This is a genomic window from Novosphingobium sp. TK71 (genome assembly GCF_055361505.1).
Genome location: NZ_CM143962.1, coordinates 577985 through 634515 on the forward strand (window position 1 = coordinate 577985; position 56531 = coordinate 634515).

Here is a 56531-nt window from a genome sequence, read left to right on the forward strand (position 1 = left end):
TACGAGATCAGTTCCAAGGCCACGGGCTACTGCTGGTCGCTGAACGACTATACGCCGATGCCCGGCGTCGGCGCGGCGAGCCCGGCGGACAACGGCTATGCCGGGGGCTTTGCCTCCGCGCTGATGCTGAAGGACCTGCGGCTGGCGATGGCGGGCGCGGAAACCTCCGGCGCCGCGGTGCCGATGGGCGAACACGCGACGAAGATCTACGAGGCCTTCGTGGAGGCGGGGAACGGCGGCAAGGACTTCGGGGCGATCTTCACGACGCTGTGAAATCCTCCCTGCCGTCCTCGTCCTTCTTCCTCTCCAGCACGAACCGGGGCACGCGCAGGCCCTTGGTCCGCCCGGTCAGATGATACTGCCGGCAAAGCGCGCAGCGATAGGGCCGCAAGGTAACGGCCGCTTTCGCTGCCGCTTCTAGCGCTTCCGCCTCGGCGGCGTAGCGCCGCTTGCGCTGGCAGACGCCGAAGCGCGTTCGCATGGGTTCAGCCCAGCAGCCGCGCGCCCAGCAGCATGAGCAGCTTCACGTCGATGGCATAGCCCTGCGTGCGCCACGCGGCGATCGCCTGTTCGATCCCGGCAAGGGGCACGCGGTGAACGACGATATCCTCGCTGTCCACGCCGCCGCCTTCGCCCACTTTCACAAGGTCATGCGCGCGGAACAGGGTGAAGCTTTCGCTGACCATCCCCGGCGAGGAATAGAATTCTCCCAGGTTTTCCATGCGGCCTGCGTGAAAGCCGGTTTCCTCTTCGAGTTCGCGGGCGGCGGCGACGCTGGCGTCCTCGTCGGCGCTGTCGTCATGGTCGCCGACGAGGCCGGCGGGCAGTTCGATGCAGCGCTTGCCGAGCGGCACGCGGTACTGGTCGACGAGGATGACATAATCCTCGGCGTCCACCGCAAGGATCACGGCGGCGCGGATGCCGCGCGCGCGGCTGACATATTCCCAGCGGCCGCGCTTGCGGGTGGTGATGAACCGGCCCTGCCAGATCACTTCGTCCGGCGCGTCGGCATCGGGCGGCAGGGGAAGGGCGGAGATATCGGTCATATTTCGATCAGCCTGTCGGGAAGTTCGTTCACGTCGTCATCGGCGCGAGGGAAGTGCTGGGAAAGGATCGCGCCGACTTTGCCGACCGCCACGATCATGCCGTCGCAAATGCGGCCTTCGCCGACATGGGCGAGCATGGCCGACATCGCCTTGCCCCAGACTTCGGGATCGACCTTTTCGGCGATGGCGCGATCTGCGACGATCTCGGCGCGGTGCTCGCGCATGGAGAGGTAGATGAGCACGCCGGTACGGCCGGTGGTGCGCTGCTCGGCGCCGATGCGGAAGGCGCGAACGGCATGGGCATGGACGCGCATGGTCTTGATCTGCGGCGGAACCAGCCAGAACTTGAGCGGCTGCCAGAACTGGAGCAGCAGCATCGCCCCGAACTTGATCGCAGCCACGCCGGCCGCAAGGCCCAGCAGCATGCGCGGGGTCCACTCGTGGCCCCAGTCGGCCAGCAGGCGCTCGTAAAGGCCCATGTAGAAGCCCGGCGCGATCACCAGCGCGCCCAGCGCGAGGAAGGCGACGATCGCCGACCATGCGAGCGCGACGTCGGTATAGCCGTCCGAACGGTCCGCCAGAACGGTGACGATCTCGCCGGCGCTGTGCATTTCGGCCTCGCCCACGGCCGCGCTGATGCGGTCATGGTCCTCGGCGGAAAGATAGACGGGTGTCGGCATAGTCTCAGTCCCCCTTACCAGCTTCCGCTCGCGCCGCCGCCGCCGAAGCTGCCGCCGCCGCCCGAGAATCCGCCTCCGCCTCCGAAGCCGCCACCGCCGCCCCAGCCGCCACCGCCGCCCCAGCGGTCGTCGTCATCGTCGTTGCCGAAGCCGCCGGGCATCCAGATGATCGGGCCGCCGAAGCCGCCCCGCCGCCTGCCGCCGCCGCGCGCTTCATTGACCATGGGCATGACCACGAAGAAGACGATGATGAGGATGAACACGATAACGCCGAACGGGAAGCCGCCGCCGCTGTCCTTGCGCGCGGCATCGGCATCCGCCGCCACCTTGCGCGCCTGGTCGGGCGGCAGGGTGAGCTGCTTGACGAGAGCGTCGGTCCCTGCCTCGATACCGCCGGGATAGTCGTCGGCCTTGAAGCGGGGGAGAATGTCGTTGTTGACGATGAGGAACGAGAGGCCGTCGGTGATGATCGGCTCAAGGCCGTAGCCGACCTCGATCCGCACCTTGCGCTCATTGGGCGCCACGATCAGCAGGGCGCCGGTGTTCTTGTCCTTCTCGCCGATGCCCCAGGCACGGCCGAGTTGATAGCCGTAGTCGGAAATCTCGTAGCCCTGAAGGCTGGGCAGGGTGACGACCACGAGCTGGCGGCCGGAGTTCTTCTCCAGCGCGTCGAGCTTCTGCGTGAGCCGGGCTGCGACTTCGGGCTGCAGGAGATGGGCATCGTCGACGACGCGGCCGGTCAGTTTCGGAAACGTGGGCTCGGCGGCTGCATGCTGGGCAAGCAGCGCGCCGAACGCCAGGAGGATGGCCGCGAAGACGGCCCTGAAACGTGTCACGTTATCAGATCTTGCCTTCGAGGCTCGGCGCGACGTCCGCCCCCGGGGTGGCCGCCTGATAGGGAACCAGCGGGTCCGCGCCGCGCAGCTTGGCGCCGATCATGGTCGGGAACGTGCGGACTTCGGTATTATAGTCCTGAACCGAGGCGTTATAGTCGCGCACGGCGATGCGGATGCGGTTTTCCTGGCCCTCGATCTGGGTCTGGAGCATCTGGTAGTTCACGATCGACTTAAGGTCGGGATACTGTTCGACGCTGACCAGCAGGCGCGACAGGCTCTGGCCGAACTGCGATTGGGCGGCCTGGAACTGCTGCATCTTGGCAGGATCGTTCAGGTCTTCCGCATTGACCTGTACGCTGGTCGCCTTGGCGCGCGCTTCGACCACGCCGGTCAGGATTTCCTTCTCCTGCGTTGCGGCGCCCTTGGCCACGGCGGCGAGGTTGGGAACGAGGTTGGCGCGTTCCTGGAAAGCGGCCTGGACGTCGGCCCACTTGGCCTTGGCGGCTTCCTGCTTGGTCGGGACCGAGTTGAAGCCGCAAGCCGCCAGCGAAAGCGCTGCCGCAAGGGCCAGCACGGCGCGGCTCTTGCGGGCCAGGTTGGAAAGGGTCATGCGTGATCCTCCTGATCGGCGCGGCCAAGGAGCCACGCCTGTTGTCCGCATAGATAGCAGGCGGAGGTCCCGGTTCAAGGACAGTCGCATTGCGCGGCCGCGATGAACATCGCGGCGCAACCTATTGTTACAGGACCGATTGTTACAAAAGGTCCGATGTGGCAGGTTCCCGCAGCCGCCCGTGGACGGAACAGGATCGAGGGGAAAACGACCCATGCTTCAGGAATTCAAGACTTTCATCGCGCGTGGCAACGTGCTCGACCTCGCCGTCGGTGTGATCATCGGCGCGGCTTTCGGCAAGATCGTCGCCTCGCTGACCGACGACGTCATCATGCCGTTTATCGGCCTCATCACCGGAGGCATCGATTTCAGCAACAAATTCGTCGTGCTGGGCACCGTTCCGGCCGGCTATACCGGCCCCATGACTTACGCAGGGCTCAAGGCGGCAGGTGTCGCCATGTTCGGCTATGGTGCGTTCCTCACGGCGATCATCAACTTCCTGATTCTCGCTTTCGTCATCTTCCTGATCGTGCGCCAGGCCAACCGCCTGCTGCCCAAGAAGGAAGAGCCCGCGGCGCCCACCGGCCCCACCGAAGTCGAACTCCTGGCGGAAATCCGGGACGCGCTGAAGAAGGACTGAGGCTGAAAAATCCTCTGTGAATTGCAGAAGGGCGGGGTCATTCCCGCCCTTTTCTTTTCCGGCCGGCGCCCTATATGAGGTTCCGCCGGTTTCGACCGGATATGATGATAAACTGCGCCGTATAATAGGCACAGCGGACCCGGGGGCGGTACCCGGCGGCTCCACCATCACCCGTTCCTTCGGAGTTTTCCGGCGGGACAGCCCTGTTGTCGCAGGGGTGATGACGGGGCCGAACTAGGATCGACGTGTGTTGAAAAGCGGTGTTTTCATTCGGGCTGAGTAACCCGTTCAAGGCTCAAAACTCACAAGTGCCAACGACAACGAAGCACTCGCTCTCGCCGCGTAATTCTAGGGGCTAACGCCCTGACGTTACAAAGCTAAAGCGCGGTTGGACCCACCGGGCAACAGAAGGGATTCCAGGGGTTCGGGGTGTACCTTGCAACAGAAACACCCCACCTTCCCGGCCTGAAACATGCAGGCGGGCAACCTTGGAGAAGGGGAAGCGGAATGGCTTATTCCGGCAGTTGCCATTGCGGCGCCGTGTCCTTCACCGTCGATGCCGATCTTCCTTCCGAAGCGATGAGCTGCAATTGCTCGCATTGCCGCCGCAAGGGTTTTCTCCTGACATTCGTGCCCGAGGATGCGCTTGGAATTTCCAGCGGCGAGGACGCGTTGCGGGAATATCGCTTCTACAAGCACAAGATCGTGCACCGTTTTTGCACCACCTGCGGGTGCCAGCCTTTCGCCGGTGCGCAAGGGCCGGATGGCACGCCGATGGCTGCCATCAACTTGCGCTGCGTGCCCGAGGCGGACCTTGGCAAGCTGGCGATCAGGCCGGTGGACGGCGCGAGTTTCTGAGATTTCCCGTCAGGCTGCGTCCGGCCTTGCCTGTCCAGCGATCTGGCCCGGAGCCTGAGCGGTTATCAGGGCAGGGGCACCGCTGTCCTCCGGTTCGGATGTGGTTTCGAGCTTGGCCAGTTCGACCTTTGCGGCGTTTTCGGCTTTCTCGTACTTGATGCAGTCGAGAATTTTGGCGCCTGCCATGAAGACGGCGCCCGTGCACGCCAGGAACAGCAGCTTCCCGCCCCAGCCGGGAAAGCGCGTGATGTACACGCTGCCGCGTTCCACGGCGCCAAGCGCAAGGGCGTAGATGATCATGAACGCTTCCCAGCGTGTCTTGATCACGAACAGTCGGCTGAGTTTCTGAAATATTCCCGGTTTTCGAAACATTCCCATCCTCACGTCCTGCCCGGCTTGCGAAAAGGCCCGCCTGAACCAGGGGCAACCCACTGGCGCCGCCGGGCGCCATTACGTTATCCGGTTCAGCAACACCCGTGCCAACCGCGTGTTCCCGCGCGGCTTTCGAGCAGGGTGAATGTCCTATGTAAGTTATTCCGACGCAAGCTGTAAGCTGATCCGACGTGGTGCCACTTTGGACCGTAAATGGCGCATGTTGCCATTCCCGCCGGGATGCGGCATAGGATAGGCATCCTCCCCAGGACAGTCTTGAAAAGAATTGTCACGGTCGCCGCTCGCCCGATGGGCCTGCGCGCGCAAGGAATGCGAGGAATGATGACTGACAGCGTTGAACGTTCGGGCCTCCGGGTCGACGCCGCACTGGCGCGCTTCGTCGAGGATGAGGTTCTGGCCCCCATCGGGCAGGATGCAGGTTCGTTCTGGCTCGGATTTGCCGATCTGCTGGCCAATTTCGCGCCGCGTAACCGGGCCCTGCTCGAAACGCGCGATGCCTTGCAGGCCCGCATCGATGAATGGCATGGCGCGCGCGCCGGCCAGCCGATCGAACAGGAAGCCTATCAGCAGTTCCTGCGCGAGATCGGCTATCTCGTGCCCGAACCGGGCGATTTCACCATCGGTACGCGCGGCGTCGATGCGGAAATCGCGACGATGGCGGGGCCGCAACTGGTCGTTCCCGTGCTCAATGCCCGCTTCCTGCTCAATGCCGCCAATGCGCGCTGGGGCAGCCTTTACGATGCCTTCTATGGTACGGACGCGCTCGATGCCGCTCCGGCGCAGGGCAGGGGCTATGATCCGGCTCGCGGTGCCGCAGTGATCGCGGCAGGGCGTGCATTCCTCGATCAGGCTCTGCCGCTGGCATCGGGAAGCTGGGTGGATGCCACCGGTTTCGAAGCAATTCTGGCCGATCCGGCGCAGTATGTTGGCCAAACGGCGCAGGGGCGGCTCTATCGTTCGAACGGCCTTGCCATCGAGATCGTCGTCGATCCTGAAACCGAAGTCGGCCGGTCCGACAGGCTGGGCATTTCCGACATCGTTCTCGAAGCGGCGCTCACGACTATCGTCGATCTGGAGGATTCGGTCGCGGCGGTCGATGCCGAGGACAAGCTCGCGGCCTATGCCAACTGGCTGGGCGTCATTCGCGGCGATCTTGTCGAGACTTTCGAGAAAGCCGGGAAGGTCCAGACCCGCGAGCTCGCCGGCAACAGGCAAGTAACCACGCCTTCCGGCGAAGCGTTCGAGCTGTCGGGGCGGAGCCTGCTGTTCGTCCGCAACGTCGGCCACCTCATGACCAATCCGGCTATCCTCCTGCCTGACGGCTCCGAAATTCCCGAGGGGATCATGGACGCGGTGCTGACCAGCGCCATCTCCGCGCAGGACGTGAAGGGGCTGACCCGCTTCGGGAACAGCCGCGAAGGCTCGATCTATATCGTCAAGCCGAAGATGCACGGGCCGCAGGAATGCGCCTTCACCAATGACCTGTTCGACGCGGTCGAAGACCTGCTGGGCCTGCCGCGCCACACGATCAAGGTCGGCGTCATGGACGAGGAACGGCGCACTTCGGCGAACCTGGCGGCCTGCATCCATGCCGTGAAGGACCGTATCGTCTTCATCAATACCGGATTCCTCGATCGCACCGGGGACGAGATCCACACATCGATGCGGGCCGGGCCGATGATCCGCAAGAGCGCGATCAAGGGATCGGCCTGGATACAGGCCTATGAGAAGCGCAATGTCGCCATCGGGCTGCGCCACGGGCTTTCCGGCATTGCGCAGATAGGCAAGGGCATGTGGGCCGCGCCAGACATGATGCGGGACATGCTGGAGCAGAAAGTGGGCCACCCCAGGACCGGCGCCAATACGGCCTGGGTCCCGTCACCCACCGCGGCCACGCTCCACGCAATGCATTATCACGCGGTGGACGTGTTCGGCCTGCGCAAGGAAATGGAAGGCGCAGAAATTCCCTCCCTTGATCTGCTGTTGCAGGTGCCGCTGGCAGATGGCGCGAATTGGTCGGAGGAAGAAGTTCGCGAGGAACTGGACAACAATGCGCAGGGGCTGCTGGGCTATGTCGTACGCTGGATCGATCAGGGTGTCGGCTGTTCCAAGGTTCCCGACATCGATGACGTGGGGCTGATGGAAGACCGCGCCACGCTGCGGATATCCAGCCAGCACATCGCGAACTGGCTGCTGCACGGCGTCTGTTCCGAAGCGCAGGTGCTCGATTCGCTGCACCGGATGGCGGAAAAGGTCGATGCGCAGAATGCCGCCGATCCGCTGTATGAACCGATGGCGGGCAATTGGGATGCTTCGCTGGCATTCCGCGCCGCCTGCGACCTCGTGTTCAAGGGCGTGGCCCAGCCCAACGGCTATACCGAGCCACTGCTCCACGCATGGCGCCGGAAGAAGAAAGTACTGGTTTCGGATAAGTTTTTCGCTGCAGCCTGAACCGATCTTAACTTTAAATTGAGCTATTCCCTCCTAGCGTCTAACGGGAAAACCGGGTCGCTAGGGGGGCTGGCGTGAAGGAAGAAAAGATCAGGCGCGCGCGTACGCGCGCCATGGTTCAAGTGCGTGTTTGCAGTGAACGTGGGGAAGGCGAGGCATTCGTGCTTGATGCCAGTTCGCACGGTATGCGTCTGACCATGTCGAAACCGCCTGAGCGGGGGGAGCGTGTGCGGATGGTCGTCGGAGGGCAATCCATCTCCGGCGAAGTGCGCTGGCGGCTGGGCAACCGGTGCGGCGTGGCCCTGCGTGAACCGATCAGCGTGATAGCGTTGATCGAGGGCGGAGATATTCCCATCACGCTTTCCGCGGCTGCCGCCGCGCGTGACAAGCGGCAGGGCCTGGCCGGCATCCTGGCTTCAGACGGGCCGCTGCTGGGCCGGGTTCTTCAGTTCGCCCTGATCGCGGCGGTGCTGGGCTGCGGAGCCCTGATGGTTTCCCATTTCGTCACGGCGAGCATCGGCTCGCTGGAAGCGGCGCGGGAAACCGTGGCGGGCGCGGGCGATCTTTGACGCTGGGCGTCAGGCGCGGGTCAGTTCCCGCGCCACGCTCACGAATTCATCCACCGAAAGCGTTTCGGCGCGGCGCTGCGGGTCTATCCCGAGGCGGTCCAGCGCGTCGAGCGCCCCCGGCACGCCCTTGAGGCTCTGGCGCAGCATCTTGCGGCGTTGCCCGAAGGCGGCTTCCGTCACGCGCTCAAGAATCCGCATGGAAACGCCTTCCGGCGCATCGCCGGGTTCGACATGCACGATCGCGGACATGACCTTGGGCGGGGGCGTGAAGGCACTGCGATGGACCTTCATCGCCAGCTTCGCCTTGGCGCGCCACTGGGCCAGCACCGCGAGGCGTCCGTAAGCCGAGGTGTCCGGCTCGGCCACGATGCGGCGGGCGACTTCCTCCTGGAACATCAGCGTCAGCGAAGACCATTGCGGAGGCCAGCTTTCGCCGGAAAGCCAGCCGATGAACAGCGCCGTTCCGACGTTGTAAGGCAGGTTGGCGACCACGGCATAAGGCCCGTCGAAAAGGTCGGCCGGGGCGATCTTCATCGCATCGCCTTCGATCACCTTGAGTTTGCCGGGAAACGCGGTTTCCAGTTCTGCGAGCGCGGGCAGGCAGCGGCGGTCCATTTCGATGGCGGTCACGGTTGCGCCGGCACGCAGCAGCGCCCGCGTCAGCCCGCCGGGGCCGGGGCCGACTTCCAGCACCTGCTTGCCTTCCAGCCCGCCGGGGATCGCGGCAATGCGATCCAGCAACTGTTCGTCGAACAGGAAATTCTGCCCCAGCGCCTTCGACGCCGAAAGCCCGTGCTTCGCGATGACTTCGCGCAAGGGAGGTAGGGTGGTCATTTGCTTGCTCTCCGGCCGGCGCATTCGCCGGCCATGCGCAGCGCCGCGATGGTGGCGCCGGGGCTGGCCACGCCCTTGCCGGCGATGCCGAAGGCGGTTCCGTGATCGGGCGAGGTCCGCACGATCGGCAGGCCCAGGGTGACATTGACGCCCGCATCGAAATCGAGCGTCTTGATCGGGATAAGTGCCTGATCGTGATACATGCAGAGCGCCACGTCGAACTTCTCGCGCTCATGCGCGGCGAACAGGGCGTCGGCGGGGTGAGGGCCGGTTACGGCAAGCCCCGATTCGCGCAGCGCAGCGATAGCGGGGGCGATCGTCTCTATCTCCTCGCGGCCCATGCGGCCGTCTTCCCCGGCGTGGGGGTTGAGCCCGGTAATGGCGATGCGTGCGGGAGAAAGCCCGAAATCGCGGCCAAGGGCATGGGCGACGATCCGCGCCTTGCTCTCGATCAGATCGCGGGTCAGCAGGGTGGGCACCTCGCAAAGTGCGACGTGGACCGTCAGCGGGACGGTGCGCAAGTTGGGCCCTGCGAGCATCATCACCGCGCTTTCATGCGGAATTCCGCAGGCGTCGGCGAGGAATTCGGTCTGGCCCGGCTGGGTAAAGCCGATCTCGGCGAGCCGCGACTTCGCGATGGGGCCGGTGACGACGGCGCCTGCCTCGCCCGAGATGGCAAGCTGCGTGGCACGGGTGAGGGAGTGCAGCGCCAGCGCGGCGCCTTCACGATCGGGCGCGCCGAACGATGCGCCGGCATCCTCGCTTCCCAGCACCGGGAATGCTTCGCCGAAGAGGTCTGCGGCCTCGGCCGGCGCGGCGATGCGCGCTACGGGAAGGTCGATCCCCCGGCTGCGCGCGGCGGCGACAAGCACGCCCGCGCCGCCGGTCACGAAGAAGGGCGAAAGTCCGGCCTCATGCCGCCGGGACCAGGCCTCGGCGAACAGTTCCGGGCCAACGCCCGCCGGGTCTCCGAGCGAAACCGCGAGGGGCGGCGCGCCGTTGGAACTGGCCGCCATGCTTGCCGCCCCTGCTATCGTCAGTTGTATTCGATCACCGCATCGCGGCGAAGATCGCGCAGGTACATCTGCGCGCGCTTGTTGATGCGGTCGTCTTCGAGCTGCGACATGACCTGGTCGAAGTTCGGACCCGAATCGACCTGCTGCGGATCGTCGCGGCCGCAGAGCATCAGGATGCGCACACCCTCGGTCAGCGAGCCGAACGGGGGCAGGGTCTCGCCGGGCGAGAGGTTGAGGATCGAGGCCTGGATCGGGCCCGGCAGGTCGCGCGCCTTGACCTGATCGTTGGCGACGACCTGTGCGCCGATCGTGGCGGCAACCTTGTCGACGTCACCGCAGCCCTTGGCGGTCTGGATGGTCTTGGCGAAGCTTTCGGCCCTGGCATTCGCCTGTGCTTCGCTAATGCCCTTCGGGAATTCCATCGAGATCTGCTTGAGCGCGAGCAGCGCGTCGCGCGGATCGGCGGTGAGCACCTGACGCTTGTCGATCAGGTAGAGGATCGAATAGCCGCCGGGAATCTCGATCGGACCGGCGAGCTGGCCGGCCTGCATGTCCCGCGCCGCGGTGCCCAGTTCGTTGGGCAGCTGTGCAAGGCGAATCCAGCCCAGATCGCCGCCGACCGCAGCCGTCGAAGCCTGCGAGTACTGACGCGCATAGGCCACGAAGCTGCCACCCTGACGGAGCTGCTGCATGATCTGGTTGGCGTTGTCGAAGACCTGCTGCTGCGAATCCGGCGTGGCTGCGAGATAGATTTCGCCAAGCCGGTATTCCTCGGTGCCCTTGGCGGCCTTGAGGCGATCGATCACTTCGTTCACTTCGTCGTCGGAGACGTTGACGAAGGGCTGGACGTTGCGCTGGAGCAGGCGCTGCCACGACATTTCGCCGCGGATCTGGCGCTTGAGCGAGTCCGGCGAAGAACCGACACGCTTGAGATAGGCGTCCATCGCCTGTGTGTTCTGGTTGAAGTTCTGCGAGGCGACGCGGGCGTAGGACTGTTCGACTTCGGCGTCATCGACGGCGACGTCGGCGGCCTTGGCCTCCTGGATCTGGAGCGTTTCGTCGATCAGGTTGCGCAGCACCTGGAGGCGCAGGCGCTTCTGTTCTTCTTCGCTGATCTTGCCCTGGTTGGCGGCGAGGATCAGGGCGAGGCGCTGGTCGACGTCGGTGCCGGTGATGACGGCGCCGTTGACCACGGCAGTGGCGCGGCGGACGTTGGGATTGTCGTTGCCGAAGATCTTCACGTCGTCAGGGATGACGATTTCGCCCTGGGGGGCGGACTGGGCGAAAGCAGCGCTGGACGAAAGTGTCGCTACCCCGGTGCCGCAGGCGACCAGGGCGCCGCAGGCAAGAGCCGCGCGCTTGATGAACTTGTTGCCTTGGATTGCTTTCACCTTGACCTGTATCCCGTATTCGACCCGTACGGCCGACGCCGCTCGATGGAAAAATTCGCCGAGGGGCATCTCTTCGGCCCTATGTCGGCACGCGGCTTAACCGAAACTGAGCACGTCCGATAGTCGCTTTGCAGCACGGTGCCAACGCCCGCGACGTTCCGCGTCCACCATGGCCGGATTTACCACGCGCCGATGTTCTTGAGCGCGAAGCCGAGCTGGAACGAGTTGCCCTTGCGGGCGTCTCCGAAGGTCACGTAGTCGCGCCGCCAGGTGAACGAGACCTGGAGGCAATCGTCCTCGTAAGCCATGCCCACGCGGGTGCGCAGGGGCTGGAAACCGTCGGAGCCGTAAGTCGGGTCTTCGTTGCGGTCGGTCAGGTTGACCACCGCGGAGCCGAACATCGACCAGTAGTTGGCGAAGGCGACGCGGCCGGCGGCGCGCACTTCCTCGCGGTCCTTCAAGTCCTCGATGTCCATCGAGATGTCGCGGTTGAGCTTGGTATAGCCGAGTTCGAGGTAGGTCTGGTTGTTGCCCAGCGCGATGTCGAACTCGTTGCGACGGACCGCCAGCGTGTCCTTGTCGACGCGGAAGCGGTGGATGATGTTGAAGAAGTTGCGATAGCGCAGTTCGGTGCGGCCGACGATATCCGAGGTCTTGCTGGTGAGGCCGGTGCCGTCAGGCAGGATCGAGGGCTTGTTGCTCAGGCGGACCGACTGTCCGATGGTGGACTTGATCCGCCAGCGTGGACGTTCGAACATCCAGTCGAACCCGTAAGTGACGCGCGCGCCGTCCTCGAACCGGTCATAGCCGGGGAAGCGGTTGAGCGCGAAGAGGTTGGAATCCTCAAGCTCGATCGCGCGCGAATCCTCGTTCGGGATCGCCAGGTTCTTGACCGGCGGCGTGGCGACGAACTGGATGCGCGGGGTCAGCACCTGGCTGCCGCCGAACACCTGCCCGACCAGCGGCCACTTCACGTCCACCGCGGCGAGTGCGATCGCGCGGCCCTGCCACCCCGCATTGCCCCGATAGAGCGCGGTGGTGGTCAGGTCGTTTTCGTCCGAGTGATAGACATCGCCGCGCACGAGGCCGGTGAAGGTCACTTCTTGGCCCAGTCCGGTGATCTTGCGCAGCGACCACTGGGTGCTGGCGAAGGCGCGCTGGGTATCCTGACCGTCGACGCGGGTGACGGCCATGGTGTTGACCTGCGTCTCGATCTTGCCGCCGAGCAGGGGGTCGTCGAAGCGGTGGCGATAGTCCAGCACCGGTAGGGCGACCGGGATCATGCCCTGGTCGCGGCTCGATTGCAGGGTCTGCGTCGCGTAGCCGGCGAAGGAGAAGTAGCTGTCCTGGTCGATCCGCTCCAGTTCGACCGACGAACGCAGGCGATCGTCGCGCGAGATGTCGTAGCGGCGCACGAAAGTACGGTCGGTCGCGCGGCGGATCGAGGCGGTGATGCTCCAGTTCTCGTCGAGCTGGAACTTGCCGTTGGCGAAGATGTATCCGCGGAAGGCGCGTTCGCGGTTCGGGTCGGGATTGCTGCTGTTGATCGGTATGCGGTTGCTAGAGGTCGCATAGCCGGTGATCTGGTAGGCGCCGAGGTCCGTCAGGGCGCGGTACTGGAACGAGGCCATCGGCGCGGCCTTGGTATAGGCGTGAAGCGAGCCGGTGAGGTCGCGGTTTTCCGCGATCTTCCAGTAATAGGACTGTGCAACCTCGATGCCGTTCGACGGGCTCGACCGCAGGTCAGGCACGAGGAAGCCGGAAACCGCGCCGCCATTGGTGCTGACCGAGAGACCGAACAGCGGAAGCTGCACGGCGCCGAACAGTTCGAGGCGGGCATCGCTGAACCGCACGCGATTCTGCGTCTCGCTGTAGACCACCGTCTTGGCGACGACGCGCCAGGTCGGGGTCTTGGGGCAGCCTTCGTCGTTTTCCACCGCGCAGCCGGTATAGGCGGCGTGCTGGAGCACGACGTCGCCATTGGCGATGCGCTCGCCCTTGTTGGCGGCGAGGCGGCCGCCCTGACGCATGACGAGAAGCAGGTTCTCCATCATGCCGGTCTTCAGTTCGTCCGTCAGCTCGACACTCTCGGTGTAGAGCTGGTTGCCGTCCTGATCGACCATGCGGACATTGCCGCTGCCCAGGATCTGGCCGGTCTTGCGGTTCCATGTCACCTTGTCGGCCCGGACGGACTGCTTGTCCTTGCGCAGCACGACATTGCCGGTGGCGGTGACGAATTCGTCGTTCTGGGCATATTCGACGGTGTCGGCCTCGAAGGCGATCGGCACGGTATCGTCGGTAGAGGCGGGCGGGGCGGCGGGCGCACCCTCGATCGGCCCGGTATCGACAGGACGCGAAAGGTCCTGTGCCCAGGCACCGGCAGGCAGGCCGATGCAGGCGATTCCAAGGGCGAGCGCGCGCAGCGAAATAGGTCGCAAGCGGCGATCGGGGGCTTGCAGCGGAGACGGCGCGGCAGGGAGCATCACTTGCCTATCGCACCGCCTGTGCCTAACTGCAATCCGCTGTTGCGGTGAAGCGCACAAGTTCGGCGCTCGCCCACGTGATTCAGGAGATCCCATGAATATCCAGTTCCTTGACGCCGCTGCCCCCGCCCCGGCGCGTCTCGTCGCCCGCTTCGTGAATCAGGATTCGATTCCGGCTGATATCGAGCAGGTTCTTGTCGAAGGCGCGAAGGCTTCGCGGTTCGCGGGCAAGGCTGGCCAGGTATTCGAGGGCTTCGTGGAGCGGGACGGCAAGGTGGTGCGCGTGGCGCTCGCCGGGATCGGCGCGGCGGACGGCAAGGACCGCAAGGGCGCGATCGAGCGCGCGGGCGCAGGCATCGTTGCCCGTTACCTGACCTCGGGCGAGACGGCGGTAACGCTGGACCTTACCGGCGCCGGCCTTTCGGCGGACGAAGCGGCGGGCGTGCTGCTGGGCGCGGTCTTGCGCAGCTGGCGCCTCGACACCTATCGCACCAAGCTGGCCGACGACGCCAAGCCGAGCCTTGTGGACATTGCCGTGGTCGGCGCGCCGGAAGGCACCGAGGCGGTCTGGGCGGTGGAGCAGGCCATCGTCGAGGGCGTGTCCTTCACCCGCGAACTCGTGACCGAGCCGGCGAACGCGATCTATCCCGAAACCTTCGTCGCGCGCTGTGAGGCGAAGATGGCGGGCAGCGGCCTCAAGGTTCGCGTGCTGGACGAGAAGGAAATGGCCGATCTCGGCATGGGCTCGCTGCTCGGCGTGGCGCAGGGCTCGGTGCGCCCGGCGCGCCTGCTCGTGCTGGAATGGCTCGGCGGCGCTGACGGCGAAGCGCCCGTGGCCTTCGTCGGCAAGGGCGTGACCTTCGACACCGGCGGCATCTCGATCAAGCCTGCCGCCGGCATGGAAGACATGAAGTGGGACATGGGCGGCGCCGGCGCCGTTGCAGGCACCATGCTCGCCCTCGCGCTGCGCAAGGCGAAGGCCAACGTGATCGGCGTGTGCGGACTTGTGGAGAATATGCCCGACGGCAATGCCCAGCGTCCCGGTGACGTCGTCACCTCGATGTCGGGGCAGACCATCGAAGTCATCAACACCGACGCGGAAGGTCGCCTGGTGCTCTGCGACGCGCTGACCTGGGTGCAGCGTGAATACAAGCCCGCCAAGATCGTCGATCTCGCCACGCTGACCGGCGCGATCATTCTCAGCCTCGCCCATGAATATGCCGGGCTGTTCTCGAACAACGACGACCTTGCCGGCCAGCTCGCCGCCGCCGGCGACGCTTCGGGCGACCGCCTGTGGCGGATGCCGATGGGCCCGGCCTACGACAAGATGATCGACAGCCCGATCGCCGACATCAAGAACGTCGGCCCGCGCTTCGGCGGTTCGATCACGGCGGCGCAGTTCCTGCTGCGCTTCATCGAGAACGACACCCCCTGGGCGCACCTCGACATTGCCGGCACCGTGTGGACCGACAAGCCCGGCGCAACCTGGGACAAGGGCGCCTCGGGCTTCGGCGTGCGCCTGCTCGACCGCTTCGTGCGCGACAACCTGGAAGCGTAATCGGGAGGCGGGGAGCGCGACATGCGCGTGGATTTCTACCAGCTCAGTCGCGACCCTGCCGAAAGCGCGCTGGCGCTGATCGCCGGAAAGGTCGCGGGGAATGGCGAGCGCCTGCTCGTCGTCTCCGCCGACCTCGGCCAGCGGCAGCGCATCTGTCAGGCTCTCTGGTCCGTGGGGCCGGAGAGCTTCCTTGCCAACGGCTTCGCGGGCGAAGGCAGCGAGGATCGCCAGCCGATCCTCCTGTCCGACGTGGCGGAGCCTGCCAATGGCGCGAAGTACATGGCGATCGCGGACGGCCAGTGGCGCGAGGGCGAGGTTCCGTTCGAGCGCACGTTCTTCCTGTTCGACCAGTCCACGCTCCAGCATGCGCGGGAAACCTGGCGGGCCTTGCGGGAACGCGAAGGCGTGGAACACTACTACTGGAAGCAGGACGGCGGGAGATGGGTTCAGGCCGGATGATTCTCCGCCGCTATCCCTGACCTTCACGACGCCTAATTCTTGCGGAGCGGCGCGTTCCCGGCTAGGGGCGCGCGCAACAATTCAAAACCCTTACTTCGCAAGGAACGTATCATGGCGGTTACCCGCACCTTCTCGATCATCAAGCCCGACGCGACCCGCCGCAACCTGACCGGCGGCGTGACCAAGCTGCTTGAGGAAGCCGGCCTGCGCGTCGTCGCCTCGAAGCGCATCCAGCTCTCGCAGGAGCAGGCTGAAGGCTTCTACGCGGTCCACAAGGAGCGTCCCTTCTTCAACGACCTCGTTTCCTTCATGATCTCCGGTCCGGTGGTCGTGCAGGTTCTCGAAGGCGAAGACGCCGTGAAGACCAACCGCGACGTGATGGGCGCCACCAACCCGGCCGAGGCCGCCGAAGGTACCATCCGCAAGACCTTCGCCGAATCGATCGAAGCCAATTCGGTCCACGGTTCGGACTCGGACGAGAACGCGGCGATCGAGATCGCCTACTTCTTCAAGCCGGAAGAAATCGTCGGCTGAAGCACCCGCTTCGCGACATGATGAAAAGGCCGTCCGAAAGGGCGGCCTTTTTGTTTTTGTGCTGGCACAATTGCTTGGTATCCAGGCGGGCGTGAAGATCGGCGGGGCGAAGCGGCTCTAGGCGGCTTTTCGATTTGGCCACTGCCGGTTCTGCGTTAGGCTGTCTCTCGGAGAGGAGAGCGAGAATGCAAGGCATGGGTACGGCGGACGAGGTCTGCCCGTTCGAGTTCAATTTCGACGAGAAAACCTTCAAGGTCGGCGATACGGTCAGCTACCGCGTCGGCGGGAGCCTGGAAGGGTTTCCGTTCGTTGGCACGCTGGTCGAAGTGCATGATGACCATGTCGTGATCGCCGGGGATCCCCGCGAGCCTGACAAGCGTTATCGCGGCACGCGCGAAAGCCGCCCGCAAGTGGACTATTCCGAAATCTGACGATCAGTGCCGGTCCTTGATCCCGCTCAAGGTGGAGTTGGGCGGAACAGGGCAGGTTCGGTCAGGTTGGGGAAGCGGTACCATGCTGCCGAGGCGTATCGCCCCAGCTTTCCGTGTGTTTTCGAGCGAAGAGGATAGCCGATGTCCCACAAAGCCCACGAACTCGCCGCCGAATTTCCGGACGATCTGGAAGTTCTTCACCACCTGAAGGCAACGCGCGGACATTTTGCGGTTCTTGCCGACCGCTACGACGAAGTGAACGGCGCGATCCACCGGATCGAGGCCGAACTGGATGCCGCGTCCGACACCCGGCTTGAGGAACTGAAGAAGGAGCGGCTCTGCCTGCTGGACCAGCTTGGCCGCATGATCCGCGATGCAGGCTCCGTCGGCGTCTGACGCGGCCGTGCCGGGGCCGGAGCCCGGCGCACCGTTCAATCCTTGCGCCGCAGGGCGCCAAGGTCGATCCCGTGCTTGTTGACCTTGTAATAGAAGGTCTTGCGCGGCAGATCGAGCGAGCGGATGGCCGCGCCGATCTCGCCTCCGGCGGCCTGCACGGCGGCAACGATCTCATCCCGTTCGAAGGCATCGACACGCTCGGTCAGCCCCTTGTGCCGGGCGGCTGATGGCGTGGGCGATGGCTCGCCGAGGCCCAGCACGAACTGTTCCGCGAAATTGGCGAGTTCCCGCAGGTTGCCCGGCCAGTCGTGCCGTTCGAGCATCGTGCGCACCGGCGCGGTGACGGGAGGAAGCTCCCGGCCCATGCGGCTTGCGGCATCTCCGGCGAAACGGGCGAAAAGGGAGCCGATATCCTCGCGCCGTTCGCGCAGCGGGGGGATGCGCAGGCGCATGGCCGCAAGGCGGTAGAACAGCGGGGGCAGCAGCGACGGCGGCGGGCCTTCGGCGGCATCCTGGCTGGTGGAGATCACGCGCACGTCGATCGGCGTCGCCTCGCCGCGATGGCGCAGCACGCGCTGTTCGATGAAGGGCAGCAGGCGCTCCTGCAAATGCGCAGGGGCGCGGTCCACGTCGTCGAGATAGAGCGTGCCGCGATGGGCCGCGGCGAGCCCCGGTTCGGCCAGCCCGTTTGCCGCGAACAGCGGTTCGGCCAGCGCCTCGGGCATGGCGGCGCAGGCGATGGGCAGGAAGCGCTGGCGCGCCCGCTTCCCCGCGCGGTGAACGAGGCGGGCGAACAGGTCCTTTCCGGTGCCGGTCTCGCCTTCGATGAACAGGTCTATGTCGGCGTTGGCGAGGACGGGGATCATTTCGCGCAGGCGGCGGATGGCGGGGCTTTCGCCCAGGAACACCGGGGCGTCGGTATCCTGCGCCATGGCGCGCAGGCGCCGATTTTCGAGCGTAAGCCCGCGCGCGGTGGCAGCGCGCGTGACGGCGGCGATCAGGGTATCGGGTGCGAATGGCTTGGTGAGGAAGTCCCATGCCCCCGCTTTCAGCATCTGCACGGCCATTTCGATGTCGCCGTGGCCGGTGACGAGCACGACCGGCAATTCCGGGTCGCGCTCGTGAAGCTGGCGGAACAGGTCTATCCCCGAGACATGCGGCATCCGGACATCGCTGACGACCACGCCGGGCCAGTCGGCGGTGAGGGCGGCGAGGGCGGGGGGCGCAGCGGCGAAGAGTTCGACCTCGAACCCGGCAAGCCTGAGCAGTTGCGCGGTCGAGCGCGCAAGGTCTTCGTCATCCTCCACAAGGGCGACACGCCGAGGGGCGAGGGGGGCAATGGTCATCAGGCCAGTCTCAATCGAAGCTCGAAGGCGGCCCCGGTTTCGCCGGGTACGAGGCGCAGCGTGCCGCCGAATTCTTGTGCGATATCCTGCGCGATCACGAGGCCAAGGCCGAGCCCTTCGGCGCGGCTGGTGGCGAACGGGGTGAACAGGCGGTCGGCGATCTCGGGCGCGATGCCGGGGCCGTTGTCGGCCACGGTGAGGCGCAGGATCCCGCCATCCACGGCGAGCGTGAGCGTGATGCGCGGGTCCGGGCGGCCAGCCAGCGCCTCGGTGGCATTCTGGAGCAGGTTCACGAGGATCTGCTCCAGCCGCACCTTGTCGCCCCGCACCTTGAGGTCCGCGGGAATCTCAGGGGTTTCGAAGGACAGCGCGGCGAGGCGTTCCTTGAGCAGCAGATGCGCGCCGTCCAGCACTTCGGCCAGGGGCACGGCGCCTTCGCCGCCGCTGCTCTTACGCGCGAACCCGCGCAACTGCGCGGTGATGACGCCGATGCGCTCGGCCAGACGGTCTATCGCGGTGAGGTTCTCGCGAACGTCGGCGGCGGCGCCGAGGTCCAGCAACTGTCCCGCCGAACTGGCGTAATTGCGGATGGCGGCAACGGGCTGGGCGGTTTCGTGCGCGACGCTGGCGGTAACCTGACCCAGCGTGGCGAGGCGATTGGCGAGGCGCAGTTCCTCGCGCAGGAGGGCGGCGCGCTGTTCGAGCGCGGCACGTTCTTCCATTTCCCGGCGCAGTTCCGCTGTACGTTCGGTGACGGCGGCTTCGAGCAGCGCGGTGCGTTCGCGGCGGCGGCGGCTTTGCTGGGCCAGCCACCAGAGCGCACAGACCGCGACCAGCGCGAGCGTTGCCGCGACGGCCTGAGCGCTGCGCATGGGCGTGGTAACGGCGACGCGGATCGGCAGGGCGAGGTTGACCCGCCACTGGTCGCGGTTGGGCGGGCTGGTGGCGAGAAGGAGCCGCGCCCTCCGTCCCGGAATGCGCAGGAATCCGTCACCATCCGTGCCGTAAGGGGCCGTGGTCAGACCCGGAATGCCGATATCGCCCGCGATCGCCTTCTGCCGGGCGGGATCGATCGGACGGGTCATGGCGAACCGCCAGTCGGCCCGGCTGGCGACCAGGATCACGCCATCGCGGTTGGTCACGAAAGTCTCGCCGCCCGCGGTGCGCCATTGGGCCTCGATCCGGTCGAAATCGAGCTTGATGACGATCACGCAGTCCCCGGCCGCCTTGCGCGCGAGGTAGAGCCCGGCGCGATGGCTGACAGTGCCGAGCGCGAACTGGGCGCCGTCGCCGTGCCTGCGGGCATCGCGGTAATAGCGGCGGAAGCGATAGTCGCGGCCGACGAAACTGTCCGAGCGGCGCCAGTTGCTGGCGGAAATCGCGAAGCCGTCGTCACCGACGAGGTATATGGCCGAGGCCCCGATCTGGGTTGCGAAGGCTTCGAGCTTGGCATTCAGCCGGCGGTCCGCGCCGGCCTCGCCACTGGCGGCGGCGATCACGTCGCGGTCGTCTGCGAGGGTCTGGGGAAGCAGGCGGAAGCGGGCGATCTCGCTTTCCAGCAACGACTGGCGCAGGCGCGCGTCGGCTTCTACCGATGCTGAGAAAGCGGTGGTGGCCCGCTGTCTCACGATCTCACCCGCGATGCCGCCGGCGATCAAAGCGGCAGCGATTGCGGCGAGCGTCCAGTAGAGGGTGTGGCGGCGATTCACTCCGGCAATCTAGGCCCGGCCGCAGCGATGTGCAACTTTCGGCACATCGCTGCACTGCAATGTGCCGATTTCTGCTCGAAAGGCAGGGCGCTTCCGTTCGCACATCCCCGCAAATCAGGCATTTAGGGCGAGTGCAAAAATGTCTTTGGCCGCAGCGTGGAATCGAACAGTCTCTGCCCAGCCCGCGATAAGCATAAGTCTTGCGCGGGCAGAGAGAGGAAGAAAGGCCTGACCATGCACACCACCTTGCCCGATACGCACGAATCGTCCGCGCCAAAGCGCTGGTACGGTCATCTCTACGTGCAGGTGCTTATCGCCATCGCGGCGGGTGTGACGCTCGGCCACTTCTTTCCGGCCACCGGCGAAGCGCTGAAGCCCCTGGGCGATGCCTTCATCAAGCTGGTCAAGATGGTGATCGCCCCGGTCATCTTCCTGACCATCGTCACCGGCATCGCCTCGATGCGCGATCTCCGCTCGGTCGGGCGCGTCGCGGGCAAGGCGTTCGGCTATTTCTTCTTCTTCTCGACCCTGGCGCTGATCGTCGGGCTGGTCGTCGCGAACGTCGTTCGCCCCGGCCACGGCCTGAACATCGATCCCGCCTCGCTCGATGCCTCGAAGGTCGCACTTTACTCCGAGAAGGCACACGAAACGTCGATCACCGGGTTCCTGATGGAAATGATCCCGGACACTTTCCTCTCCTCCATGACCGAGGGTAATATCCTTCAGGTCCTGGTGATCGCCATTCTCTTCGGCATCGCGCTCGCCATGCTGGGCGACCGGGGCGCGCGTCCGCTCTCGCTGCTCGAAGACGTGTCGCTGGTGTTCTTCAAGCTGGTCTCGATCGTCATGAAGGCTGCGCCCGTCGGTGCCTTCGGCGCGATGGCCTTCACCATCGGCAAGTACGGCGTCGGCAGCCTCGCCAACCTCGTGGGGCTGGTGGCGACGTTCTATCTCACCTCGGCGCTCTTCGTGGTCGTGGTGCTGGGCCTTGTCGCGCGGTTTGCCGGCTTCTCGATCTTCTCGCTGATCGCCTACCTCAAGGCCGAACTGCTGCTGGTGCTGGGCACCTCCTCCTCGGAAAGCGCGCTGCCTTCGCTGATGGAGAAGATGGAGCGCGCCGGTTGCCCCAAGAGCATCGTCGGCCTCGTCGTGCCGACCGGCTACAGCTTCAACCTCGACGGCACCAATATCTACATGACGCTGGCGGCGCTGTTCATCGCGCAGGCTTGCAACGTGGAACTGACGCTGGGCCAGCAGGTGCTGCTGCTGGGCGTTGCCATGCTCTCGTCCAAGGGTGCGGCGGGCGTCACCGGCGCGGGCTTCATCACGCTGGCCGCCACGCTCTCGATCGTGCCTTCGGTGCCGGTCGCGGGGATGGCGCTGATCCTCGGCGTGGACCGCTTCATGTCGGAATGCCGCAGCCTGACCAACTTCATCGGCAATGCCGTGGCAACGGTTGTGGTCTCGCGCTGGGAAGGCAAGCTGGACACCGAGCGCTTCAAGGCGGTGCTCGCCAATCGTGAGCCCGCCGCCGCGGTGAGCCCCGTGCTCGTCTGACCTGACTGCACCCGGGGCGAAAGCCCCGCACAGGAATCACGGACATGAAGACGAAGTTATCGCGGCTGCTGGCCGCCACCCTTTGCTGCGCCCCTTTCACGGCTCATGCCGAAGAGGCCCGGACCGCGAATTCGGCCACTTCCCCTGTCTATCCGGTATCCTCCAACGGCGACGGCGCCGTCACCAACGGCTACAGCATCTCGCGCTGGGCCGAGGACTGGCGGGGCATGGCCGACAAGTCGAAGCGGGACGATCCGCTCGACCGGCTGAAGTTCCTGCCGCTCGGTGCAGACGGCGATATCTACCTCACGCTCTCGGGTGAACTGCGGTTGCGGGTGAACCAGACCACCAATCCCAACTTGCGCGAGGCCGAGGCGCAGCGGCAGGATATCAGCCGCGTTGTGGCGGGCGCCGACCTTCATGTCGGCCCGCACTTGCGCTTCTACGGAGAGCTGGCGCATGCCGGGATCGGCGGCCGGAATATCGGAACGCCGGCCACCAGCATGCGCAACGGACTTGTCGCCCAGCAATATTTCGCCGAGGCGAGCGGCCAGATCGCAGGGCTCGACGTGGGCGTGCGCTATGGGCGGCAGGAATTCGTCGATGGGCCCAACCTGCTGACGTCGCAGCGCGACAACAACACGGTCCACTACACCCTGAACGGCGTGCGCGCCTGGGTGAGGGGCAAGACGCTGCGCGCCGACGTCTTCGACCTGCGGCCCACCGCCTATGGCGAGGACGGCATCGGCGACGATCGCAGCGATCCCGAACGCCGCTTCTCCGGGGTGACGCTGGGCTATGCCGTGCCCAAGGCTTTTCTGGGTGATTCGAAGATCTTCGTCGATCCCTTCCTCTGGCGGCGTCAGAACGGCGTCGGCACATGGGGAGGGCGGATCGGCCCGGCAACGCGCTGGTATGGCGGGGTCCACGTCTACGGCGATGCCGGGCCGGTTCAGGTCGACTGGACCGTCAACCATCAGTGGGGCGAGTTCATCGACCAGAAGATCGATGCCTGGCAGGTGTTGCTGGCCCAGTCCTACCGGCTGGGATCGGCCAAGGCAGCGCCCCGCATCGGGTTCAGCGCGGACTATGCGAGCGGCGGCGGCGGCTATGGCGACGGGAAGCTGCGGGACGCCTATTCGCCCTTCGGCAACAACATCTACTTCAGCTATCAGCTCTACCTGACGCCCAGCAACATTCGCGCGATTGCCCCCACTTTCAGCTTCTCGCCGCTGAAGAATGTGAAAGTGAATGCCGAATACCGTTTTGCATGGCGTGACAGTGTCACGGATGCCGTCTATCGGGCGAACGGCCAACCCTTTGCCGGCACCCAGAACGGGCGGGCGCGCAAGATCGCCGAACTGGCCCGCCTTCAGGCGGTCTGGACGATCTCGCCCCGCGTTTCGTTCACCGGGCGCTACGAGCATCTCGAAGCCGGGCCCGCGCTGACCGATGCGGGTTACCGCAGCTCCGATTTTCTCGCGGGCTGGCTGAGTTTACGATTCTAGGAAAGGTCGCAGATGTCCCCCACCCGTCACGCCGCAGCCCGCGCGCTGCTCTCCGATCCTCTCACCAACAAGGGGACCGCATTCACCGCCGAGGAGCGTGACGAGTTCGGCCTGCACGGTCTGCTGCCGCCGCATGTCGGCACGCTCGACAGCCAGATCGAACGTCGCCGCAAGGCACTGGAAGAAAAGGAAAGTGACTTCCAGCGCTACGCCTTCCTGCGCGAGCTTCAGGATTCGAACGAAGTGCTGTTCCACGCGCTGGTCCAGAGCGACCTGCCGCGCATGCTGCCGCTGGTCTACACGCCCACCGTGGGTGAGGGTTGCGAGCGCTTCAGCGAGATCTGGCGCCGTCCGCGCGGCCTCTTCCTGAGCTATCCCAACCGCGACCGCATCTCCGATATTCTCGCCGATCCTGCCTATGACCGGGTGAAGGTGATCGTCGTCAGTGACGGCGAACGCATCCTCGGCCTGGGCGACCAGGGCGCGGGCGGCATGGGCATCCCGATCGGCAAGCTGGCGCTCTACACCGCCTGCGCGGGCATCCATCCTTCCGAAGTCCTGCCGATCCTGCTCGACCTGGGCACCGACAACCACGCCCGCCGCGAAGATCCGCTCTATGTCGGCTGGCGCGCGCCGCGCGTGCGGGGCCAGGACTACGACGATTTCGTGGAGGCCTTCGTGAGCGCCGTGGACGATCGCTTCCCCGGCGTCCTCCTCCAGTGGGAGGATTTCGCGGGCAAGAACGCCTACGATCTGCTGGGCCGCTACCGCGACCGTCTGCTGAGCTTCAACGACGATATCCAGGGCACCGCCGCCACGGCTGTCGGCACCCTGCTGGCGGCGATCCGCAAGACCGGCGTGCCGCTTACCGAGCAGCGCGTGGTCCTGTTCGGCGCGGGCGCGGCAGGCAGCGGCGTGGCCGAGATGCTGGTGCAGGCAATGATCGCCGACGGGCTGGACGAGAAGGAAGCGCGTTCGAAGATCTGGGCGGTCGATCGCGACGGCCTCATCCTTTCCGACATTCCGCGTCTGCCGCCGCAGCAGGTCAAGCTGGCGCGCGATCCGGCCGAGATCGCCAGCTGGAACGCGGGCGGGCAGAACATGATCTCGCTTCAGGAAGTCGTGGCGAACGTCCACCCCACGGTGCTGATCGGCACGTCGGGCCAGAAGGCTTCGTTCAGCGAACGCACCATCCGGACCATGGCCGAGCATGTCGAGCGTCCGGTGGTCTTCCCGCTGTCTAACCCGCTGTCGCGCGCCGAGGCGCATCCGGCGGATATCCTCGAATGGACCGGCGGCAAGGCGATCGTCGGCACCGGCAGCCCGTTCGGCACGCCTGGCGTCACGCAGGTCAACAACGTCTATGTCTTCCCGGGCGTGGGCCTCGGCGCGCTGGCCAGCGGGGCCACGGCAATCAGTGACGGCATGTTCATGGTCGCGGCGCGCCGTCTGGGCGAGCTGAGCCAGGGCGAGAACGGCCTGCTTCCCGCCGTTACCGAGCTGCGGGACGTGGCGCTGGAGATCGCCGTGGTCGTGGCCGCGCAGGCACAGGCCGAGGGTCTCGCCACGGCGGCACCCGAGGAACTGACCCGCGAAAGCATCGCGCAAAGCATGTGGCAGGCTGTCTACAACTGAACCTGACACCATACTGAAAGGCACTGAACATGGCCCTGGCGACCGATACCCTGAAGGCAGGCCTTCTCGGCTACGGCTATGCCGGGGCCACGTTTCATGCACCGCTGATCCGGGCGGTGCCGGGCCTCGATCCGACCCATTTCGCGAGCCGCCAGCCCGATGCGATCCGCGCGCATTTTCCCGATGCGGCGATCCATGACGATCCGGCGGCGGTGCTCGGCGATCCTTCGGTCGACCTGGTCGTCGTCGCCACGCCGAACGCCACGCATTTCCCGCTGGCGCAGGCAGCGCTTCGGGCCGGCAAGAGCGTGGTCGTCGACAAGCCCTTCACGCTGGACCTTGCCGAAGCCCGGGCGCTGATCGCGCTGGCGGAGGAAACCGGAGGGCAGCTCACGGTCTTTCACAACCGCCGCTGGGACAGCGATTTTCGCACTGTGCGCAAGGCCGTAGATGCAGGGCTGGTCGGCATGCCGGCGCATCTTGAAATCCACTTCGACCGCTTCCGCCCGCAAGTCCGGGACCGCTGGCGGGAATCCGGCGGTCCGGGAGGCGGCGTGTGGTTCGACCTCGGGCCTCACCTTGCCGATCAGGCCCTGCTGCTGATGGGGCTGCCGCTGCACGTGACCGCCTCTCTCGCCCTCCAGCGCGAGGGTGCGCGCAGTGACGACTGGGCCCATGTCGTGCTTGGCTTCGAGGGAGACCGGCGCGCCATTCTCCATGCCTCGATGCTGGTGGCGGGCGGGGTTCCGCGCTTCATCGTCCACGGCACTGCGGGCAGCGCGGTGAAGCAGGGGATGGACGTGCAGGAAGGCCAGCTCCTTGCCGGCATGGCGCCCGGAGCGCCCGGCTGGGGCATCGATCCCGATCCGCTGGTGATTTATAACGCCGAAGGACAGGCCAGCCGGGTTCCGGCCGAGCCGGGCGACCAGCGCGAATTCTACCGCCTCGTCGCCGAGGCCATGCGGGGCAGGGCGCCCAACCCGGTCCCGCCGATCCAGTCCCTGGCGGTCATGGCGGTGATCGAGGCGGCGCAGCAATCCGCTGCCGAAGGGCGCACTGTTGACCTGCCGCTGACCGAGGCGGAACGACAGGCCTGGGCCGCCAGCTTCCGGGACTGACGCGCGCCGGGGCTCCAGCCGAATTATCGACAGGCGACCAGACGGACGGACCGGCGTTTGGCGGACCGTTCGCTTCGCGGATGCTGGCGGCAGGGTCGCCGCGTCAGGGGGAGTGTCGATGATCGGGAACGTTCGAAGGCGGGTTGCATTGGGAATGATCGGCAGCGGCTCCATTGTCGGCACGCTGGGGCCGTTTTCGCACTCGGCCGGGGCTGCATCGCCCACCGCCGTCACGCCGGGAGCCCCGCCACGGGAAAAGGCCGGCCCCGCCGCGATGAAGCAGTCCGCGGCGATGCGGCGCGCCTATGCCGACGGTCCATATGGCCAGATCCATTATCTCGATGCCGGAACCGGGAGACCGCTGGTCATGCTCCATCAGGCGGTGATGACGGCCAACCAGTTCGATTATGTCTTCGCGCCGCTGATTGCGCGCGGGCTGCGGCCGATCGCCATCGACATGCCGGGGTTCGGTCTTTCGGATCGCACGCCGTTCGAACCGGCAGTGAGCGATTATGCGCCCGTCGTTCCGGCGGTGCTCGATGCCCTGGGCATAAGCCGCGCTGCCGTGGTGGGCCATCATACCGGGGCGCTTGTCGCCAACGAAGTGGCGATTCGCTATCCCGAGCGGGTGAGCGCCAACATCCTTTGCGGCCCGCTTTTCATCAGCGACGAACAACGCGCCGCGCTGATCGCCGATATTGGCGGGCGGGAGCGGGCCTTTCGTGCCCTGCCTCACGCCGCGCACATGAACCTGCTTGCCGAAGCGCGGGAGCGCTATGCCAATGGCTCGATCAGCGCGGAGCGGATCAGCGACTATGTCGTCCAGGCCATGCTGGCGGTGCAGCGCGGCGCTTACTGGTACGGCCACAATGCGGGGCTGAACTACCGGCAGGAAGAGGCGCTGATGAAGATCACCCAGCCGACCCTGCTGCTCACCAATACCGGGGACATGCTCTATGCGTCCGCGCTGCAGGCGAGGAAAATGCGGCCGGATTTCGCATTCACCGAACTGGAGGGCGGCGGGATCGACATCGTGGACCAGCAGCCCGGGCCATGGTCCGCCGCGATCGCCGATTTCCTTGCCGCCGCCGCTATCGACTGACCAGCGCGGGCGGGCCTAACCCTCTACCAGCTCGGCCAGTTCCAGCCAGCGCTCTTCAGCCGCTTCCTTTTCCCTGTTCGCCTTTTCGATGGCGGCGGTGAGGGCCGCGAACTTCGCCGGGTCGCGGGTGTAGAGCGCGGGGTCGGCCATGGCGTTCTCGTCGCGGGCGATGGCCGCTTCCAGTTCCTCGATCCGCTTGGGCAGCAGTTCGTAGTCGCGCTGGTCCTTGTAGGAGAGCTTGCCCTTCTTCGGCGGCATCGGCGGCGGCGGGGCGGCATTCTCGCCCTTCGCCTTGGCTTTCCCTGCGCTCGTGCGTTCGCGGCGCTTGGACTCCCAGTCGGCATAGCCGCCCGCGATCACGTCGATATGCCCCGAACCGTCGAGGCCGAGAGTGACGTTGACGGTGCGGTCGAGGAAGTCACGGTCATGGCTGACGATCAGCACGGTGCCGTCGTAATCGGCGATCACTTCCTGGAGCAGGTCCAGCGTTTCGAGGTCGAGGTCGTTGGTCGGTTCGTCGAGCACCAGCAGGTTGGAGGTGCGGGCGAATTCGCGGGCGAACAGCAGGCGTGAGCGTTCGCCGCCCGACAGCGTGCCGACTTTCGCCTCGACCAGGCCCGGATCGAACAGGAAGTCCTTGAGGTAGCCCTGGATGTGCTTGCGCACGCCGACCACGTCGATCCAGTCACCCCCTTCGGCCAGCACGTCGCGGATGCGCATTTCGGGGCTCATCCGGCTGCGCTGCTGGTCGATCACGGTGGCATCGAGCGTGGCTGCGCGCGTCACCTTGCCCTCGTCGGGCTGAAGTTCGCCCATCAGGATCTTGAGCAGCGTGGTCTTGCCCGAACCGTTCGCGCCGACCACGCCGATGCGGTCGCCGCGCTGGATGCGCAAGTTGAAGTCCTTGATGACCGTGCGCTGGCTATCGCCTTCGCCGAACCGCTTGGTGACGTGTTCGGCGACGATGACCGACTTGGTCTTGCTGTCGTCCGCCACCACGGCCAGCTTGGCCGCGCCTTGCGGGCCCATCATCGAGGCCCGCTGGGCGCGCATTTCCCAAAGCTTGGCAAGGCGGCCCTGGTTGCGCTTGCGCCGCGCGGTGACGCCGCGCTCCAGCCAGTGGGCCTCGATCTTGAGCTTGGCGTCGAGCTTCTGGGCGGCGCGCGCTTCCTCGGCGTAGACTTCGTCTTCCCAGGCCTCGTAGCCGCCGAAGCCGATCTCGCGGCGGCGCAGGCCGCCCCGGTCCAGCCAGAGCGTGGCGTTGGTCAGGCGGGTCAGGAAAGTACGGTCGTGGCTGATGACCACGAACGCGCCGTTGTAGCGCTGGAGCCAGGATTCCAGCCAGTCGATCGCGGCAAGGTCGAGGTGGTTGGTCGGCTCGTCCAGCAGCAGCAGGTCGGGTTCGGAGGCGAGGGCGCGGCACAGCGCGGCGCGGCGGCGCTCACCGCCCGATGCGCTCTTCGCTTCGCGTGAAAGGTCGATGCCGAGCTGGTCGGCAATGGCTTCCACTTCGTGCTGCTGGGGCGCATCGTCGCCGTGGATGGCGAAATCGAGCAGGGTGTCGAAGCCGGTGAAGAACGGGTCCTGCTCCAGCGTCACCACGCGCGTGCCCGGCTGGACGGAGCGCGTGCCCTTGTCCGCATCCACCGTGCCGGCGATCAGCTTGAGCAGCGTGGTCTTGCCCGCGCCGTTGCGGCCGATCAGGGCCAGCCGGTCGCGCGGGGCGATGTTGATGTCGAGATCCTGGAAGAGCCAGCCGGAGCCCTGGATGAGGCCGAGGTTCTCCCAGCTGAGAATTGGTGCAAGTGCCATGGCTGCGCGCCCTACAGGGCAGAGCGGGGGGCTGGCAAGCTGGCGCGCAGGAAAGCGTGGATGTGGGATTTGGGCAACAGGCGCTTGCTCCTGCCGCCTTCCGGCCACATTCAGGACTTGTTCAAGGCGATGGGGTTAGGCAGCAAGTCGATATGAACAAGTCCCTTTCCCTTCTCTTGGTCCCGGTCACGCTGGCACTCGGCGCGTTCGGCATGGTTGCGCCTTCGCTGACCGCGCATGCCGCCGATCCCGGCGGCGAGCAGGGCGAGGTGCGCCGCGAACGCAAGGCCGGCAACGTCCGCCCCTTGCGCGAAATCGAACGTGAAGTGCTGCCGCGCATGTCCGGAATGCAGTACCTCGGTCCGGAATACGATCCCGCCGCCATGGCTTACCGCCTGAAGTTCATCCAGAACGGCAAGGTCTATTTCGTCGATGTCGATGCTCGCACCGGGCGGGTGATCGGGCAATCGCGATAGAGGTGCAGCGCTGAAATGTGGATGAACCGATCTTGTTCATCTTTACGTTCAGGTTGAAGCGCCTACAGATGAATTTGCAAGCGACGCCGGGGAACCTTGGAGTTTTCCGTCGCTTGACGCTTCCGGGCATCCGCCCCATCTCAAGCTCGCTCATCTTAGGGAGAGACCGAATTGCGCATCCTGATCGTCGAGGATGAACCCACGCTCGGCAACCAGCTCAAGACCACGCTCGAACAGACCGGCTATGCCGTGGATCTGTCCGTCGATGGCGAGGATGGCCATTTCCTGGGGTCGACCGAAGACTATGACGCCGTGATCCTCGATCTCGGCCTGCCCGAGATCGACGGACTGACAGTGCTCGGCATGTGGCGCCGGGAAGGGCGGAACTTCCCCGTCCTCGTGCTGACCGCGCGCGATTCCTGGTCGGACAAGGTGGCGGGCCTCGATGCGGGGGCCGACGATTACCTCGCCAAGCCCTTCCAGACCGAGGAACTGATCGCCCGCCTGCGCGCGCTGATCCGCCGTGCTTCCGGCAATACCTCCAGCGAACTGACGGCCGGCGACGTGCGGCTGGATACGCGCTCGGGCCGCGTCACGCTGGCCGGCGAACCGGTGAAGCTCACCGCGCAGGAATACAAGCTGCTGTCCTACCTCATGCACCACAAGGGCAAGGTGGTCAGCCGTACCGAACTGATCGAACATATCTACGATCAGGATTTCGACCGCGATTCGAACACCATCGAAGTCTTCGTGACCCGCATCCGCAAGAAGCTGGGCGCCGATGTCATCACCACGATCCGCGGCCTCGGCTACAGCCTCGACGATCCTGCGGAACCCGGCCGCGGCTGAATCGTCCGCCACGGCGACCGAGCATATGCAAGACGGGCAGAATCAGACAGGAGAAGCCCAGGCCGGGCCGCACGTGAAGGCGGCCAACACGGGCTCTCTCGCGCGGCGCATGATGCTGATCGCGGCTGGATGGATCTTCATCCTGCTGCTGGTCGGCGGGCTCGCGCTCGACCGCACGCTGACCGGTCTCATCACCCGCAACTTCGACGAACAGCTCGGCTACATGCTCACCGGCATGATCGGCTCGGCGGAAATCGGGCCGGACGGGGAGGTCTTCTTCATCCGCCCGCTCGGGGACCAGCGTTTCCTGGAGCCGGGGTCGGGCCTTTACTGGCAGATTCGCGCCAAGGGGCATGAGGATTTCCCCTCGCGCTCGCTGTGGGACCGCAGCCTCAACGTGCCCGAGGACCATTTCGACGCCCAGCCGCACGTCTATGACAGCACCCAGTTCGCAGGCGAACCGCTGCGCGTGATGGAACGCTCGATCATCCTGCCCGGCAGCGATACGAAGTGGATGTTCACGGTGGCGGCGAGCCGCGTGGACCTCAATGACCAGATCAAGATGGTGCGCGGCATTCTCGTCTACAGCTTCGTGGCGCTCGGCTTCGGGTTGCTGCTGATGGCGGGGATGCAGACATGGTACGGCCTGTTCCCGCTGCGCCACGTCCGCCGCGCCATCCAGAAACTGCGCACCACCGGCGCCAGCCGCGTCACCCAGCCGCTGCCACAGGAAGTGGAGCCGCTGGTGGAGGAACTCAACGCGCTGCTCGCCCATACCGAGCGGCAGGCAGAGGAAGCGCGCATGCATGCGGGCAATCTCGCCCACGCGCTCAAGACCCCGCTGACGGTGGTGATGAATGCGGCGACGGCCAAGGCGCCGGACCTGTCGGACACGGTGATTCGCGAGGCCGCGGTGATGCGCCGGCAGGTCGATCACCACCTTGCGCGGGCAAGGGCCGTGGGCCGCCGCGCCGTGGGGCAGTCCCGCGCCGAAGTCTGGCCCAGCCTTGAGGCGGTGCTGCGCGCGGTGGAGCGGCTCTACGACCAGGCCCGCCTCGATCTCGACGGCAATCACGAGGCCGTGGTGGCCCTGGAAAAGCAGGATCTCGAGGAAATTCTGGGCAATCTCATAGAGAATGCCGCGAAATACGGCGGCGGCAGTGTCTTCGTGACCGTCGATCCCGATCGCGCCGCCCCGCTTTGCGAGGTCTGGATCGAGGATGACGGAATGGGCATTCCCGAAGCGGAGCGCATCCGCATCTTCGATCGCGGCGCCCGCCTCGACACCGGAAAGCCCGGCACCGGCCTTGGCCTTGCCATCGTGCGCGATGTCGTGGAAATCTATGGCGGCACGGTCGAACTGGACGAGAGTGAGGATCTGGGCGGCTTGCTGGTCAAGCTCAAGCTGCCTCGCGTTCTCGCCTAGTTTTCAAGACCGATCGGCTTCCGGCGGGATTTTTGGGGGAACCGGCGCAGAGGCGGTTGCGGCTCCCGTCATTCGTCCCCATTGGCGCGGTTTACCAGATCAAGGACACCCTCATGACCGATTCCATCAATCTTTCGCTGTCGTCGGACGAGATCGAAATCATCGTCGATGCCCTGGAAGTCGATCTCGAAGGCTATGTGGAAGCCGCCAAGGAAGCGCGCGGCAACAACAACCGCGAAGACGTGACGACCTTCACCGAAGCTGCCACGCGCATCCAGACGCTGATGTCGAAGCTTCAGGATCTGGTCGAGGAATAAGGTTCAGGCAGCCTCGTCCCGGGATCGGCCCGGGACGGCTGCTTCAGGCCCGCTGCAGGACGCGGCGCGGCCCTTTCCCGGCCGGAGCCGGGAAAGCGGCAACTTTGCGGCTTCGATTTTACGAAACGCCGGTTCCGGCCTCGAATCAGGCTTCGTTCTTGGCGCGTTCGTGGTGGCGGATCACTTCGTCGATGATGAAGCGGATGAATTTCTCGCCGAAATCGGGGTCGAGATTGGCCTCTTCCGCCAGGTTGCGCAGGCGTGCGATCTGGCGCTCCTCGCGGCCGGGGTCGGAGGCGGGCAGGTCGTTCTGCGCCTTGTAGGCGCCAACGGCCTGCGTGATCCGAAATCGTTCGGCCAGCATGTGGATCAGGGCGGCATCGATATTGTCGATACTCGACCGGAAGCTGGCGAGAACGGGGTCGGCTGCGGGAGTGTCCTGAGTCATCGGCTGGTCCGCTAGCACGGCTTGGCGGCCTCTTCCAGTCGGCCCGTTCCACCATTCCATGGCATTCGCTCTTGCGTTACGGACGCCGAACGCGCAATGCGCGGGTCGATGAGTGCCGATGTCATTCCCCTGCGCGCACGCGGGTCGCAGCCCACCCTCGCTCCCATGCTGGCGCTTACCGCCCCCGGCATGAACAGCGTCAACGCCGTCATTCTTGACCGGATGCAGAGCGAAATTCCGCTCATCCCGGCGCTAGCCGGGCATCTGATCTCGGGTGGTGGCAAGCGAATGCGCCCGATGCTGATGGTCGCCGCCGCGGAACTGTGCGGTTACCAGGGCGCGCGCCATCACAAGCTGGCCGCCGCCGTGGAATTCCTCCACACCGCCACGCTGCTGCATGACGACGTCGTTGACGGTTCCGACATGCGCCGGGGCAAGGCCGCCGCCAATATCGTGTTCGGCAACCCGGCGACGGTGCTGGTGGGTGACTTCCTGTTCACCCGCGCTTTCGAGCTGATGGTCGAGGACGGCAGCCTCAAGGTCCTCAAGATCTTCTCCAAGGCCAGCTCGATCATCGCCGAGGGTGAGGTCGACCAGTTGACCGCCCAGCGCCGGATCGAGACGAGCGAGGAACACTACCTCCAGATCATCGGCTCCAAGACCGCAGCCCTGTTCGCGGCAGCCACGCGCATTCCGGCTATCGTGGCCGAAAAGAGCGAGGCGGAGGAGCAGGCACTCGATTCCTACGGCCGCAATCTCGGGATCGCCTTCCAGCTGGTCGACGATGCGATCGACTACGATTCGGAAAGCACCGAATCCGGCAAGGACAAGGGTGACGATTTCCGCGAGGGCAAGATGACGCTTCCGGTCATCCTGGCCTATGCGCGCGGCAGTGCCGAGGAGCGCAAGTTCTGGGAGGATGCCATCGCCGGCTTCCGCACCGAGGACGAAGACCTGGCTTACGCCGTCGAACTCATCAACCGCCATGCCTGCGTCGAAGCCACGCGCGAGCGGGCACGCCTCTATGCGCAGCGCGCGATCGATGCGTTGTCGATCTTCCCTGCCGGCGCGGCCCGCGATGCGATGTGCGAAGCGGTCGAGTTCGCGGTGGCGCGTCGCTACTAGGTCGCTGTCGCCAGAGCTATCGGGAAAGCGCCGGGCAGGTTCTGTCCGGCGTTTTCGTTTGCGCCGACAAGGTTTCCGCTCCGATAACGATAGTGCAGCACCGATATCCGGCCGCCTTATGGTCATGTACGTCATGAAAATCCCCGGGCTGCGAGGATTTTCGCTCCGCTCTATTTGGTTGATACTACGAAAATCTACCTATAGCCTGATGCATTACGAATTCCTGCTCCAGGGGGTCGTGAATGGTTCGGCTGTGTCGATCATTATCGCGCGTGATGGAGGTGCAGGTCATTGCGATCGGCAGCCTGTTGATCGTGCCTGCGGCCGGAGGGCAGGTAAGGGAATTCGCCTTCGATGTCGGGAGCTTGCCGAAGAGCGCGCCGGATCAGGAGCGACTTCCGGACGATCAGGAACCGGGAGAGCCGATTTCTGCGCATCCGCTGCCGGCCGATCCGGGGCGGGTCGATCCGGGCGTTCCGCCCGCGGGTAGTCCGGGGGCGGGCTGGACCCTGATCGTCAGTCCTTACGCATGGGGCGCCTCGCTGGGCGGCGATCTTGGCCTCGCCGGGCTCCAGCATAATCTGCATCTTCCGTTCAGGGATATCTTCAAGCACGTCGATCTGGCGGCCATGGGCACGATCGAGGCGGTGAACGACCGGTGGGGAGGCTATCTCGACGCGCAGCGCGTGAAGACCTCGCAAGCCGAGGCGGTGCGATCGCTGCCGGTCGATCTCGACATTCGCACCAGACGACTGGCGGGCGGCTTCTACTACAAGGCGTGGCAGATACCGCTTCCCGGCAAGAGCGCCTTCGGTGCCGGGCGCGATATCTCGATAGAGCCGACTGCGGGCCTGCGCTGGACCCACTTGCGGGCGAGGGCGGGCATCGCGCCGCTGGCCGTGCAGACAACCGGAAGCGCGGGATGGGTCGATCCTTTCGCGGGACTGCGTGTGAACGCGGACCTGTCCCGTCACTGGAACCTGTTCACGCAGGCCGATCTGGGCGGCTTCGGCGCCGGTTCCGATCTCAGCGTCAATGCGGTTGCCATGCTGGGCTATCGCACCCGGCTCATGGGCCGGCGAACGATCCTGCGCGGCGGCTATCGCTTCCTCTACGAGAAATACGACCAGTCCGACTTCACCAATCGCGGCCGGTTCATTTGGGACATGCAGCAGCGCGGGCCCCTGCTGGGCATGTCCGTGCTGTTCTGATCCGGGCCGTTTCCAGCAAGTGGAGAAGACCATGCGGGTAATGACCAGAATCGGCGGTGCGCTGGCTACGCTGGCGCTGACGGCCGCGCTCGGCGCAGGTGTTCCGGCAGAAGCCTGCACGCGGGCCGTCTATCTGGGGCCCGCAGGGAATATCATCACCGCGCGCTCGATGGACTGGAAGAGCGATATCGTCAGCAATCTCTGGATATTGCCGCGCGGAATCGCGCGCAGCGGCGAAGCGGGGCCGAATTCCATCAAGTGGACCTCGAAGTACGGCAGCGTGATCGTCAGCGGCTATGACGTGTCCAGCACCGACGGGGTGAACGAGAAGGGGCTCAACGCCAACATGCTCTGGCTGGTCGAATCGGAATATCCGCACTTCGACGGCAAAGGAAAGCCGGGGCTGACGATCGCGGCATGGGCGCAATATGCCCTCGACAATTTCGCGACGGTTGCGGAGGCGGTGGCCGCGCTGGAAAAGGAGCCGTTCATCGTCGTGACGGACAATGTGCCGGGAGAGAACCGGCTTACCACCGTTCACCTTTCCCTGTCCGATGCCGGCGGGGACAGCGCCATCTTTGAATATATCGGCGGCAAGCTGGTGATCCACCACGGCCGCGAATACCAGGTGATGACCAACTCGCCGACGTTCGACGAGCAACTGGCGCTCAACAGCTACTGGAAGGGGATCGGCGGCACGACCATGCTGCCGGGCACCAACCGGGCTGCCGACCGCTTCGCGCGGGCTTCCTTCTACATCAACGCGATCCCGAAGGAGCCTGACCCGAACAAGGCACTGGCCGCCGTATTCAGCGTGATCCGCAATGCCTCGGTTCCCTATGGGATCAACACGCCGGATCAGCCGAACATCTCTTCCACCCGCTGGCGCACGGTGTTCGATCACAAGCGCGGGCTCTATTTCTTCGAATCCGCGCTGACGCCGAACACCTTCTGGATCGACGTGCGCAAGATCGATTTTTCCAGGGAGACCGGCAAAGTGAAGATGTTGGATTTGGGACCGAACCAGGATCACACGTTTTCCGGCGAGGCGAACGGCCAATTCGTGGACCATGCGCCGTTCCGGTTCCTGGGGCTGGATGGCTGAGGGAGCGGGCACTGGGCTTTTCCGGCAACACTTTCACCTGCAATGAAATCGCAACAAGGCTGCAATTGCGGTGACGTGGGAAGCGCCCTATTCAAGCCGCGCCATGTCCTCCGAATCCGAGCTGGCGCCCGCAGGCTATCAGCCCGGGTCGCCGCGCCAACGCTTCGTCTCCTCGGTCCTCTCAGCGGGGCTGATTCTGGCTGCGTTGCTGCTGGCGATCTACCAGACCGGGCTGGTCCCCGCGCTGGAGAAGAAGAGCGCGGCGCTCACCACGTTCGATGTCATCGATCACGATCGCGACAAGGGCGGCGACCAGCCGGAAAAGCCCAAGCAGCGTGAGGAAAAGAAGGTCGAGCAGAAGCAGCACGCCGCCGTGGTGCAGGAAACCGTGCCGACGCCGCCGGTCGAAAAGCCGGTCGAGAAAAAGCCCGCCTTCACGTTTCTCAAGCTTTCCACCCAGGATTTCGCCGCTGCCGATATCGGGAAGATGAAGGGGCCTTCGTCGGCCTCCGGCGCGCCGGCGGCGGGCGGGGCCGGCGGGACGTATGGCCCCGGCGAAGGGCCGGGCGGCGCGGTGCTCTACAATGCGGACTGGTTCCGTCCACCCACCGATGCGCAGCTTGGCGGTTATCTTCCGGCAACCCGGCCGGACAGCGGCTGGGGCATGATCGCCTGCCAGACCATGGAGCACTACAAGGTCGACAATTGCCAGATCCTGGGCGAATCGCCGCGCGGTTCGGGCTTTGGGCGGGCGGTTCTCAACGCGGCCTGGCAGTTCCAGGTCCTGCCGCCGCGGATCAATGGCAAGTCGCAGCTCGGCACCTGGGTGCGTATCCGGATCGACTACGGAACGAAGCGCGAAAGCTGAGGCAGGATCAGCCTGCTGCCGATGCTTCGGCTGCCGGGCACGAGATCAGGTCCAGCACGTCCGGCAGCGACATGGGCCTGGCGATGTGGAAGCCCTGCGCCAGCGCGAAGCCGGCGACGCGCGCGCTGAGCAGCTGGTCTTCAGTCTCGATCCCCTCGATCACGCATTCCAGCGAGAGCGAACGCGCGAGATTGCGGATCGCCGCGATCAGGCGGCGACCGACCGCTTCGTCCAGACGGGGCGCGAAGCTGCGGTCGATCTTGACCATGTCGAGCGGCAACTGGTGCAGCGACGAGAGGCTGGAGTAGCCCGTGCCGAAATCGTCGAGCGCGATCCGCGCACCGGTGGAGCGCAGACGTTGCAGTGCGCCGCGCGCGGTCTCGATCTCGGCGATGAGCGTGGTTTCGGTGATTTCGAAGAGCAGGCGCCGCGGATCGCAGCCGCTGTCGTCGATGCGTTCGAGCAGGGCGGCAATGGTGTCCGCATCGGCAAGATCGTGCCCGGAAAGATTGAAGGACACCGTAAGCGGATGCGGCAGTTGCGTGAGCGCGCTCAGCACATGGCCGAACAGCGTGGCGGTCACGTCGCGGGCGCGCCCGATCCGTTCGGCCGAGGCGATCATCATTTCGGGGGCGACGGCGCCAAGGCTTGGCGAAGTCCAGCGCGCGAGACATTCGAAGCCGACCGCCACTTCGCTTTCCGTGGCGACGATGGGCTGGAACGCGACTGACAGTTCGGCGGAAAGATCGGCCGTCTGGAGTGCGGCGTCGAGCGCCTGCTCGGAACGGATCAGCACTTCGAGTTCGCTGGAGAAGCGCACGCAGGAACCGCGCTTGTGGTTTTTCGCGTGGTAGAGGGCAAAATCCGCGCGGTCGTAAAGCGAATGGGCGTCGCGGGCGCTTTCAGGATAGACGGCGATCCCGGCCGAGCCGCCTACCGCCACGGTGACTTCGCCGATGCGTGCCGGCATGCGGATCGCGGAGCAGAATCTCTGGGCGATCTCTTCCGCTTCCTCGGCGCCGCCCAGCACGATGAACCCGAACTCGTCGCCGCCGAGCCGGGCGACCACGACGTTGGAGGGGCTCTGCGCGATCATGCGGCTGCCGATGACTTGCAGGAGGCGGTCCCCCTGCGCGTGGCCATAAGTGTCGTTCACCGGCTTGAAACGGTCGAGATCGATCAGGCCGACGCAGAACACCTGATCGTCCTGCTCCTTTTTGAGCATCGCCTCAAGCGTGGCGAAGAAGTAGCGGCGGTTGGGCAGGCCGGTCAACGCGTCGGTCTGCGCGAGGCGGGCGTTCTCGTCGCCCAGGACCTGCGCCTGCCGTCGTTCGATGCGCAGTTCGCGCTGGGCGACTTCCAGTTCCACGAAGGAATCGTAGGTATCGCGAAGGATCTTGAGGATCACCGCTGCGACGAGGGCGATGTTGATCGCCACCGCCGTCAGCACGTCGGAGCCGACGGCGACGCAATAGGCCAGGAAAGTACCCAGCGCCGTCACGCAGATCAGCATGGCTGCGGTGGGCAGGAAGGTCAGGCAGAACACGCAGCCAAGCACCGTGATCGCCACGAAAATGGCGACATGGCCATGCTCGTAGGCGTCGCCATAGCGATCGAGGCATAGCGCCCAGATCGAAAAGGCGATCGTGAAGATCACCGAGAGCCACGTCGTGCGGTCCATCCGCTCCTGCGCGAGAGTGGTGTCGAGGTCGGCGCTGCCGATCGGGCGCAGCCAGACGAACATCCGCACGAGGCAGGCGGCAATGAGTATCGCAGGCATTGTCAGCGTGAGCACGCCGGGCGCCACGAAGCGGTGTGTATAGGCCAGGATGCCCGCATTGACCGACAACAGCCCGTATAGCGGCGGGATGCGTTCGCGCAGGCGCAAGTATTGCGCCACCGGCAATGGATATTGCCCGGCACGATGCATTTTGCTCTGTATCGTATTGGCGTCAGGCAAAAGGTCGTCTCCTGGCGAGTTGCTTACGTATAAATCCTTGATGAAGCGTAGACGAAACCCCGATCTCATCCGATTTGGGCTTCACCCACTTCCGAGGCGGGCGGGTGGAATCCGCTCTAACCCCGGTCGGCCCCTTTTCCCGCCATGGCGGGGGCTCTAAGGAAGCGGCGTGAGCGAACTTCCCATAAACTACGTATTACCCGAAATTCTGTCCGCGTTGCGTGACGGCCCTCACGCCGTGCTGATCGCGCCGCCGGGGGCAGGCAAGACCACCGCGCTGGCGCCCGCGCTGCTGTCGGAGCCCTGGTGCACGGGCACGGTGATCCTGCTGTCACCCCGGCGTGTCGCGGCGCGGGCCGCGGCCGAGCGCATGGCCGAGCAGCTTGGCGAAAAGGCCGGTGAGACGATCGGCTACGTCACTCGGTTAGACGTCAAGCGGTCCGCGCGGACCCGGGTTCTGGTGATGACCGAGGCGATCTTCGTGGCGACGATCGTATCCGATCCCGAACTGTCCGGCGTTTCTGCCGTTCTGTTCGACGAGGCCCATGAACGGCATCTCGATAGCGACCTTGGCCTGGCGCTCGCCCTCGAATCCAGCGCGGTGCTGCGGGAGGATCTGCGCATCGTCGTCATGTCGGCAACGATCGACGGCGCGCGTTTCTCGCGCCTGCTGGGGGCCGAGGTTCCCGTAATCGCAAGCGAGGGCAAGGCCTGGCCGCTTGCGCTGCGCTGGCTTGGCGCGTCTCCCGCCTTGCGGATAGAGGATGCCATGGCCTCCGCCGTGCTGACAGCCTGGCGCGAGCAGGAGGGGGACATCCTCGCCTTCCTGCCCGGTGTGCGCGAGATCGAGCGGGTGTCGGAGCGTTTGGCGGAGAAGCTTCCGCAGGCGCTGGTGCTGCCGCTGCACGGGCAGTGCGAACCGGCAGCGCAGCGCGCGGCCATTCGCCGCGATTCGCAGGGGCGCCGCCGGATCGTGCTCTCCACCGCGATCGCCGAGACTTCGCTGACGCTCGACGGGGTTTCGGTGGTGGTCGATAGCGGCCTGTCGCGCAGGGCCGAGTTCGACAAGGCGGCGGGCGTCACCCGGCTGGTGACGCACCGCGCCAGCCGCGCCTCGGCGGCGCAGCGCGCGGGGCGCGCCGCACGGCAGGGCCCGGGCACCGCCTATCGCCTCTGGGAGGAAGCCGCGCATCCCGGGCGTCCTGAATTCGATCCGCCGGAGATGCTGACCAGCGATCTTGCGCCGTTGACCCTCTCGCTGGCGCAGTGGGGAGCGGGCGATCCCATGGCGATGGCCTGGCTCGATCCCCCACCCGCCCCGGCGCTGGAGGCGGCGCATCGGCAGCTTGAGGCACTGGGCGCGCTGGATGCGGGTGGGCGGATCACCGATTTCGGTCGCAAGGTCGCCAGCCTGCCGATGGACCCGGCGCAGGCCGCCATGATCCTTCATGCGAGCGAACGGGGCGAAGCGGAAACGGCGGCCAAACTGGCCCTGCTTCTCCAGGAGCGAGGGCTGGGCGGGCGCAGTGAGGATCTTTCGCAGCGGCTTTCCCGCTGGAACTCGGACCGTGCGCCGCGTGCGGAGGCTTCGCGCAAGCTGGCGGCGGGCTGGGCCCGGAGGGCACGATCCCTCGTGCCTGCGGCCGGGCCGGGCGGCGATAGCCCGGTCGGCGTGCTGCTGGCGCTGGGGCGGCCGGACATGGTGGCGCGCAGGCGCGATGCCGGCGGGGAGAACTGGCTTTCCGCGGGCGGCCGGGGCTATGTGCTCGATCCCGCCTCACCGCTCGCGAGCAGGGAATGGCTGGTGATCGGCGATGCGCAGGGGCAGGCGCGGGCCGCCCGCATTCTATCTGGCGCTTCGCTGGAAACCCCGGAAGTGGAGCAGGGGCTGTCCTCCCGCATCGAGCGGCGGTCGGTCCTGCGCTGGAACGAGGCCGAAGGCCGGGTCGAGGCCCGGCTGGAGCGCCGTTTGGGGGCGATCACACTGGCGACCGGGCCGGACCCGTCGCCCGATCCGAAGGCGATCTCGGCATTCCTGCTGGAGCGTGTTCGCGAACGGGGGTTGGAACTCGTGCCCTTCGGCAAGGGCAGCCTCTCGATGCTGAAGCGCGCGCGCCATGCCGGGATCGCGGCATTGTCCGACGAAGCTTTGCTGGCCGATCTCGATGACTGGCTTGGTCCGCTGCTGGGGCGCCGAATCGATGCGGTAGACAAGGGCGCTCTGGCGGAGGCCTTGCGAAATCGCCTGACGTGGGACGATCAGCAGGCGCTTGAAAAACTTGCTCCGCCCGAGTTTCGCAGCCCTGCCGGAAGCACGCATGCGATCGATTACGAGGATGAGGGCGGCCCCAGCGTGGAAGTGCGCGTGCAGGCGCTGTTCGGGCTCGATCGCCATCCGACCTTCGGCCAGCCGCCGCAGCCATTGCTGCTCAAGCTGACGTCGCCCGCCGGGCGGCCGATCCAGACGACGCGCGATTTGCCGGGCTTCTGGCGCGGCTCTTGGCGCGATGTCCAGCGCGACATGAAGGGGCGCTATCCGCGCCATCGCTGGCCGGACCAGCCCTGGACGGAAGACCCCAGCCTGAAGACGCGCAACGCTTTCGAGGCATCGCGCAAGTGAGCCCTTCGCGGCTCATGCGCGCGATACACAGCTATCGACGCGATTCGCGCTTGATTTCCGCCGCGATTCGGAGGCAAAGCGCTTGCCCATGAGTGCACGCATCTATCAGCGCCCGAAGAACGCCATGCAGTCCGGCAAGGCACTGCTGGACCAGTGGGTCCTCGAATTCGCCCCCTCCGAGGCGAAGAAGCCCGATCCGCTGATGGGGTGGGCCGGTTCTGGCGACACGCAGCAGCAGGTCACGCTGAAGTTTCCCGACGTGGAAGAAGCAAAGGCCTATGCCGCTCGCTACGGCATCGAGGCCGAAGTGCATTCCACGCCGCCGCGCCGCCTCAAGATTCAGGCATACGCCGACAATTTCCGTTGACCCGCTGCGCTGAGGCGCAGGTATCAAGCAATCGGCCCGCGTTTTTCCGAAAGGGGAACGCGGGCCGATTGCGTTATGGCGCTCAGGCTTCGCGGCGGCTGTTCGAAAGGTTCCGCAATCCGGGCTGGACAAACCCGGCGCGCCTCGCCATATGCCCGCCCGGGAGTCGGGTGGACGTTTGCGTTCGCCAACCTGGTCAGGTCCGGAAGGAAGCAGCCACAACGGATAGCGGCGGGTCGCCCGGCTCCTTCAGCCCACATGATGACAATGTCCCGAAAGGGTCAATTGATCGCCGGACCCGCCGGAAAGTCGCGGTTTCGGCTCTGGGCTGTGGAGCAATTTGCTTTTCCCCTGACATTCCGGCCTCGGCCCCCTAGTTTGGCAGGCGATGGACGATTCACGCGACATGTTCGGCGATACCCCCCCCTGGGACGACAAGGAGGAGGAAGAGGCCGCACCGACCAAGGCCCAGCTTGAAGAAGCCGGGCAGGCGTCGATGTTCGGCGATTCCGACCCGGCCCTGCCTGAACCTGTAGCGCCCGAATCTGTCGTTGCTGCCGAACCCGTTGTTGCTGAACCTGCAGCCGCGCCCACGCTCGAGGCGAAGCCTACGCCCGCCAAGGCCGCGCCTGCGGCGGTCGGCGTGCCGGCCCAGCCCTATCGCGTGCTTGCCCGCAAGTATCGCCCGCAGACTTTCGCCGAGCTGATCGGGCAGGAGGCGATGGTGCAGACGCTGGCCAATGCCATCAGGCGCGACCGACTGGCCCACGCCTTCCTGATGACCGGCGTGCGCGGGGTCGGCAAGACCTCGACCGCGCGTCTGATCGCCAAGGCCCTGAACTGTATCGGGCCTGACGGGCAGGGCGGCCCGACGATCGATCCCTGCGGACAGTGCGAGCCCTGCCAGGCCATCGCCGAAGGCCGCCATATCGACGTGATCGAGATGGACGCCGCCTCGCACACCGGTGTCGACGACGTGCGCGAGATCATCGAGGCCGTGCGCTATGCTGCCGTCTCGGCCCGCTACAAGATCTACATCATCGACGAAGTCCACATGCTGTCTCGCAATGCTTTCAATGCCTTGCTGAAGACGCTTGAGGAACCGCCCGCGCATGTGAAGTTCCTTTTCGCGACCACCGAGGTCGACAAGCTGCCGGTCACGGTGTTGTCCCGCTGCCAGCGATTCGACTTGCGGCGCATTCCGGCACCGATGCTGGCCGCTCATTTCGCGAAAGTCTGCGGCCTTGAGGGCGTCGATGCCGAGAGCGAGGCGCTGGCCATGGTCGCCGCCGCCGCAGAAGGCTCGGTGCGCGACGGTCTGTCGATCCTCGACCAGGCCATCGCCCATGCCGACCTCGACGGGGAGGGGCAGGTTCGCGCCGAGAAGGTGCGCGACATGCTGGGGCTTTCCGACAAGAGCGTGCAACGGGCACTCATCACCGCCATTCTCGATGGCCAGGGTGGCGAACTGCTGAACCTGATCGCGCACCAGTTCGCGCTCGGCGTAGAGCCGATCGCGATGATGCGCGGGTTGATGACGCTGGTTCACCGCATCGCCGTGGCCCAGGTCGGCGGCGGCGCCCATGATGCGCATTCCGCCGAGGAGCGCGAGGCGATCGAGGGTTGGGCCAAGGCCCTGAAGGCCGGGCAGGTCCATCGCATCTGGCAGCTTCTCATCAAGGGGCATGAGGAAGTGAAGTCTGCGCCCGATCCGCTGGTGGCGGCGCAGATGGCGCTGCTTCGGATCATGCATGCCTCGGACATGCCCGACCCCGGCACGCTCGTGAAGAAGCTCGAAGACCTGGCTGCCCGCGTGCCTGCAGGCGTGCCCGGCGGTGTTGACGGGGGTCCGTCCGGTCCTGCGGCGGTCGCCGCCGTGACGTCCGAGATGGTGGCCCGGCGCTGGGAAGAGCTGGTCGACGATGTCGAGCACATGGGCGAACTGTCCACCGCCAATACCATGCGCATGCAGGTGCGGGTGGTCGAGCTGGCATCCGGCATGCTGCGCTATTCGCAGCCGCCCGGTTTCAGCGAGGATATCACCGGGCTCCTGCGTGCCTGCCTTGCCAAGGCGACCGGGGATCGCTGGGAAGTCCACCGCGTTTCGGAGCAGGGCACGCCGACCCTGGTCGAGCAGGCCGAAGCAAGGAAGAATGCGGAAAGCGATGCCGTGAACCAGCACCCGCTCGTGCTGGCGACCAAGGCGGCGTTTCCGCAGGCCGCAATTATCGAGGATGATCGCCCGCTCGCCGTTGGCGGCGGAGCGCGTAACTGGAGACGTTGAGATGAAGTCGATGGAAGAGATGCTCAAGGCGGCGCAGCAGGCTGCCGAGACCATCCAGAAGCAGATGAACGAGGCCCAGGGCAAGCTGGACGCGATGGAAGTCGAAGGACTTTCCGGCGGCGGTCTCGTCAAGATCCGCTGCTCGGCCAAGGGCCGCGTGATCGGCGTGTCGATCGACGACAGCCTGATCCAGCCCAGCGAAAAGCAGATTCTCGAAGACCTGATCGCGGCGGCCTACAACGATGCCCGCGTGAAGGCGGATTCGGTGGCCGGCGAGGAACTGGCCAAGGCGCAGCAGGGCATGGGCCTGCCGCCGGGCTTCAAGATGCCGTTCTGAAGTTTCGCAGGATTTCCGCGCTCCGGTTCGATAACGCCGGGGCGTGGGAAATGCGATTTCAGTCAGGGATGACGAAATTCCCGGCGGAATGCGCTATATGGGATCAACGCTTCGGTATTTTCCGTTGCGTCCGACCTAGGGGAACGGAGAAGGGGTGCAGTTAGCGCTTCCACAGTCTTTCAGAGCCAATCCATTGCGTGCGGCCCGAGAGACCCCATATCGTCCCGCGAAGGCCGGGAGGCTCTTGCAGCGCTCCCGCGTGTGTTGAAATGGATATGACCTTGAACCTGCTTCCGCTGCTTCCCTTGCGCGACATCGTCGTGTTTCCCGGCATGGTCGTGCCGCTTTTCGTCGGACGCGAGAAATCCGTGGCCGCGCTCGAAGCGGCGATGGCGGGTGAAAAGGACATCTTCCTCCTCGCCCAGCTCGATCCCGGCTGCGACGATCCCGATCGTGACGACCTTTACGATACCGGCGTTATCGCCAGTGTCCTTCAGCTCCTGAAGCTGCCGGACGGCACCGTGCGCGTGCTGGTCGAGGGGCAGGAACGTGCCAGGCTCGAGACCCTGCGTGCCGAACAGTCCGCCGAAGGCGAGATGCTGGTCGCCCAGGTCGAGCGTGTCGAGCCCGTGGAGGCCGACGGCACGGAAGTTGCCGCGATGATGCGCACGGTGGTCGAACAGTTCGGCGAATATGCGAAGCTCAACAAGAAGCTCTCGCAGGACGCCGGAGACCAACTCGGCGATATCGAGGATGCGGCGAAGCTGGCCGATACCGTGGCCGCGCAGCTTTCCGCCAAGGTGGGCGACAAGCAGGCCGTGCTCTCGGAGCCGGACCCGCTCAAGCGTCTCGAAATGGTCTATTCCTTCATGGAAGGCGAACTCGGGGTTCTTCAGGTCGAGCGCAAGATCCGTGGCCGCGTGAAGCGCCAGATGGAGAAGACCCAGCGCGAGTATTACCTGAACGAGCAGCTCAAGGCGATCCAGTCGGAACTCGGCGGCGGCGACGGCGAGGAAGCGAACGAGCTTCAGGAGCTTCAGGAGCGTATCGAAAGCACGCGCCTGTCGAAGGAAGCCCGCGAAAAGGCCACGGCCGAGCTGAAGAAGCTCAAGTCGATGCAGCCGATGAGCGCCGAGGCGACCGTCATCCGCAATTACCTCGATGTCCTGCTCGGTCTGCCCTGGGGCAAGAAGAGCAAGCTCAAACGTGATATCTCGGCCGCGCAGGAGATCCTGGACGCGGATCACTACGCCCTCGACAAGGTCAAGGACCGGATCATCGAGTATCTGGCGGTTCAGGCCCGCACCAACAAGCTGAAGGGGCCGATCCTGTGCCTCGTGGGCCCGCCGGGCGTTGGCAAGACCTCGCTTGGCAAGTCGATCGCCAAGGCGACCGGGCGCGAGTTCATCCGCCAGTCGCTTGGCGGCGTGCGCGACGAGGCCGAGATTCGCGGTCACCGCCGCACTTATATCGGTTCGCTGCCGGGCAAGATCGTCACCAACCTCAAGAAGGCGGGCAAGTCCAACCCGCTGTTCCTGCTCGACGAGATCGACAAGCTGGGCCAGGACTTCCGCGGCGATCCGGCCTCGGCGCTGCTCGAAGTGCTCGATCCGGAACAGAACGCGAAGTTCCAGGATCACTACCTCGAACTCGACATCGACCTGTCGGACGTGATGTTCGTCTGCACGGCGAACAGCCTGAACCTGCCGCAGCCGCTGCTTGACCGCATGGAAATCATCCGCCTCGAAGGCTACACCGAGGACGAGAAGGTCGAGATTGCGGAGCGGCACCTCGTGCGCAAGCAGGTCGAGGCACATGGCCTCAAGAAGGGTGAGTTCACGCTCACGCAAGAGGGCCTGCGCGACCTGATCCGCTACTACACCCGTGAGGCCGGCGTGCGTACGCTGGAGCGCGAGATCGCCAAGCTGGCGCGCAAGTCGCTGCGCCAGATCCTCGAAGGCAAGGCTACCGAGGTCACGATCACGCCGGAGAACCTCTCCGACTTCGCGGGCGTTCGCAAGTTCCGCCACGGCGTTGGCGAGGAAGAGCATCAGGTCGGTGCCGTCACCGGCCTTGCCTGGACCGAAGTGGGCGGCGAACTGCTGACCATCGAAAGCGTGACCGTGCCCGGCAAGGGCCAGATCAAGGCGACCGGCAAGCTCGGCGACGTGATGAGCGAGTCGATCCAGGCGGCCTTCAGTTTCGTGAAGGCGCGCTCGCCCGCTTATGGCATCAAGCCTTCGACGATCCAGAAGAAGGACATCCACATCCACCTGCCCGAAGGCGCGGTGCCCAAGGATGGTCCTTCGGCGGGCATCGGCATGGTCACCTCGATCGTCTCGACGCTGAGCGGCGTGCCGGTGCGCAAGGATGTCGCCATGACCGGCGAGGTCACTCTGCGCGGCCGCGTGCTGCCGATCGGCGGTCTCAAGGAGAAGCTGCTTGCCGCACTGCGCGGCGGCATCACCACGGTTCTGATCCCGGAAGAGAACCGCAAGGACCTCGCGGAAATTCCCGAGAATGTGAAGCAGGGCATTGATATCATTCCCGTTTCGCATGTCGACGAAGTGCTGGCCAAGGCCCTGACCGAGCCGCTCGAAGCCATCGAGTGGACGGAGGCAGACGAACTGGCTGCAGCACCGCCGCAGGCTCCGGTCCCTTCGGCGACCGCTCACTGAATCTGTCGCGAGACGCCCTTTCCATTTCGGGAGAGGGTGTCTCGCGGCAATTTTCGGTCGAGCTGGACCTTCTGAAAGAAAGTCTTTTGCGCAGGGCGCTTGTCATGAGCGCACACACCCTGTAACGGCCCGCGTTCCTGCGGCGCACCTTGCCTGCAGGATTTTGCTAGAAGGATCTTGAAATGGGTTACCGGGTTGCCGTCGTCGGCGCGACCGGAAATGTCGGCCGCGAAATGCTCAACATCCTCGCCGAGCGCGAATTCCCCTGCGACGAGATCGCAGCGGTGGCTTCGTCGCGTTCGACCGGGACCGAGATTGAATTCGGCGAAACCGGCAAAATGCTCAAAGTAAAGAACATCGAGCATTTCGATTTCACCGGCTGGGACATCGCGCTCTTTGCTGCAGGCTCCGGCCCGACCGCGATCCACGCGCCGCGTGCCGCCGCGCAAGGCTGTGTCGTGATCGACAACTCGTCGCTCTACCGCATGGACCCGGACATTCCGCTGGTCGTGCCGGAAGTGAACCCCGAGGCGATCGACGGCTACAAGGCCCGCAACATCATCGCCAATCCCAACTGCTCCACCGCGCAGATGGTCGTGGCGCTGAAGCCCCTGCATGACAAGGCGAAGATCAAGCGCGTCGTCGTCTCGACCTACCAGTCGGTTTCCGGCGCGGGCAAGGCGGGCATGGACGAACTGTTCGAACAGAGCCGGGCGATCTTCGTGGGCGACCAGGTCGAGCCGCGCAAGTTCACCAAGCAGATCGCCTTCAACGTGATCCCGCATATCGACGTCTTCCTCGACGATGGTTCCACCAAGGAAGAGTGGAAGATGGTCGTGGAAACCAAGAAGATCCTCGATCCCAAGATCAAGGTGCAGGCCACCTGCGTGCGCGTGCCGGTCTTCGTGGGCCACTCGGAATCGCTCAACATCGAGTTCGAGGAAGAGATTTCGGCCACCGAAGCGCAGGACATCCTGCGTGAAGCGCCGGGCGTGATGCTGGTCGACAAGCGCGAGGACGGCGGATACGTCACCCCGGTTGAAGCCGTGGGCGACGGTGCGACCTACATCAGCCGCGTGCGCGAAGACTCGACCGTCGAAAACGGCCTTGCGCTGTGGTGCGTCTCTGACAACCTGCGCAAGGGCGCCGCGCTCAACGCGGTGCAGATTGCCGAGCTGCTCGGCCGCCGTCACCTCAAGAAGGGCTGACGCGGCGGGCTTCGGCCCTCGCCGACATGAAAAAGGGCCTGCGGAGCATTCGCTTCGCAGGCCCTTTTCGTGCGGGTCGGGGACTATCGTCCCTCGGCCGCGGCGAACGCCTTCATCTGCGCATATGCCGCCTCGCGCGCGTCATCAGTCAGGGACAGGAGATAGGCCGAAGCCTCCTTGTAAGTCAGGAACGGCAGGTCATCGGCCACGATGGGAACGGTTCGGCTGTTGTAGATTCGTTTCAGCAGGCGTCGTTGCGGCCGGCTCAGCGCCGGGTTTTCGGCGCTCGTGTTTTCTTCTGTCGTTTCCATGGGGCGCTTTATCACGGCTTCGTTCGCAGCAGCAATGGCGCGCGCTGGGCGTTCCGGGTTACTCATTGCGCATGACCCAAACCATGACCGGTGGCTGCCAGTGCGGCCGCATTCGCTATGAGGCCAAGGTCGAGAACGACGAGGCCTATTTGTGCCATTGCCGCTATTGCCAGAAGGCGACGGGCGGCTTCGCGGCGGCTTTCGTCCAGGTGCCGAAAGCCGGGGTGACCTGGGAGCAAGAGCCGGACTGGTACCAAAGTTCCGCCATCGCGCACCGGCCGTTCTGCTCGCGCTGCGGCACCCCGCTCGGGTTCGACTTCATCGAGAGCAGCGGCAACATGGACCTGACGCTCGGAAGCTTCGACGAACCGGGTTTCTTCCGTCCCGCTGCACATTCCGGCTGCGAAAGCTTGCATCCGGCGTGGCTCGATACCAAGGACCTGCCGAGGCATTACAGCGCGGAGACGGAAAGCGTCGCGTCGCGCTGGAAGGCGGCAGGACTGGAGGTTCCCTAAGTGAGCGATCTGCGCAAGGAAGTCATCGAAGGTTACGCGGGCACCGATCTGGCCGTGCACGTCATGGGCGATACCGGGGCGCGCCCGCTGCTGCTGCTTCACGGCCTGTTCTCCAGCGCCGACGTGAACTGGATCAAGTACGGCAACGCGAAGATCCTTGCCGACGCCGGGTTCGAAGTCTTCATGCCGGACCTGCGCGCTCACGGCGAGAGCGGCGCGCCGCACGATACCGCCGCCTATCCCGCCGACGTGCTGGTCGAGGATCTCAAGCTGGTGATCGCCGCGCTTGGCCTGGCCGACTACGATCTTGGCGGTTTCTCACTGGGCGCGCGGACTTCGGTGCGCGGCGTGCTGGCAGGCCTCGCGCCGCGCAAGCTGATCCTTGGCGGCATGGGTCTTACCGGGCTCTCCGGCTGGGCTCGGCGCAGCGCGCACTTCGTGGATGCCATCGATCGTTTCGGCACTATCGAACGGGGCGACAAGGCCTTCATCGCGCAGGCCTTCATGAAGTCGATGAAGATCGACCGGGTGGCGGCGCGGCTGCTGCTGGGATCGGTGGACGATACCGGTGCGGATGCCATCGCCCGGATCGTGATGCCCACGCTCTGCGTTTGCGGGGCGGAAGATCACGACAACGGCTCCGCGCCGGAACTGGCGGAAGCTTTGCCGCAGGGGCATTACGTCGAGACACCGGGCAATCACATGTCTTCGGTGACGTTCAAGGATATGGGCAGGGCCATGGCCGAGTTTCTGCTCGATTAAGTAGAAGAAGAAGATTCCGGGGCAGGCGGCACCCGGCTTCGACATTCCTGGGGGTGCAGGGGGCTATGCTCCCCTGCTTTTGTCCTTCTCTTCCGTCCTCAACAGTTGATCTCACACAGCGGGCGACTAGTCTCCCGCGCCATCAGAGAGACAAATGAGGACAACCCCATGAAATTCGCATCCACCGCGCTTGCCGCGCTCGCGGCCGGACTTTCGTTCGGCGTGGCCGCGCCGGCCTTTGCCGAGGACGCGCCCTCCTATCCGGAGACCGCACAGGGCGCCGCGCAGTTCGTGGCCGCCGCCGAGAAGGACCTGTTCGATTTCTCGGTCGACAATGCGCGCATCAACTGGGTGAACTACACCTATCTCACCGACGATACCGACGCTCTGGCAGCGCAGTCCAACGGGCTGTTGACCGAGAAGCAGGTGGCCTATGCGGTGGAAGCGGCGAAGTTCTCGAAGCTGCCGGGTCTCGATGCCGATGTCTCGCGCAAGCTCGGCATTCTTCGGCAGGGTATCGTCCTGCCCGCGCCGACCACGCCGGGTGCCGCCGCCGAACTGAGCGCGATATCCACGCGTCTCGCCTCCACTTACGGCAAGGGCCGCGGCACGCTGGACGGCAAGGAGATCAACGGCTCGGACATCGAGGCGGAGATGGGCAACCTTACCCACACGCCTGCCGAGTTCGCCGAGATGTGGACGACCTGGCACGACAATGTCGGCAAGCCGATGAAGGGCGACTACGTGAAGATGGTCGGCATCGCCAACCAGGGCGCCAAGGAGCTCGGCTATGCCGACGTCGGCGCCATGTGGCGTTCGGGCTATGACATGACGCCGGAGCAGTTCTCGGCAGAAACGCAGCGCCTTTGGGAGGAAGTGAAGCCGCTCTACCTCGCGCTGCACACGTATGTCCGCCACAAGCTGAACGAGAAGTACGGCGATGCCGTGCAGCCCAAGACCGGGCCGATCCGCGCCGACCTGCTCGGCAACATGTGGGCGCAGGAGTGGGGCACGATCTACCCGCTGGTCGCGCCGAAGGGGGCAGGCGATCTCGGCTACGACATCGGCGATCTGCTGAAGGCGCAGGGCCGGACCCCGATCGACATGGTCAAGGCGGGCGAGGGCTTCTACTCGTCGCTCGGCTTCGCACCGCTGCCCGAGACGTTCTGGAAGCGCTCGATGATCGTGAAGCCCGCCGACCGCGAGGTAATCTGCCACGCCTCGGCCTGGGACGTCGACAACAAGGACGACGTGCGCATCAAGATGTGCACCAAGGTGGATTCCGGTGACTTCGTGACGATCCACCACGAACTGGGCCACAACTACTACCAGCGCGCCTATAACAAGCAGCCGTTCCTCTATCTCAACGGCGCCAACGACGGCTTCCACGAGGCGATCGGCGACTTCATCGCGCTCTCGATCACGCCGCAGTACCTCGTGCAGATCGGCCTGCTGGACAAGACCAAGGTGCCCAGCGCCGACAAGGACATCGGCCTCCTGCTGCGCCAGGCGATGGACAAGGTGGCGTTTCTGCCCTTTGGCCTGCTGATCGACCGCTATCGCTGGGGTATCTTCGACGGTTCGATCCAGGCTGCCGACTACAACAAGGCCTGGACGAAGATGCGTCTCGACTATCAGGGCATCACCCCGCCTGCCGCGCGCGGTGACGACGGCTTCGACGCGGGTGCCAAGTTCCACGTTCCGGGCAACACGCCCTACACGCGCTACTTCCTCGCCCGCATCCTCCAGTTCCAGTTCTATCAGGCGGCGTGCAAGCAGGCCGGCTGGAAGGGCCCGCTGCACCGTTGCAGCTTCTATGGTGACAAGAAGGTCGGCGAAAACCTGAACAAGATGCTGGAGATGGGCATGTCCAAGCCCTGGCCGGAGGCGCTCAAGGCTTTCACCGGCACTCCGCAGATGAGCGCCAAGCCGATGCTCGACTATTTCGCGCCGCTCAAGAAGTGGCTCGACGAGCAGAACAAGGGCGAGAAGCAGGGCTGGTAACGAGAACGGCCCCGGCGACGCATGGTCGCCAGGGCCGTTTCGAAGCAGATAGGGGGAGCCGGTTCGCCCGGCTCCCCTTTTTCATGAGCGTCAGAAGTTGACGGTCACACCGGTGAAGAAAGTCCGGCCGTAAACGTCGTAAGTCGTCGGATAGGTGTTCGACTGTTCCTGGTTGTCACCCAGGATCGGCGGCTTCTTGTTGAACATGTTGTTCATGCCGATGTTCCAGGTGAAGCGGTCCGCCACATCGATCTGCGCGGTGAGATCGAAGTAGTCATACGCCTTGATCTTCTCGACGGTGTATTCCGTCGAGTTGTCGTCATCCTTGACCGGCGAAAGGTGGCGCCACGCAAGCGACACGGTCGCGCCGTCGGTCGACCATGTTGCGCGGCTGTTGAGGCGCCACTTGGCATAGACGTTGTTGCAGAGCAGGCCGAACTTGCCGGCGCATTCGACCGACGCGCTGGACAGGTTGGCGGTGGGATTGAACGTCCAGTGCAGCAACCGGGTGCCGCTCACGCGCAGAGTCAGCTTGCTGCTGTCCTGGGCCCCGAAGGCAAGCGGGATGGCGTACTGGGCATCGAAGTCGATGCCGTCGGTCTTCACGCCGCCCGAATTGGTCAGATTGTCGATCGCGCCGGTGATCATGTAGGTATTGGAATCACGCGGCAGCAGGGCGCAGGCACTGGTATCGATCGGCGTCCAGCCGTTCTCCTTGGTACCGTAGCAAGACTTGATGATGTTCGACGTGCCAACGGCAGTGATGAAGTTGTCGATCTTGATGTGGTAATAATCGACGGTGAAGGAGAGGCCCGGAACGAACCGGGGCTGGATCATCGTACCGACCGTCCAGGTATTCGCCGTTTCTTCGCGCAGCGCGGTATTGCCGCCGTTGTAGCTCTCGATCTGCGAATCCGCAGTGTAGTTGCCGATCTTCGATGCAGGGATGCCCGAGGCAAGGCAGCTTGCGTTGAGATTGGCGTTGGTGATCGCTTCGCTCGTGCCGGTCGCCGAATCCTTGGCGCAGGGGTCGGTTGCCGATTCGTAGTTCTGGGCATCGCCGCTGAACAGGTCGTTGACCGTCGGCGCGCGGACTGCGCGGGAGAACTGGCCGCGGAAGCTGATGTCCTTGACCGGCGACCAGACGAGGCCCGCCGAGAAGGTGCTGACCTGGGATACCGCATTCGAATAGTCCGAGAAGCGGTAGGCGCCGTTGAAGTCCAGGCGGTGGATGAACGGCTTGTCGGCAATCAGCGGGACGTCGATTTCGGCGAACAGCTCCTTAACGTTATAGCCGCCGGCGATCGGCTCGGACGAGTTGAAACCGATCACATCGCCCGAGGCGAGTGCTTCGTCGGGTTCGAAGCTGCCGTGCTCGCTGCGATACTCGGCACCGAACGCAAGACCGGCCGGGCCTGCACCAAGATCGAACAGGTTGCTGTTGGTGATCGCGCCGCTGGCGACCTTCTCGGTGATGGTGGAGCGGTTGACCGTATCGATCGAGATGAAGTCCGCCGCTTCCTGGCTGATGTTGCCGGCACCGAAGATGTTCAGCGGAACGCAGCCGTTGCTGGTATCCGAGCAAACGAGGTTGCCGCTGGAATCGTAGGTGGTCAGCAGGGCCTGCTGGACCCGGCTTGCCGAGACGTTGCCGGACTGGCGCTCGACCTGCCTGGTGCGCGAGTAGCTGAAGTAGGCGTCGTAGTTCCAGTTGCCCGAAATCTGGCCGCGTGCGCCGATGAGGCCGCGATAGGCCTTGCTGTCCATGTTGGAGATGCGGTCGCCGACTTCGGTCAGGCGGCGGTTGATGGCGGTGGAGGTATAGCCGTCGCCGTCGGTGTCGTAGCTGGCGAGCAGGGCCTGCGAGCTGGATGACAGGAAGGACGAATCGGTGTCGATCGAGAAGGTGCCGGTCAGCGGCGTCGGCGCGAGCTGGTTCTTCACGCGGTTGTGGATGTACTGGCCCTCACCGTAGAGAGTCAGGTGATCGCTGACGTCGAAGTGCCACTGCGCCGAGAGCAATTCGCGCTTCTGGGGAACCTGAAGGTAGTTCTCCGATGCGTAGTTGTAGGCGTCGGCCGGGCTTTCGTAGAGCGAATAGCTGCCGTCCTGCGCGAACTTGTAGCCGGTTCCGTCCAGCGTGACCTTGCCGTCCGGTGTCGTTCCCGAACCGCCGGCGACCAGCCCGCTGGTGCCGTCGGTCTGCGCGACCGAGGTGTAGCTGCGGCCCGACTGGAGGATCGACTTGCGACGCATGTAGTCGCCATAGATCGTGATGTTGCCGCGCCCGTCGGCGAAATTCTTGCCGACCAGAAGGCCGCCATTGTACTGCGCACCGTCGCCTTCGCCGGTCAGGCGGTAGTTGGCATTGGCCTGGACCCCGTCGAAGTCCTGCTTGGTCACGAAGTTGACGACACCGGTCACTGCGTCCGACCCGTAGACTGCCGACTTGCCGCCCGTCACCACGTCCACACGCTCGATCAGCGCGGTCGGGATCGTGTTGAGGTCGACGATCTGGTTGGTGTCATACGAGACATAGCGGTGGCCGTTCACCAGGACCAGGGTGCGCGCGGCACCCAGGCCGCGCAGGTCGGCCGTGGCGACGCCGCCGCCGGGATTGTTGGAGGCGGCGGTCGAGCCCGGCAGGATCTGCGGCAGGTCCTTGAGAATATTCTCGACGTTGACCTGCCCGGTCAGCGCGATTTCCTTTGCCGACACGGCCATGATCGGCGCGGCCTGCTCAAGGTTCGGATTGGACAGGCGCGAGCCGGTCACGACGATGGCGGCGCCTTCCGGTTCGGCATCGGCCGCGTTGGCGGAGGCATTTGCCGGGGCGCTGTCCTGGGCATGTGCCACGGCAGGCAGGCCCATCAGCAGGGTGGACGCCAGCAGAAGGCGCTTCATCTCGGATGTCATTCGGTACTCCCTTTGCGGGTTTCGGCGCGTCATTCGGCGCAGGCCGAAACCAGATGAGGGGGTTTGCTCCCGAGATTAACGATCTGTCATCAGTAAATAGTATTCGATCTTTATTGAAGTTCCCACAGTTGTAGATGGGCAACTATTATTTCATCGGATGATTTATAAAAGTAATTTAAAGGTAATTTTTTGAAATATTCATGTAACATGAAATTACTTCATCTTGTCTTGCGGATATGCCGATTTGTTGTGCAAAAATCCATCACAAACTTATAAGATTGCTATCTGGCTGCCGGCGCTGACATTTCCGTGCCGGGTTGCGGGGAATGGAAGGGTTCTGGGCGCCATCGCGCATCGGGCGCGCGCCGTGTGTTTTTGCCGGAATCGAAAAAGGGCGTCGCTCTGGTGGAGCGACGCCCTTTCCCGTCATGCCGTTAGCGCCGCCGCGCGGCGGGTTCTTACCGGAAAGGCGGTTCGTTGAACGCGCGCAGCTTGCGGGAATGCAGCTTCTCGCCCTCGGCGCGGAGCAGGTCGCAGGCGTGGAGGCCGATCTTGAGGTGGCTGGCGATGGCTTCTTCGTAGAAGCGGTTGGCCTGGCCCGGCAGCTTGAGTTCGCCGTGGATCGGCTTGTCCGAGACGCACAGCAGGGTGCCGTAGGGCACGCGGAACCGGTAGCCCTGGGCGCTGATCGTGGCGCTTTCCATGTCGATGCCGATGGCGCGGCTGAGGCTGAAACGATGCGCGGATTCGGTATAGCGCAGTTCCCAGTTCCGGTCGTCGGTGGTGACGACGGTGCCGGTGCGCATCCGCTTCTTCAGGTTGGCGCCGCCTTCGCCGCTGACCGCTTCGGCCGCCGAGGCAAGCGCCTGCTGCACTTCGGCGATGGCAGGCAGCGGGATCTCGGGCGGCAGGACCGGATCGAGCACATGATCATCGCGCAGATAGGCATGGGCGAGCACATAGTCGCCGATGCGCTGGCCTTCGCGAAGCCCGCCGCAGTGGCCGATCATCAGCCACACTTCGGGGCGGATGACCGCGAGGTGATCGGTGATCGTCTTGGCGTTCGAGGGGCCGACGCCGATGTTGACGAGCGTGATGCCCGACTTGTCGGGCCGGATCAGGTGGTAGGCGGGCATCTGGTGACGCCGCCATGCCGTGTCGGACAGGCGTTCGCGGGCATTCTCTACCGGGCTGTCGAGATAGAGGCCGCCGGCGCCCGAAAGCGCCGTGTAGTCGTCCGTGCCGATCTGCTTGCCGGCCCAGTCCACGAACTCGTCCACGTAGCGGTGGTAGTTGGTGAAGAGGATGTAGCGCTGGCAGTGCTCAGGGCTGGTCCCGGTGTAGTGTGCCAGGCGAGCGAGGCTGAAGTCGGTGCGCAAACCGTCGAACAGGGCCAGAGGCAGCGGTTCGCCGGATTCCTGGCGGAACACGCCATCGGCGATCTCGTCCCCGATCATCGCGAGTTCGGTCGTCGGGAAGTGCGCGGCCAGTTCCTGCGGCGTGACGCTGCCCATGCCAACGCCGTCAAGGACGTAGGGGAAGGGGATTTCCTGCGTCGACGGGCCGACAACGATCTCCACCTCGTAATCTTCGTGAAGCAGCGCGAGCTGTTCCTCGAGATAGTCCGCGAAGAGGCGCGGCTTGGTGATCGTGGTCGTGTAGACGCCGGCTTCGTTCAGGCGGCCGAACGAACGGCTGTAGAACGTGCCGCGCTCCGTGCCTGCGTAAGTGATGCGCAGTTCGGGGTAGGACCATGCGCGCATTTCGCGGCG

Annotated in this window: 49 protein-coding genes, 2 other RNA genes and 1 pseudogene (2 of these 52 running past the window's edge); 34 read left to right on the forward strand and 18 right to left on the reverse strand. The window is 65.1% G+C overall.

Translation table 11 applies throughout. The features are described 5' to 3' along the window. Nucleotides 1-273, forward strand: partial view of a 3-hydroxyisobutyrate dehydrogenase gene (gene mmsB, locus ACXJ16_RS02550; RefSeq protein ID WP_185997059.1) — the final stretch only. The gene continues 597 nt to the left of window position 1, outside the view; only the last 273 of its 870 coding nucleotides appear in the window; the start codon falls outside the window, past its left edge; it ends in the stop codon at nt 271-273. On the opposite strand, the gene ACXJ16_RS02555 is transcribed toward mmsB, so the two are convergent. The 5 genes from ACXJ16_RS02555 to ACXJ16_RS02575 are packed head-to-tail and all read right to left on the reverse strand — an operon-like array spanning nt 260 to nt 3172. Next, the gene (locus ACXJ16_RS02555) at nt 260-481 is read right to left on the reverse strand and encodes a hypothetical protein (RefSeq protein ID WP_463921171.1); all 222 of its coding nucleotides are present in this window, start codon (nt 479-481) and stop codon (nt 260-262) included. The genes mmsB and ACXJ16_RS02555 overlap by 14 nt on opposite strands. A 4-nt stretch (nt 482-485) precedes the next feature. Further along, entirely contained in the window at nt 486-1046 is a 561-nt protein-coding gene (locus ACXJ16_RS02560; protein WP_463921173.1) for an NUDIX hydrolase, read from the reverse strand. After that, the gene (locus ACXJ16_RS02565) at nt 1043-1726 is read right to left on the reverse strand and encodes a TPM domain-containing protein (protein ID WP_185997062.1); all 684 of its coding nucleotides are present in this window, start codon (nt 1724-1726) and stop codon (nt 1043-1045) included. The genes ACXJ16_RS02560 and ACXJ16_RS02565 overlap by 4 nt, the downstream gene beginning before the upstream one ends. A gap of 14 nt (nt 1727-1740) precedes the next feature. Beyond that, entirely contained in the window at nt 1741-2562 is an 822-nt protein-coding gene (locus ACXJ16_RS02570) for a TPM domain-containing protein (RefSeq protein ID WP_132468944.1), read from the reverse strand. 4 nt (nt 2563-2566) lie between these two features. Next, a complete protein-coding gene (locus ACXJ16_RS02575) occupies nt 2567-3172 on the reverse strand; it encodes a LemA family protein (protein WP_054440748.1) in 606 nt (201 codons plus the stop codon). A 214-nt stretch (nt 3173-3386) separates the two neighbouring features. Here ACXJ16_RS02575 and mscL point away from each other — a divergent pair, with 214 nt between their 5' ends. From mscL to ACXJ16_RS02590, 3 genes are all read left to right on the forward strand, one after another. Beyond that, nucleotides 3387-3812: a large conductance mechanosensitive channel protein MscL gene (gene mscL, locus ACXJ16_RS02580; RefSeq protein ID WP_054440750.1), complete on the forward strand. Its 426-nt coding sequence runs from the start codon at nt 3387-3389 to the stop codon at nt 3810-3812. Nucleotides 3813-3857: 45 nt separating this feature from the next. After that, nucleotides 3858-4231, forward strand: a transfer-messenger RNA (tmRNA) gene (gene ssrA, locus ACXJ16_RS02585). Between the two features lie 88 nt (nt 4232-4319). Then, complete coding sequence (locus ACXJ16_RS02590; protein ID WP_054440752.1) at nt 4320-4670, forward strand: GFA family protein; 351 nt, start codon at nt 4320-4322, stop codon at nt 4668-4670. Nucleotides 4671-4784: 114 nt separating this feature from the next. Here the strand turns inward: ACXJ16_RS02590 and ACXJ16_RS02595 are convergent. Further along, a pseudogene (locus ACXJ16_RS02595) lies at nt 4785-5024 on the reverse strand (hypothetical protein); the annotation flags it as partial. A 360-nt stretch (nt 5025-5384) separates the two neighbouring features. Here ACXJ16_RS02595 and ACXJ16_RS02600 point away from each other — a divergent pair. Together ACXJ16_RS02600 and ACXJ16_RS02605 are read left to right on the forward strand one after the other, a co-directional pair. Further along, a complete protein-coding gene (locus tag ACXJ16_RS02600) occupies nt 5385-7514 on the forward strand; it encodes a malate synthase G (RefSeq protein ID WP_324699059.1) in 2130 nt (709 codons plus the stop codon). Between the two features lie 74 nt (nt 7515-7588). After that, nucleotides 7589-8083 (forward strand): PilZ domain-containing protein, encoded by a 495-nt coding sequence (locus tag ACXJ16_RS02605; protein ID WP_082370517.1) that lies wholly within the window; start codon nt 7589-7591, stop codon nt 8081-8083. A gap of 9 nt (nt 8084-8092) precedes the next feature. Here ACXJ16_RS02605 and rsmA read toward each other — a convergent pair whose 3' ends face one another. From rsmA to ACXJ16_RS02625, 4 genes are all read right to left on the reverse strand, one after another. Beyond that, a complete protein-coding gene (rsmA, locus tag ACXJ16_RS02610; protein ID WP_324695931.1) occupies nt 8093-8917 on the reverse strand; it encodes a 16S rRNA (adenine(1518)-N(6)/adenine(1519)-N(6))-dimethyltransferase RsmA in 825 nt (274 codons plus the stop codon). Continuing rightward, the gene (pdxA, locus tag ACXJ16_RS02615; RefSeq protein ID WP_463921176.1) at nt 8914-9933 is read right to left on the reverse strand and encodes a 4-hydroxythreonine-4-phosphate dehydrogenase PdxA; all 1020 of its coding nucleotides are present in this window, start codon (nt 9931-9933) and stop codon (nt 8914-8916) included. The genes rsmA and pdxA overlap by 4 nt, the downstream gene beginning before the upstream one ends. Before the next feature lie 20 nt (nt 9934-9953). Then, nucleotides 9954-11324: a peptidylprolyl isomerase gene (locus tag ACXJ16_RS02620; RefSeq protein ID WP_132468946.1), complete on the reverse strand. Its 1371-nt coding sequence runs from the start codon at nt 11322-11324 to the stop codon at nt 9954-9956. A gap of 179 nt (nt 11325-11503) precedes the next feature. Continuing rightward, complete coding sequence (locus ACXJ16_RS02625) at nt 11504-13807, reverse strand: LPS-assembly protein LptD (protein WP_054440756.1); 2304 nt, start codon at nt 13805-13807, stop codon at nt 11504-11506. 94 nt (nt 13808-13901) lie between these two features. On the opposite strand from ACXJ16_RS02625, the gene ACXJ16_RS02630 reads away from it, so the two are divergent. From ACXJ16_RS02630 to ACXJ16_RS02650, 5 genes are all read left to right on the forward strand, one after another. Further along, complete coding sequence (locus ACXJ16_RS02630; protein WP_054440758.1) at nt 13902-15365, forward strand: leucyl aminopeptidase; 1464 nt, start codon at nt 13902-13904, stop codon at nt 15363-15365. A 21-nt stretch (nt 15366-15386) separates the two neighbouring features. Next, the gene (locus tag ACXJ16_RS02635) at nt 15387-15824 is read left to right on the forward strand and encodes a DNA polymerase III subunit chi (RefSeq protein WP_324695925.1); all 438 of its coding nucleotides are present in this window, start codon (nt 15387-15389) and stop codon (nt 15822-15824) included. 111 nt (nt 15825-15935) lie between these two features. Next, a complete protein-coding gene (gene ndk, locus ACXJ16_RS02640; protein WP_324695923.1) occupies nt 15936-16358 on the forward strand; it encodes a nucleoside-diphosphate kinase in 423 nt (140 codons plus the stop codon). A gap of 185 nt (nt 16359-16543) precedes the next feature. Further along, nucleotides 16544-16789 (forward strand): hypothetical protein, encoded by a 246-nt coding sequence (locus tag ACXJ16_RS02645; protein ID WP_054440764.1) that lies wholly within the window; start codon nt 16544-16546, stop codon nt 16787-16789. Between the two features lie 141 nt (nt 16790-16930). Next, nucleotides 16931-17185, forward strand: coding sequence for an HP1242/YdcH family protein (locus ACXJ16_RS02650; RefSeq protein WP_054440765.1), 255 nt, complete (start codon nt 16931-16933; stop codon nt 17183-17185). A 35-nt stretch (nt 17186-17220) separates the two neighbouring features. Here ACXJ16_RS02650 and ACXJ16_RS02655 read toward each other — a convergent pair whose 3' ends face one another. Together ACXJ16_RS02655 and ACXJ16_RS02660 are read right to left on the reverse strand one after the other, a co-directional pair. Next, a complete protein-coding gene (locus ACXJ16_RS02655) occupies nt 17221-18531 on the reverse strand; it encodes a sigma-54-dependent transcriptional regulator (RefSeq protein ID WP_324695920.1) in 1311 nt (436 codons plus the stop codon). Beyond that, nucleotides 18531-20240 carry a sensor histidine kinase gene (locus ACXJ16_RS02660; protein ID WP_324695918.1) on the reverse strand — a complete coding sequence of 570 codons (1710 nt, stop codon included), beginning with the start codon at nt 20238-20240 and terminating at the stop codon, nt 18531-18533. The genes ACXJ16_RS02655 and ACXJ16_RS02660 overlap by 1 nt, the downstream gene beginning before the upstream one ends. 234 nt (nt 20241-20474) lie before the next feature. Between ACXJ16_RS02660 and ACXJ16_RS02665 the strand changes: the two genes are divergently transcribed. From ACXJ16_RS02665 to ACXJ16_RS02685, 5 genes are all read left to right on the forward strand, one after another. Beyond that, nucleotides 20475-21797: a dicarboxylate/amino acid:cation symporter gene (locus tag ACXJ16_RS02665; RefSeq protein ID WP_132468947.1), complete on the forward strand. Its 1323-nt coding sequence runs from the start codon at nt 20475-20477 to the stop codon at nt 21795-21797. 44 nt (nt 21798-21841) lie between these two features. Continuing rightward, on the forward strand, nt 21842-23305 hold the full coding sequence (locus tag ACXJ16_RS02670; protein WP_324695916.1) for an alginate export family protein: 1464 nt from the start codon (nt 21842-21844) through the stop codon (nt 23303-23305). A gap of 12 nt (nt 23306-23317) precedes the next feature. Beyond that, nucleotides 23318-24940 carry an NAD-dependent malic enzyme gene (locus tag ACXJ16_RS02675; protein ID WP_132468949.1) on the forward strand — a complete coding sequence of 541 codons (1623 nt, stop codon included), beginning with the start codon at nt 23318-23320 and terminating at the stop codon, nt 24938-24940. Between the two features lie 29 nt (nt 24941-24969). Then, on the forward strand, nt 24970-26058 hold the full coding sequence (locus tag ACXJ16_RS02680; protein WP_454797396.1) for an oxidoreductase: 1089 nt from the start codon (nt 24970-24972) through the stop codon (nt 26056-26058). 118 nt (nt 26059-26176) lie between these two features. Further along, complete coding sequence (locus ACXJ16_RS02685) at nt 26177-27160, forward strand: alpha/beta fold hydrolase (protein WP_463921179.1); 984 nt, start codon at nt 26177-26179, stop codon at nt 27158-27160. 15 nt (nt 27161-27175) lie between these two features. On the opposite strand, the gene ACXJ16_RS02690 is transcribed toward ACXJ16_RS02685, so the two are convergent. Beyond that, complete coding sequence (locus tag ACXJ16_RS02690) at nt 27176-28972, reverse strand: ABC-F family ATP-binding cassette domain-containing protein (protein WP_463921180.1); 1797 nt, start codon at nt 28970-28972, stop codon at nt 27176-27178. Nucleotides 28973-29184: 212 nt separating this feature from the next. Here ACXJ16_RS02690 and ACXJ16_RS02695 point away from each other — a divergent pair, with 212 nt between their 5' ends. The 4 genes from ACXJ16_RS02695 (at nt 29185) to ACXJ16_RS02710 (ending at nt 32040) form a co-directional block, all read left to right on the forward strand. After that, the gene (locus ACXJ16_RS02695; protein WP_185998745.1) at nt 29185-29448 is read left to right on the forward strand and encodes a PepSY domain-containing protein; all 264 of its coding nucleotides are present in this window, start codon (nt 29185-29187) and stop codon (nt 29446-29448) included. 171 nt (nt 29449-29619) lie between these two features. Further along, nucleotides 29620-30297 carry a response regulator transcription factor gene (locus tag ACXJ16_RS02700; RefSeq protein WP_132468951.1) on the forward strand — a complete coding sequence of 226 codons (678 nt, stop codon included), beginning with the start codon at nt 29620-29622 and terminating at the stop codon, nt 30295-30297. 109 nt (nt 30298-30406) lie between these two features. Continuing rightward, nucleotides 30407-31723 (forward strand): sensor histidine kinase, encoded by a 1317-nt coding sequence (locus ACXJ16_RS02705; RefSeq protein ID WP_243692624.1) that lies wholly within the window; start codon nt 30407-30409, stop codon nt 31721-31723. A gap of 113 nt (nt 31724-31836) precedes the next feature. Then, on the forward strand, nt 31837-32040 hold the full coding sequence (locus ACXJ16_RS02710; RefSeq protein WP_054440894.1) for a hypothetical protein: 204 nt from the start codon (nt 31837-31839) through the stop codon (nt 32038-32040). 145 nt (nt 32041-32185) lie between these two features. Here the strand turns inward: ACXJ16_RS02710 and ACXJ16_RS02715 are convergent, their stop codons facing one another. After that, on the reverse strand, nt 32186-32488 hold the full coding sequence (locus ACXJ16_RS02715) for a chorismate mutase (protein ID WP_185997076.1): 303 nt from the start codon (nt 32486-32488) through the stop codon (nt 32186-32188). Between the two features lie 108 nt (nt 32489-32596). Here ACXJ16_RS02715 and ACXJ16_RS02720 point away from each other — a divergent pair, with 108 nt between their 5' ends. From ACXJ16_RS02720 to ACXJ16_RS02735, 4 genes are all read left to right on the forward strand, one after another. Further along, nucleotides 32597-33613, forward strand: coding sequence for a polyprenyl synthetase family protein (locus ACXJ16_RS02720; RefSeq protein WP_054440898.1), 1017 nt, complete (start codon nt 32597-32599; stop codon nt 33611-33613). A gap of 242 nt (nt 33614-33855) precedes the next feature. Continuing rightward, nucleotides 33856-34824, forward strand: a complete 969-nt coding sequence (locus ACXJ16_RS02725) for a hypothetical protein (RefSeq protein WP_463921181.1) — start codon at nt 33856-33858, stop codon at nt 34822-34824. Nucleotides 34825-34864: 40 nt separating this feature from the next. Further along, complete coding sequence (locus ACXJ16_RS02730; protein ID WP_324695905.1) at nt 34865-35929, forward strand: linear amide C-N hydrolase; 1065 nt, start codon at nt 34865-34867, stop codon at nt 35927-35929. A gap of 103 nt (nt 35930-36032) precedes the next feature. Next, entirely contained in the window at nt 36033-36797 is a 765-nt protein-coding gene (locus ACXJ16_RS02735) for an energy transducer TonB (RefSeq protein WP_185998746.1), read from the forward strand. A gap of 7 nt (nt 36798-36804) precedes the next feature. Here the strand turns inward: ACXJ16_RS02735 and ACXJ16_RS02740 are convergent, their stop codons facing one another. Continuing rightward, complete coding sequence (locus ACXJ16_RS02740) at nt 36805-38757, reverse strand: putative bifunctional diguanylate cyclase/phosphodiesterase (protein ID WP_463921183.1); 1953 nt, start codon at nt 38755-38757, stop codon at nt 36805-36807. 169 nt (nt 38758-38926) lie between these two features. Here ACXJ16_RS02740 and hrpB point away from each other — a divergent pair, with 169 nt between their 5' ends. The 7 genes from hrpB (at nt 38927) to ACXJ16_RS02775 (ending at nt 48251) form a co-directional block, all read left to right on the forward strand. After that, nucleotides 38927-41377: an ATP-dependent helicase HrpB gene (hrpB, locus tag ACXJ16_RS02745; RefSeq protein ID WP_463921184.1), complete on the forward strand. Its 2451-nt coding sequence runs from the start codon at nt 38927-38929 to the stop codon at nt 41375-41377. An 88-nt stretch (nt 41378-41465) separates the two neighbouring features. After that, nucleotides 41466-41744: an ETC complex I subunit gene (locus tag ACXJ16_RS02750; protein ID WP_054440780.1), complete on the forward strand. Its 279-nt coding sequence runs from the start codon at nt 41466-41468 to the stop codon at nt 41742-41744. Between the two features lie 159 nt (nt 41745-41903). Then, nucleotides 41904-41998, forward strand: an RNA gene (gene ffs, locus ACXJ16_RS02755) — signal recognition particle sRNA small type. A 134-nt stretch (nt 41999-42132) separates the two neighbouring features. Beyond that, nucleotides 42133-44028, forward strand: a complete 1896-nt coding sequence (locus ACXJ16_RS02760; protein WP_463921185.1) for a DNA polymerase III subunit gamma/tau — start codon at nt 42133-42135, stop codon at nt 44026-44028. Nucleotide 44029: 1 nt separating this feature from the next. After that, a complete protein-coding gene (locus tag ACXJ16_RS02765; protein WP_132468956.1) occupies nt 44030-44365 on the forward strand; it encodes a YbaB/EbfC family nucleoid-associated protein in 336 nt (111 codons plus the stop codon). Nucleotides 44366-44640: 275 nt separating this feature from the next. Further along, a complete protein-coding gene (lon, locus tag ACXJ16_RS02770) occupies nt 44641-47043 on the forward strand; it encodes an endopeptidase La (RefSeq protein WP_054440781.1) in 2403 nt (800 codons plus the stop codon). A 182-nt stretch (nt 47044-47225) separates the two neighbouring features. Then, nucleotides 47226-48251, forward strand: a complete 1026-nt coding sequence (locus ACXJ16_RS02775) for an aspartate-semialdehyde dehydrogenase (protein ID WP_054440783.1) — start codon at nt 47226-47228, stop codon at nt 48249-48251. An 83-nt stretch (nt 48252-48334) separates the two neighbouring features. On the opposite strand, the gene ACXJ16_RS02780 is transcribed toward ACXJ16_RS02775, so the two are convergent. Further along, on the reverse strand, nt 48335-48562 hold the full coding sequence (locus ACXJ16_RS02780) for a hypothetical protein (protein ID WP_463921187.1): 228 nt from the start codon (nt 48560-48562) through the stop codon (nt 48335-48337). 71 nt (nt 48563-48633) lie between these two features. Between ACXJ16_RS02780 and ACXJ16_RS02785 the strand changes: the two genes are divergently transcribed. The 3 genes from ACXJ16_RS02785 to ACXJ16_RS02795 all read left to right on the forward strand — a co-directional run bounded on the left by ACXJ16_RS02785 (nt 48634) and on the right by ACXJ16_RS02795 (nt 51843). After that, a complete protein-coding gene (locus tag ACXJ16_RS02785) occupies nt 48634-49077 on the forward strand; it encodes a GFA family protein (RefSeq protein WP_463921188.1) in 444 nt (147 codons plus the stop codon). Then, a complete protein-coding gene (locus ACXJ16_RS02790; RefSeq protein ID WP_054440790.1) occupies nt 49078-49839 on the forward strand; it encodes an alpha/beta fold hydrolase in 762 nt (253 codons plus the stop codon). It abuts the gene before it with no gap. 168 nt (nt 49840-50007) lie between these two features. Beyond that, nucleotides 50008-51843, forward strand: coding sequence for a M2 family metallopeptidase (locus ACXJ16_RS02795; protein WP_463921191.1), 1836 nt, complete (start codon nt 50008-50010; stop codon nt 51841-51843). A 90-nt stretch (nt 51844-51933) separates the two neighbouring features. Here the strand turns inward: ACXJ16_RS02795 and ACXJ16_RS02800 are convergent, their stop codons facing one another. Beyond that, entirely contained in the window at nt 51934-54759 is a 2826-nt protein-coding gene (locus ACXJ16_RS02800; RefSeq protein ID WP_463921192.1) for a TonB-dependent receptor domain-containing protein, read from the reverse strand. A gap of 458 nt (nt 54760-55217) precedes the next feature. After that, nucleotides 55218-56531, reverse strand: partial view of an AMP nucleosidase gene (locus tag ACXJ16_RS02805; RefSeq protein ID WP_324695886.1) — the 3' portion only. 117 nt of this gene lie beyond the right edge of the window; the window shows 1314 of its 1431 coding nt (coding positions 118-1431); the start codon falls outside the window, past its right edge; it ends in the stop codon at nt 55218-55220.

Excerpts from the sequence above, each read along its gene's own strand:
- ACXJ16_RS02555 (WP_463921171.1), bottom strand. The coding sequence starts at position 481 with ATGCGAACGCGCTTCGGCGTCTGCCAGCGCAAGCGGCGCTACGCCGCC.
- ACXJ16_RS02560 (WP_463921173.1), bottom strand. The coding sequence starts at position 1,046 with ATGACCGATATCTCCGCCCTTCCCCTGCCGCCCGATGCCGACGCGCCG.
- ACXJ16_RS02565 (WP_185997062.1), bottom strand. The coding sequence starts at position 1,726 with ATGCCGACACCCGTCTATCTTTCCGCCGAGGACCATGACCGCATCAGC.
- ACXJ16_RS02575 (WP_054440748.1), bottom strand. The coding sequence starts at position 3,172 with ATGACCCTTTCCAACCTGGCCCGCAAGAGCCGCGCCGTGCTGGCCCTT.
- mscL (WP_054440750.1), top strand. The coding sequence starts at position 3,387 with ATGCTTCAGGAATTCAAGACTTTCATCGCGCGTGGCAACGTGCTCGAC.
- ACXJ16_RS02590 (WP_054440752.1), top strand. The coding sequence starts at position 4,320 with ATGGCTTATTCCGGCAGTTGCCATTGCGGCGCCGTGTCCTTCACCGTC.
- ACXJ16_RS02600 (WP_324699059.1), top strand. The coding sequence starts at position 5,385 with ATGACTGACAGCGTTGAACGTTCGGGCCTCCGGGTCGACGCCGCACTG.
- rsmA (WP_324695931.1), bottom strand. The coding sequence starts at position 8,917 with ATGACCACCCTACCTCCCTTGCGCGAAGTCATCGCGAAGCACGGGCTT.
- pdxA (WP_463921176.1), bottom strand. The coding sequence starts at position 9,933 with ATGGCGGCCAGTTCCAACGGCGCGCCGCCCCTCGCGGTTTCGCTCGGA.
- ACXJ16_RS02625 (WP_054440756.1), bottom strand. The coding sequence starts at position 13,807 with ATGCTCCCTGCCGCGCCGTCTCCGCTGCAAGCCCCCGATCGCCGCTTG.
- ACXJ16_RS02630 (WP_054440758.1), top strand. The coding sequence starts at position 13,902 with ATGAATATCCAGTTCCTTGACGCCGCTGCCCCCGCCCCGGCGCGTCTC.
- ACXJ16_RS02635 (WP_324695925.1), top strand. The coding sequence starts at position 15,387 with ATGCGCGTGGATTTCTACCAGCTCAGTCGCGACCCTGCCGAAAGCGCG.
- ndk (WP_324695923.1), top strand. The coding sequence starts at position 15,936 with ATGGCGGTTACCCGCACCTTCTCGATCATCAAGCCCGACGCGACCCGC.
- ACXJ16_RS02645 (WP_054440764.1), top strand. The coding sequence starts at position 16,544 with ATGCAAGGCATGGGTACGGCGGACGAGGTCTGCCCGTTCGAGTTCAAT.
- ACXJ16_RS02650 (WP_054440765.1), top strand. The coding sequence starts at position 16,931 with ATGTCCCACAAAGCCCACGAACTCGCCGCCGAATTTCCGGACGATCTG.
- ACXJ16_RS02655 (WP_324695920.1), bottom strand. The coding sequence starts at position 18,531 with ATGACCATTGCCCCCCTCGCCCCTCGGCGTGTCGCCCTTGTGGAGGAT.
- ACXJ16_RS02665 (WP_132468947.1), top strand. The coding sequence starts at position 20,475 with ATGCACACCACCTTGCCCGATACGCACGAATCGTCCGCGCCAAAGCGC.
- ACXJ16_RS02670 (WP_324695916.1), top strand. The coding sequence starts at position 21,842 with ATGAAGACGAAGTTATCGCGGCTGCTGGCCGCCACCCTTTGCTGCGCC.
- ACXJ16_RS02675 (WP_132468949.1), top strand. The coding sequence starts at position 23,318 with ATGTCCCCCACCCGTCACGCCGCAGCCCGCGCGCTGCTCTCCGATCCT.
- ACXJ16_RS02680 (WP_454797396.1), top strand. The coding sequence starts at position 24,970 with ATGGCCCTGGCGACCGATACCCTGAAGGCAGGCCTTCTCGGCTACGGC.
- ACXJ16_RS02685 (WP_463921179.1), top strand. The coding sequence starts at position 26,177 with ATGATCGGGAACGTTCGAAGGCGGGTTGCATTGGGAATGATCGGCAGC.
- ACXJ16_RS02690 (WP_463921180.1), bottom strand. The coding sequence starts at position 28,972 with ATGGCACTTGCACCAATTCTCAGCTGGGAGAACCTCGGCCTCATCCAG.
- ACXJ16_RS02695 (WP_185998745.1), top strand. The coding sequence starts at position 29,185 with ATGGTTGCGCCTTCGCTGACCGCGCATGCCGCCGATCCCGGCGGCGAG.
- ACXJ16_RS02705 (WP_243692624.1), top strand. The coding sequence starts at position 30,407 with ATGATGCTGATCGCGGCTGGATGGATCTTCATCCTGCTGCTGGTCGGC.
- ACXJ16_RS02710 (WP_054440894.1), top strand. The coding sequence starts at position 31,837 with ATGACCGATTCCATCAATCTTTCGCTGTCGTCGGACGAGATCGAAATC.
- ACXJ16_RS02715 (WP_185997076.1), bottom strand. The coding sequence starts at position 32,488 with ATGACTCAGGACACTCCCGCAGCCGACCCCGTTCTCGCCAGCTTCCGG.
- ACXJ16_RS02720 (WP_054440898.1), top strand. The coding sequence starts at position 32,597 with ATGAGTGCCGATGTCATTCCCCTGCGCGCACGCGGGTCGCAGCCCACC.
- ACXJ16_RS02725 (WP_463921181.1), top strand. The coding sequence starts at position 33,856 with ATGGTTCGGCTGTGTCGATCATTATCGCGCGTGATGGAGGTGCAGGTC.
- ACXJ16_RS02730 (WP_324695905.1), top strand. The coding sequence starts at position 34,865 with ATGACCAGAATCGGCGGTGCGCTGGCTACGCTGGCGCTGACGGCCGCG.
- ACXJ16_RS02735 (WP_185998746.1), top strand. The coding sequence starts at position 36,033 with ATGTCCTCCGAATCCGAGCTGGCGCCCGCAGGCTATCAGCCCGGGTCG.
- ACXJ16_RS02750 (WP_054440780.1), top strand. The coding sequence starts at position 41,466 with ATGAGTGCACGCATCTATCAGCGCCCGAAGAACGCCATGCAGTCCGGC.
- ACXJ16_RS02760 (WP_463921185.1), top strand. The coding sequence starts at position 42,133 with ATGGACGATTCACGCGACATGTTCGGCGATACCCCCCCCTGGGACGAC.
- ACXJ16_RS02765 (WP_132468956.1), top strand. The coding sequence starts at position 44,030 with ATGAAGTCGATGGAAGAGATGCTCAAGGCGGCGCAGCAGGCTGCCGAG.
- lon (WP_054440781.1), top strand. The coding sequence starts at position 44,641 with ATGACCTTGAACCTGCTTCCGCTGCTTCCCTTGCGCGACATCGTCGTG.
- ACXJ16_RS02775 (WP_054440783.1), top strand. The coding sequence starts at position 47,226 with ATGGGTTACCGGGTTGCCGTCGTCGGCGCGACCGGAAATGTCGGCCGC.
- ACXJ16_RS02780 (WP_463921187.1), bottom strand. The coding sequence starts at position 48,562 with ATGGAAACGACAGAAGAAAACACGAGCGCCGAAAACCCGGCGCTGAGC.
- ACXJ16_RS02785 (WP_463921188.1), top strand. The coding sequence starts at position 48,634 with ATGACCCAAACCATGACCGGTGGCTGCCAGTGCGGCCGCATTCGCTAT.
- ACXJ16_RS02795 (WP_463921191.1), top strand. The coding sequence starts at position 50,008 with ATGAAATTCGCATCCACCGCGCTTGCCGCGCTCGCGGCCGGACTTTCG.
- ACXJ16_RS02800 (WP_463921192.1), bottom strand. The coding sequence starts at position 54,759 with ATGACATCCGAGATGAAGCGCCTTCTGCTGGCGTCCACCCTGCTGATG.